The 55,016-nt window shown below is 46.8% G+C and carries 67 protein-coding genes and 1 riboswitch (2 of these 68 cut by a window edge); of the genes, 14 read left to right on the top strand and 53 right to left on the bottom strand.

Going from position 1 to position 55,016, the window contains the following annotated elements; all coding sequences use genetic code 11:
• From ACNFN4_RS03515 to ytaF, 9 genes are all read right to left on the bottom strand, one after another.
• A protein-coding gene (locus ACNFN4_RS03515) for a bifunctional 2-methylcitrate dehydratase/aconitate hydratase (RefSeq protein ID WP_448199993.1) crosses the window boundary here: on the bottom strand, positions 1–830 show its 5' portion. Its footprint begins 598 nt before the window's first position; only the first 830 of its 1,428 coding nucleotides appear in the window; the start codon lies at positions 828–830; its stop codon lies beyond the left edge, outside the window.
• 25 nt (positions 831–855) lie between these two features.
• A complete protein-coding gene (mmgD, locus tag ACNFN4_RS03510; protein ID WP_007612474.1) occupies positions 856–1,953 on the bottom strand; it encodes a citrate synthase in 1,098 nt (365 codons plus the stop codon).
• Positions 1,954–1,976: 23 nt separating this feature from the next.
• A complete protein-coding gene (locus ACNFN4_RS03505; RefSeq protein ID WP_103526766.1) occupies positions 1,977–3,110 on the bottom strand; it encodes an acyl-CoA dehydrogenase in 1,134 nt (377 codons plus the stop codon).
• 29 nt (positions 3,111–3,139) lie between these two features.
• Positions 3,140–3,991 (bottom strand): 3-hydroxybutyryl-CoA dehydrogenase, encoded by an 852-nt coding sequence (locus ACNFN4_RS03500; protein WP_280156954.1) that lies wholly within the window; start codon positions 3,989–3,991, stop codon positions 3,140–3,142.
• A 19-nt stretch (positions 3,992–4,010) separates the two neighbouring features.
• Positions 4,011–5,192 carry an acetyl-CoA C-acetyltransferase gene (locus ACNFN4_RS03495; protein WP_109567066.1) on the bottom strand — a complete coding sequence of 394 codons (1,182 nt, stop codon included), beginning with the start codon at positions 5,190–5,192 and terminating at the stop codon, positions 4,011–4,013.
• A gap of 141 nt (positions 5,193–5,333) precedes the next feature.
• Positions 5,334–6,071 (bottom strand): glycerophosphodiester phosphodiesterase, encoded by a 738-nt coding sequence (locus ACNFN4_RS03490; protein WP_015240188.1) that lies wholly within the window; start codon positions 6,069–6,071, stop codon positions 5,334–5,336.
• A gap of 87 nt (positions 6,072–6,158) precedes the next feature.
• A complete protein-coding gene (locus ACNFN4_RS03485) occupies positions 6,159–6,785 on the bottom strand; it encodes an N-acetylmuramoyl-L-alanine amidase family protein (RefSeq protein WP_029973894.1) in 627 nt (208 codons plus the stop codon).
• A gap of 19 nt (positions 6,786–6,804) precedes the next feature.
• Positions 6,805–7,122 carry a hypothetical protein gene (locus ACNFN4_RS03480; protein WP_014721488.1) on the bottom strand — a complete coding sequence of 106 codons (318 nt, stop codon included), beginning with the start codon at positions 7,120–7,122 and terminating at the stop codon, positions 6,805–6,807.
• Positions 7,123–7,431: 309 nt separating this feature from the next.
• Positions 7,432–8,055 (bottom strand): sporulation membrane protein YtaF, encoded by a 624-nt coding sequence (gene ytaF, locus ACNFN4_RS03475; RefSeq protein WP_017418120.1) that lies wholly within the window; start codon positions 8,053–8,055, stop codon positions 7,432–7,434.
• A gap of 146 nt (positions 8,056–8,201) precedes the next feature.
• On the opposite strand from ytaF, the gene ACNFN4_RS03470 reads away from it, so the two are divergent.
• The 6 genes from ACNFN4_RS03470 (at position 8,202) to alr (ending at position 12,509) form a co-directional block, all read left to right on the top strand.
• Positions 8,202–8,834, top strand: coding sequence for a helix-turn-helix domain-containing protein (locus ACNFN4_RS03470; protein WP_014418348.1), 633 nt, complete (start codon positions 8,202–8,204; stop codon positions 8,832–8,834).
• 290 nt (positions 8,835–9,124) lie between these two features.
• Positions 9,125–9,262 (top strand): hypothetical protein, encoded by a 138-nt coding sequence (locus tag ACNFN4_RS03465; RefSeq protein ID WP_014470646.1) that lies wholly within the window; start codon positions 9,125–9,127, stop codon positions 9,260–9,262.
• Positions 9,263–9,355: 93 nt separating this feature from the next.
• The gene (locus tag ACNFN4_RS03460) at positions 9,356–10,474 is read left to right on the top strand and encodes an NADH-dependent flavin oxidoreductase (RefSeq protein WP_032863662.1); all 1,119 of its coding nucleotides are present in this window, start codon (positions 9,356–9,358) and stop codon (positions 10,472–10,474) included.
• Between the two features lie 126 nt (positions 10,475–10,600).
• On the top strand, positions 10,601–10,813 hold the full coding sequence (locus tag ACNFN4_RS03455) for a spore germination protein (protein ID WP_029973891.1): 213 nt from the start codon (positions 10,601–10,603) through the stop codon (positions 10,811–10,813).
• Between the two features lie 125 nt (positions 10,814–10,938).
• On the top strand, positions 10,939–11,151 hold the full coding sequence (locus ACNFN4_RS03450) for a spore germination protein (protein ID WP_014418351.1): 213 nt from the start codon (positions 10,939–10,941) through the stop codon (positions 11,149–11,151).
• A 176-nt stretch (positions 11,152–11,327) separates the two neighbouring features.
• Entirely contained in the window at positions 11,328–12,509 is a 1,182-nt protein-coding gene (gene alr / locus ACNFN4_RS03445; protein WP_072177685.1) for an alanine racemase, read from the top strand.
• Between the two features lie 147 nt (positions 12,510–12,656).
• Here the strand turns inward: alr and spo0A are convergent, their stop codons facing one another.
• The 26 genes from spo0A to ACNFN4_RS03315 all read right to left on the bottom strand — a co-directional run bounded on the left by spo0A (position 12,657) and on the right by ACNFN4_RS03315 (position 35,015).
• Positions 12,657–13,457: a sporulation transcription factor Spo0A gene (gene spo0A / locus ACNFN4_RS03440; protein ID WP_003153177.1), complete on the bottom strand. Its 801-nt coding sequence runs from the start codon at positions 13,455–13,457 to the stop codon at positions 12,657–12,659.
• A gap of 280 nt (positions 13,458–13,737) precedes the next feature.
• Positions 13,738–15,018 carry a SpoIVB peptidase gene (spoIVB, locus tag ACNFN4_RS03435; protein WP_007408360.1) on the bottom strand — a complete coding sequence of 427 codons (1,281 nt, stop codon included), beginning with the start codon at positions 15,016–15,018 and terminating at the stop codon, positions 13,738–13,740.
• A gap of 163 nt (positions 15,019–15,181) precedes the next feature.
• The gene (recN, locus tag ACNFN4_RS03430; protein ID WP_007408359.1) at positions 15,182–16,912 is read right to left on the bottom strand and encodes a DNA repair protein RecN; all 1,731 of its coding nucleotides are present in this window, start codon (positions 16,910–16,912) and stop codon (positions 15,182–15,184) included.
• 31 nt (positions 16,913–16,943) lie between these two features.
• Positions 16,944–17,393 carry a transcriptional regulator AhrC/ArgR gene (ahrC, locus tag ACNFN4_RS03425; RefSeq protein WP_003153173.1) on the bottom strand — a complete coding sequence of 150 codons (450 nt, stop codon included), beginning with the start codon at positions 17,391–17,393 and terminating at the stop codon, positions 16,944–16,946.
• 96 nt (positions 17,394–17,489) lie between these two features.
• Entirely contained in the window at positions 17,490–18,335 is an 846-nt protein-coding gene (locus ACNFN4_RS03420; RefSeq protein ID WP_021494303.1) for a TlyA family RNA methyltransferase, read from the bottom strand.
• Positions 18,332–20,233, bottom strand: coding sequence for a 1-deoxy-D-xylulose-5-phosphate synthase (gene dxs, locus ACNFN4_RS03415; RefSeq protein WP_021494304.1), 1,902 nt, complete (start codon positions 20,231–20,233; stop codon positions 18,332–18,334). Before dxs ends, ACNFN4_RS03420 begins: the two co-directional genes overlap by 4 nt.
• Positions 20,234–20,376: 143 nt before the next feature.
• A complete protein-coding gene (locus ACNFN4_RS03410; RefSeq protein ID WP_072177686.1) occupies positions 20,377–21,267 on the bottom strand; it encodes a polyprenyl synthetase family protein in 891 nt (296 codons plus the stop codon).
• Entirely contained in the window at positions 21,257–21,511 is a 255-nt protein-coding gene (locus tag ACNFN4_RS03405; RefSeq protein WP_007408352.1) for an exodeoxyribonuclease VII small subunit, read from the bottom strand. The genes ACNFN4_RS03410 and ACNFN4_RS03405 overlap by 11 nt, the downstream gene beginning before the upstream one ends.
• Positions 21,511–22,854, bottom strand: coding sequence for an exodeoxyribonuclease VII large subunit (gene xseA, locus ACNFN4_RS03400; RefSeq protein ID WP_448199992.1), 1,344 nt, complete (start codon positions 22,852–22,854; stop codon positions 21,511–21,513). The genes ACNFN4_RS03405 and xseA overlap by 1 nt, the downstream gene beginning before the upstream one ends.
• A gap of 123 nt (positions 22,855–22,977) precedes the next feature.
• Positions 22,978–23,829 carry a bifunctional methylenetetrahydrofolate dehydrogenase/methenyltetrahydrofolate cyclohydrolase FolD gene (gene folD, locus ACNFN4_RS03395; protein ID WP_007408350.1) on the bottom strand — a complete coding sequence of 284 codons (852 nt, stop codon included), beginning with the start codon at positions 23,827–23,829 and terminating at the stop codon, positions 22,978–22,980.
• 11 nt (positions 23,830–23,840) lie between these two features.
• On the bottom strand, positions 23,841–24,233 hold the full coding sequence (nusB, locus tag ACNFN4_RS03390; RefSeq protein ID WP_007408349.1) for a transcription antitermination factor NusB: 393 nt from the start codon (positions 24,231–24,233) through the stop codon (positions 23,841–23,843).
• 263 nt (positions 24,234–24,496) lie between these two features.
• Positions 24,497–24,904 (bottom strand): Asp23/Gls24 family envelope stress response protein, encoded by a 408-nt coding sequence (locus tag ACNFN4_RS03385; RefSeq protein WP_003153156.1) that lies wholly within the window; start codon positions 24,902–24,904, stop codon positions 24,497–24,499.
• Positions 24,905–24,925: 21 nt separating this feature from the next.
• Positions 24,926–26,278, bottom strand: a complete 1,353-nt coding sequence (accC, locus tag ACNFN4_RS03380) for an acetyl-CoA carboxylase biotin carboxylase subunit (protein WP_007408348.1) — start codon at positions 26,276–26,278, stop codon at positions 24,926–24,928.
• Between the two features lie 14 nt (positions 26,279–26,292).
• Positions 26,293–26,772, bottom strand: a complete 480-nt coding sequence (gene accB / locus ACNFN4_RS03375; RefSeq protein WP_007612510.1) for an acetyl-CoA carboxylase biotin carboxyl carrier protein — start codon at positions 26,770–26,772, stop codon at positions 26,293–26,295.
• Between the two features lie 152 nt (positions 26,773–26,924).
• On the bottom strand, positions 26,925–27,575 hold the full coding sequence (locus tag ACNFN4_RS03370; protein WP_151140311.1) for a SpoIIIAH-like family protein: 651 nt from the start codon (positions 27,573–27,575) through the stop codon (positions 26,925–26,927).
• A gap of 3 nt (positions 27,576–27,578) precedes the next feature.
• Complete coding sequence (gene spoIIIAG / locus ACNFN4_RS03365; RefSeq protein ID WP_017418127.1) at positions 27,579–28,271, bottom strand: stage III sporulation protein AG; 693 nt, start codon at positions 28,269–28,271, stop codon at positions 27,579–27,581.
• Complete coding sequence (gene spoIIIAF / locus ACNFN4_RS03360; protein WP_003153146.1) at positions 28,264–28,884, bottom strand: stage III sporulation protein AF; 621 nt, start codon at positions 28,882–28,884, stop codon at positions 28,264–28,266. Before spoIIIAF ends, spoIIIAG begins: the two co-directional genes overlap by 8 nt.
• Positions 28,885–28,900: 16 nt before the next feature.
• Positions 28,901–30,109 carry a stage III sporulation protein AE gene (gene spoIIIAE, locus ACNFN4_RS03355; protein ID WP_003153145.1) on the bottom strand — a complete coding sequence of 403 codons (1,209 nt, stop codon included), beginning with the start codon at positions 30,107–30,109 and terminating at the stop codon, positions 28,901–28,903.
• A 32-nt stretch (positions 30,110–30,141) separates the two neighbouring features.
• Positions 30,142–30,531, bottom strand: coding sequence for a stage III sporulation protein AD (gene spoIIIAD, locus ACNFN4_RS03350; RefSeq protein ID WP_071392571.1), 390 nt, complete (start codon positions 30,529–30,531; stop codon positions 30,142–30,144).
• A gap of 12 nt (positions 30,532–30,543) precedes the next feature.
• Complete coding sequence (gene spoIIIAC, locus ACNFN4_RS03345; protein WP_003153142.1) at positions 30,544–30,750, bottom strand: stage III sporulation protein AC; 207 nt, start codon at positions 30,748–30,750, stop codon at positions 30,544–30,546.
• A 22-nt stretch (positions 30,751–30,772) separates the two neighbouring features.
• Entirely contained in the window at positions 30,773–31,288 is a 516-nt protein-coding gene (gene spoIIIAB, locus ACNFN4_RS03340) for a stage III sporulation protein SpoIIIAB (RefSeq protein ID WP_007408343.1), read from the bottom strand.
• Entirely contained in the window at positions 31,282–32,205 is a 924-nt protein-coding gene (spoIIIAA, locus tag ACNFN4_RS03335) for a stage III sporulation protein AA (protein ID WP_007408342.1), read from the bottom strand. Before spoIIIAA ends, spoIIIAB begins: the two co-directional genes overlap by 7 nt.
• 77 nt (positions 32,206–32,282) lie before the next feature.
• Positions 32,283–32,564: a YqhV family protein gene (locus tag ACNFN4_RS03330; protein WP_003153124.1), complete on the bottom strand. Its 282-nt coding sequence runs from the start codon at positions 32,562–32,564 to the stop codon at positions 32,283–32,285.
• A 145-nt stretch (positions 32,565–32,709) separates the two neighbouring features.
• On the bottom strand, positions 32,710–33,267 hold the full coding sequence (gene efp, locus ACNFN4_RS03325; RefSeq protein ID WP_003153123.1) for an elongation factor P: 558 nt from the start codon (positions 33,265–33,267) through the stop codon (positions 32,710–32,712).
• A gap of 24 nt (positions 33,268–33,291) precedes the next feature.
• Positions 33,292–34,353 carry a M24 family metallopeptidase gene (locus ACNFN4_RS03320; protein WP_032870608.1) on the bottom strand — a complete coding sequence of 354 codons (1,062 nt, stop codon included), beginning with the start codon at positions 34,351–34,353 and terminating at the stop codon, positions 33,292–33,294.
• Positions 34,354–34,484: 131 nt separating this feature from the next.
• Positions 34,485–35,015: a YqhR family membrane protein gene (locus ACNFN4_RS03315; RefSeq protein ID WP_003153121.1), complete on the bottom strand. Its 531-nt coding sequence runs from the start codon at positions 35,013–35,015 to the stop codon at positions 34,485–34,487.
• Positions 35,016–35,236: 221 nt separating this feature from the next.
• Here ACNFN4_RS03315 and ACNFN4_RS03310 point away from each other — a divergent pair, with 221 nt between their 5' ends.
• Together ACNFN4_RS03310 and ACNFN4_RS03305 are read left to right on the top strand one after the other, a co-directional pair.
• Entirely contained in the window at positions 35,237–36,193 is a 957-nt protein-coding gene (locus tag ACNFN4_RS03310; RefSeq protein ID WP_007408341.1) for a DUF1385 domain-containing protein, read from the top strand.
• Between the two features lie 34 nt (positions 36,194–36,227).
• Positions 36,228–36,623: an SA1362 family protein gene (locus tag ACNFN4_RS03305; RefSeq protein ID WP_020956074.1), complete on the top strand. Its 396-nt coding sequence runs from the start codon at positions 36,228–36,230 to the stop codon at positions 36,621–36,623.
• On the opposite strand, the gene ACNFN4_RS03300 is transcribed toward ACNFN4_RS03305, so the two are convergent.
• The 3 genes from ACNFN4_RS03300 to ACNFN4_RS03290 form a co-directional block, all read right to left on the bottom strand.
• A complete protein-coding gene (locus ACNFN4_RS03300) occupies positions 36,620–37,495 on the bottom strand; it encodes a patatin-like phospholipase family protein (protein ID WP_012117971.1) in 876 nt (291 codons plus the stop codon). The two genes, ACNFN4_RS03305 and ACNFN4_RS03300, sit on opposite strands and share 4 nt — an antisense overlap.
• Before the next feature lie 114 nt (positions 37,496–37,609).
• The gene (gene mntR, locus ACNFN4_RS03295; RefSeq protein WP_007408338.1) at positions 37,610–38,038 is read right to left on the bottom strand and encodes a transcriptional regulator MntR; all 429 of its coding nucleotides are present in this window, start codon (positions 38,036–38,038) and stop codon (positions 37,610–37,612) included.
• 99 nt (positions 38,039–38,137) lie between these two features.
• Entirely contained in the window at positions 38,138–38,974 is an 837-nt protein-coding gene (locus ACNFN4_RS03290; RefSeq protein WP_003153114.1) for a lipoate--protein ligase family protein, read from the bottom strand.
• Positions 38,975–39,168: 194 nt separating this feature from the next.
• Between ACNFN4_RS03290 and ACNFN4_RS03285 the strand changes: the two genes are divergently transcribed.
• Positions 39,169–39,549, top strand: coding sequence for a rhodanese-like domain-containing protein (locus ACNFN4_RS03285; protein WP_007408335.1), 381 nt, complete (start codon positions 39,169–39,171; stop codon positions 39,547–39,549).
• A gap of 52 nt (positions 39,550–39,601) precedes the next feature.
• Here ACNFN4_RS03285 and gcvPB read toward each other — a convergent pair whose 3' ends face one another.
• From gcvPB to gcvT, 3 genes are read right to left on the bottom strand one after another with little or no spacing between them, the layout of a single operon-like run.
• A complete protein-coding gene (gene gcvPB, locus ACNFN4_RS03280; protein ID WP_022552970.1) occupies positions 39,602–41,077 on the bottom strand; it encodes an aminomethyl-transferring glycine dehydrogenase subunit GcvPB in 1,476 nt (491 codons plus the stop codon).
• On the bottom strand, positions 41,070–42,416 hold the full coding sequence (gcvPA, locus tag ACNFN4_RS03275) for an aminomethyl-transferring glycine dehydrogenase subunit GcvPA (RefSeq protein ID WP_021494307.1): 1,347 nt from the start codon (positions 42,414–42,416) through the stop codon (positions 41,070–41,072). The genes gcvPB and gcvPA overlap by 8 nt, the downstream gene beginning before the upstream one ends.
• A gap of 14 nt (positions 42,417–42,430) precedes the next feature.
• Positions 42,431–43,531: a glycine cleavage system aminomethyltransferase GcvT gene (gene gcvT, locus ACNFN4_RS03270; protein WP_020956076.1), complete on the bottom strand. Its 1,101-nt coding sequence runs from the start codon at positions 43,529–43,531 to the stop codon at positions 42,431–42,433.
• A gap of 178 nt (positions 43,532–43,709) precedes the next feature.
• Positions 43,710–43,810, bottom strand: a riboswitch (glycine riboswitch).
• Between the two features lie 144 nt (positions 43,811–43,954).
• Here gcvT and ACNFN4_RS03265 point away from each other — a divergent pair.
• The 4 genes from ACNFN4_RS03265 to sinR all read left to right on the top strand — a co-directional run bounded on the left by ACNFN4_RS03265 (position 43,955) and on the right by sinR (position 47,160).
• Entirely contained in the window at positions 43,955–45,625 is a 1,671-nt protein-coding gene (locus ACNFN4_RS03265; protein WP_007408331.1) for a DEAD/DEAH box helicase, read from the top strand.
• Between the two features lie 21 nt (positions 45,626–45,646).
• On the top strand, positions 45,647–46,441 hold the full coding sequence (locus ACNFN4_RS03260) for a YqhG family protein (RefSeq protein WP_007408330.1): 795 nt from the start codon (positions 45,647–45,649) through the stop codon (positions 46,439–46,441).
• A gap of 176 nt (positions 46,442–46,617) precedes the next feature.
• Positions 46,618–46,791 (top strand): anti-repressor SinI, encoded by a 174-nt coding sequence (gene sinI / locus ACNFN4_RS03255; RefSeq protein WP_003153105.1) that lies wholly within the window; start codon positions 46,618–46,620, stop codon positions 46,789–46,791.
• Positions 46,792–46,824: 33 nt separating this feature from the next.
• Positions 46,825–47,160 carry a transcriptional regulator SinR gene (sinR, locus tag ACNFN4_RS03250; protein ID WP_003153104.1) on the top strand — a complete coding sequence of 112 codons (336 nt, stop codon included), beginning with the start codon at positions 46,825–46,827 and terminating at the stop codon, positions 47,158–47,160.
• Positions 47,161–47,207: 47 nt separating this feature from the next.
• Here the strand turns inward: sinR and tasA are convergent, their stop codons facing one another.
• The 3 genes from tasA to tapA all read right to left on the bottom strand — a co-directional run bounded on the left by tasA (position 47,208) and on the right by tapA (position 49,285).
• Positions 47,208–47,993 carry a biofilm matrix protein TasA gene (tasA, locus tag ACNFN4_RS03245; protein WP_007408329.1) on the bottom strand — a complete coding sequence of 262 codons (786 nt, stop codon included), beginning with the start codon at positions 47,991–47,993 and terminating at the stop codon, positions 47,208–47,210.
• A 64-nt stretch (positions 47,994–48,057) separates the two neighbouring features.
• Positions 48,058–48,642, bottom strand: a complete 585-nt coding sequence (gene sipW, locus ACNFN4_RS03240; protein ID WP_015240205.1) for a signal peptidase I SipW — start codon at positions 48,640–48,642, stop codon at positions 48,058–48,060.
• On the bottom strand, positions 48,614–49,285 hold the full coding sequence (tapA, locus tag ACNFN4_RS03235) for an amyloid fiber anchoring/assembly protein TapA (RefSeq protein WP_020956077.1): 672 nt from the start codon (positions 49,283–49,285) through the stop codon (positions 48,614–48,616). The genes sipW and tapA overlap by 29 nt, the downstream gene beginning before the upstream one ends.
• A gap of 258 nt (positions 49,286–49,543) precedes the next feature.
• On the opposite strand from tapA, the gene ACNFN4_RS03230 reads away from it, so the two are divergent.
• Positions 49,544–49,873 carry a DUF3889 domain-containing protein gene (locus ACNFN4_RS03230; RefSeq protein WP_020954231.1) on the top strand — a complete coding sequence of 110 codons (330 nt, stop codon included), beginning with the start codon at positions 49,544–49,546 and terminating at the stop codon, positions 49,871–49,873.
• 39 nt (positions 49,874–49,912) lie between these two features.
• Here ACNFN4_RS03230 and ACNFN4_RS03225 read toward each other — a convergent pair whose 3' ends face one another.
• The 9 genes from ACNFN4_RS03225 to ACNFN4_RS03185 all read right to left on the bottom strand — a co-directional run.
• On the bottom strand, positions 49,913–50,092 hold the full coding sequence (locus ACNFN4_RS03225; RefSeq protein ID WP_003153093.1) for a YqzE family protein: 180 nt from the start codon (positions 50,090–50,092) through the stop codon (positions 49,913–49,915).
• Positions 50,093–50,148: 56 nt separating this feature from the next.
• Positions 50,149–50,526 (bottom strand): competence type IV pilus minor pilin ComGG, encoded by a 378-nt coding sequence (gene comGG / locus ACNFN4_RS03220; RefSeq protein ID WP_015417814.1) that lies wholly within the window; start codon positions 50,524–50,526, stop codon positions 50,149–50,151.
• Positions 50,527–51,027, bottom strand: coding sequence for a competence type IV pilus minor pilin ComGF (gene comGF, locus ACNFN4_RS03215; RefSeq protein WP_260485564.1), 501 nt, complete (start codon positions 51,025–51,027; stop codon positions 50,527–50,529).
• On the bottom strand, positions 50,936–51,250 hold the full coding sequence (gene comGE, locus ACNFN4_RS03210; RefSeq protein ID WP_041482453.1) for a competence type IV pilus minor pilin ComGE: 315 nt from the start codon (positions 51,248–51,250) through the stop codon (positions 50,936–50,938). The genes comGF and comGE overlap by 92 nt, the downstream gene beginning before the upstream one ends.
• Positions 51,234–51,671: a competence type IV pilus minor pilin ComGD gene (comGD, locus tag ACNFN4_RS03205; protein ID WP_012117983.1), complete on the bottom strand. Its 438-nt coding sequence runs from the start codon at positions 51,669–51,671 to the stop codon at positions 51,234–51,236. Before comGD ends, comGE begins: the two co-directional genes overlap by 17 nt.
• Positions 51,661–51,969 (bottom strand): competence type IV pilus major pilin ComGC, encoded by a 309-nt coding sequence (comGC, locus tag ACNFN4_RS03200; protein ID WP_003153087.1) that lies wholly within the window; start codon positions 51,967–51,969, stop codon positions 51,661–51,663. Before comGC ends, comGD begins: the two co-directional genes overlap by 11 nt.
• Before the next feature lie 4 nt (positions 51,970–51,973).
• Complete coding sequence (gene comGB, locus ACNFN4_RS03195; protein ID WP_020956080.1) at positions 51,974–53,011, bottom strand: competence type IV pilus assembly protein ComGB; 1,038 nt, start codon at positions 53,009–53,011, stop codon at positions 51,974–51,976.
• Positions 52,998–54,068, bottom strand: coding sequence for a competence type IV pilus ATPase ComGA (gene comGA, locus ACNFN4_RS03190; RefSeq protein ID WP_012117985.1), 1,071 nt, complete (start codon positions 54,066–54,068; stop codon positions 52,998–53,000). Before comGA ends, comGB begins: the two co-directional genes overlap by 14 nt.
• A gap of 191 nt (positions 54,069–54,259) precedes the next feature.
• Positions 54,260–55,016 carry the 3' portion of a magnesium transporter CorA family protein gene (locus ACNFN4_RS03185; RefSeq protein WP_015417820.1) on the bottom strand. Its footprint extends 194 nt past the window's final position, so the window shows 757 of its 951 coding nt (coding positions 195–951); its start codon lies beyond the right edge, outside the window — the gene reads right to left on this strand; the stop codon is at positions 54,260–54,262.

Genomic DNA, 55,016 nt, shown 5'->3' with positions numbered 1-55,016 from the left:
AAAACATTCTCCATCACATAGGACCCAAGCGGGCGGGCAAGCTTCATTTCCTGCCGGTTAAACAGTACGTCTTGAAATCCCCACCCAGATGCAGTCAGGGCCGTCGGGTACCCCATTTCACCTTTTTGCGCCATAAGGGCCAAATATACGCCTCTGCTCGTCGCGTCGCCGGCCGCCCATGATTTGCGTGATCCGGTGTTCGGCGCATGACGATACGTTCTGAGGCTTGAATTATCAATCCAAGCGTGAGATACGGCGTTATTGATTTCCTCTCTTGATCCGCCCAGCATTTGCGCGCAAACAGCCGCAGTCGCCACTTTCACAAACAGCACATGGTCAAGCCCCACTCTGTTTAAGCTGTTTTCCAAAGCGAGAATCCCTTGAATTTCGTGCGCTTTGATCATTGCGCAAAGCACATCGCGCACGGTAAGCGGTTCTTTCCCTTCTGAAATCCGCACTCTGGATATATAATCCGCACAAGCCAATATGCCTCCGAGATTGTCAGACGGATGACCCCATTCCGCAGCAAGCCACGTATCATTATAATCGAGCCACCTGTTGATACAGCCGATATTAAAAGCAGCCGTGACCGGGTCTAAAACAAAAGGCGTGCCCGGGACTCTGCTGCCGTTGGGCACGGAGGTTCCCGGGACAATCGGGCCGAGCAGCTTTGTACATTCGGGATAGCTGAGCGCCAAAATTCCGCAGCCTATCGTATCAAGAAGCACATATCCTGCCGTAGCGAAAGCTTCTGAACTGTCAATCTCCTGATGAAGCACGTAGTCAGAAATCTCTTCGATTACAGCGTCCATTCGGCGGGGTTCTGTCATGTTTTCATCTTCCTTTCTCATCTGTTTACAGGCGCGCTCCGGTATAGCGGACACGCGGGCGGAAAAGCCGGTTTCGGCTGTGCTGTTCAATAACGTGGGCGCACAGTCCGACCGTCCGTGCACTGAAGAATATAGGCGTGTACAGCGGGATCGGGATGCCGAGCATGTAATAGACCGGCGCTGCGTAGTAATCTAAATTCGGATAAAGGCCTTTTTTCTCCCTCATGACGGTTTCGCCGGCTTCACACATATTATAAAGACGGAAATCACCTGAAAGATCAGACAGCTTTTTTAACGCTTCTTTCATCATGAGCGCCCTCGGGTCCATTTTTTTCATGTAGACACGGTGGCCGAAGCCCATGATTTTTTCTTTGTTTGCGAGTTTTTGAGTTAATAATTGTGTAAACCCGTCTGTATCCTTCGCTTCTTCAAGCATGTACATAACCGCTTCGTTCGCGCCGCCGTGAAGGTTTCCTTTAAGCGAGGCGACGGCTCCGGTCAGCGCGCCGTAAATATCCGATTGCGTCGAAGCAATGACACGGGCCGTAAACGTTGAGTTCGGCAATTCATGCTCACTGTATAAAAGAAGCGACCGGTCGAAGATTTCTTCTTCCAAAGATGACGGCGTTTTTCCGGTAATCATATATAAAAAGTTTGCGCTGTATGATAAGGTTCCGACCGGCGCCAAAGGCTCCAGCCCGTTGATGACTCGATAGCTGTTGACCGTCAGATTCGGCATTTTGCCTATCAGTCCGCGTACGCGGTGCTGATTTACGGAAGATGAACGGTCATCGATGTCCTTGTCAAAGCCTCCAAGGGCGGACAAACCCGTCCTCAGTCCGTCCATCGGGTGAGTATGTTCGGGCAGCAGACGGCATATGTGCAAGATTTCCTCGGGAAGATGTCCGCCGCGCCGAACGTCTTCTTCAAGCGCCGCCTTCTCTTTCGCATCAGGAAGTCTGTCTTCCAATAAGAGATGAACAATGTCCATATAGCCGGCCGTTTTAGAAAGCTCAATCAGATCGTGGCCTTTGATTAAAATACTGCCCTGCTGTGTATCCAGGAAAGAAATCCCCGTTTCCACCGCAATGACGCCATCTAAACCGGGGGAATAAGATTCCATGGTTTCGCTCCTTTTCGCACTTTTTATTGAAGAAGATACTTAGAAATAATCAGCCTTTGAATCTCATTGGTTCCTTCATAGATTTGCGTGACTTTCGCATCCCGAAATAAACGCTCCGCGGGATATTCTTTCATATAGCCGTAGCCGCCGTGAATCTGCACAGCCTCCACCGCCGCTTTCATCGCCGCATCGGACGCGAATTGCTTCGCCATAGATGCTTCTTTTCCGCACGGAAGCCCTCGCTGATACAGATCAGCAGCATGATAGACCAATAATTTGGCAGCTTCCGCATTCGTCGCCATGTCAGATAATTTAAATGAAACGGCCTGATTCGAAGCGATGGGTCTGCCGAACTGGCTGCGGGTTTTGGCGTACTCCACCGAGCAGCCGAGCGCCGCTTCGATAATCCCGAGCGCCTGAGCCGCTATGCCGATCCGTCCGACGTCAAGGTTTTTCATGGCGATTGAAAAGCCCTCGCCCTCTTCGCCGAGCCGGTTTTCAATCGGAATTTCCGCTTGGTCAAACTGCAATTCGACAGTATTGGAACCTAACAGTCCGAGCTTTTTTTCTTTTTTTCCGATAGAAAAACCGGGTGTGTTTTTCTCAATGATAAACGCGGAAATTCCCTTTCTCCCTTTACCCGGATCGGTTATGGCGAATGTCAGATACAGATCTGCCGCTCCGCCGTTTGTAATAAAGATTTTTGAACCGTTCAGAATATATGAACCGCCTTTTCGCACGGCCGTTGTTTTCAGGCTTCCCGCATCAGATCCGGATTGAGGCTCAGTAAGCGCAAACGCCCCAATATATTCGCCCGCTGCCAGCTTCGGAATATACGTTTGTTTTTGGGCTTCTGTCCCGAAATGCAAAATCGGGATTGTCCCTACCGATGTGTGGACGGATAAAATGACGCCGACGGCCGCGCTGACTTTTGATATTTCATGAATCGCTAAAATGTAAGATGTTGTATCAGCACCCGCCCCGCCGTAAGCTTCCGGGACGGGAATGCCCATCAATCCCGCTTCGCCCATTTTTTTAATCAGCCGCTCCGGAAATTCATCTGTTGATTCCATGAGCTCAACCACCGGCGCGATTTCCTTGCGGGCAAAATCACGCACCATTTTTCTCATCATGATGTGCTCTTCTGTAAAATGCATGGCTGCCGTCTCCCCTCATGATCTTTACGTCATCTGCCGTACTCATAAAAACCGCGCCCGCTTTTTTTGCCGAGCCAGCCGGCGCTGACATATTTTCTGAGCAGAGGGCATGGGCGGTATTTCGGATCTCCGAGCCCCGCATAGAGAACCTCCATAATGGAAAGGCACGTATCCAGACCGATGAAGTCAGCTAATGTTAAAGGACCCATCGGATGCCGCATGCCGAGCTTCATCACCTCATCAATCGCTTCCTTTGAAGCTGCTCCTTCGTAAAGGCAATAAACGGCTTCGTTAATCATCGGCATTAATATGCGATTAGATATAAAGCCCGGGAAGTCATTGACTTCGACAGGGGTTTTATTCATCCGGACGGCAAGCTCCTTTACTGTTTCCGCCGTTTCTTCCGATGTGGCGAGTCCACTGATGACTTCGACAAGCTCCATGACAGGAACCGGATTCATAAAATGCATGCCGATTACTTTTTCAGGCCTTTTTGTGGCCGCGGCAAGCTCCGTAATGGGAAGAGAAGACGTATTGCTTGCCAATACGGCATGCGGGGGACAGATTTTATCTAGTGTGTCAAACAATTCTGCTTTTGCTTTTTTGTTTTCGGCAATGGCTTCAATTATAAAATCAGCATCTCCCGCTTCTGTGAGTTCTGCCGGGGAAATACGGCTGAAAACGGCATCTGTCTCCTGCTGTGACTTCCGTCCTTTTGCCTGCTCTTTCTCCAGGTTTGTCTTTATGCGGTGAAGACCTTTTGTTACCGTTTCCGGCTCCCAATCGTATAACTTGACGGCAAACCCGGCTTCTGCAGCCGTCTGAGCGATGCCTGCTCCCATCTGACCGGCACCTGCGACCATGATTGTTTTCATCTTCATCCGGCGCTCCCTCCTTTGATCAGTACACCTCCAGCAGGACGGCATCTCCTTGAGCCGCTCCGCTGCATATAGCCGCTATGCCTAAACCTCCTCCGCGACGCTTTAATTCGTATATTAAACTCATGATGATTCTCGCTCCGCTTGCGCCGATCGGGTGGCCGAACGCGATTGCCCCTCCGTTTACATTCACTTTCTCCCGGCTGAACCCGGCTATTTTTTCACTCACGAGCACGACGGACGCAAATGCTTCATTTACTTCAAACAAATCAATATCGTCAACGGACAGTCCGGTTTTTGTCAAGAGCCGGCTGATGGCCTCTCCCGGGGCGCTTGCCAGCTCGGACGCTTCCAGTCCGACTGACGCAAAGCCAAGTATCGCTGCGAGCGGCCTGACATGCTGCTTCGCGGCTTTTTCCTCTGACATCAGCACAAATGCTCCGGCCCCGTCATTTACACCTGGAGCGTTTCCGGCTGTAACCGTTCCGTCGGCTGTAAAAATAGGCTTGAGCGCTGCGAGCTGCTCAAGGCTCGTATCAGGGCGCAGCCCCTCATCCGCTTCAACGGTATGCTGTTTGCCCTTTTTGCCGGTCCAGGTGACGGGGACAATTTCTTCACGCAATTTGCCCGCCTCGGCCGCCTCAGCCGCGCGTTTCTGGCTCAAAAGAGCGTAATGATCCTGTTCATCCCGGGAAATGCCGTACTTTTTGGCCGCAGTGCTTCCGTGGACAGCCATATGCACCCGGTCGAACGCACAGGTCAGCCCGTCATGAACCATTAAATCCTGAAACACCCCGTCCCCCATCCTCACACCCCAGCGGCCGGCCGGAATGGCGTACGGAATGTTGCTCATGCTTTCCATTCCGCCTGCAATCAGCACGTCCGCATCTTTCGCCCGGATCATTTGATCACAGATGGTAACGGCCCTGAGCCCTGATGCACAGACCTTATTAATGGTTTCAGCCGGAACGGACCATGGAAGCCCGGCATATCTTGCAGCCTGCCGTGCCGGAATCTGCCCGGCACCCGCCTGGACGACCATTCCCATCACCGCTCCTTCCGCTTCGCTTTCACTGATAGCGGCGCGCTTGATTGCTTCTTTTATGGCAATGCCGCCAAGCTCGGCTGCCTTTACCTCTTTTAATGCGCCGCCGAATTTTCCGAACGGCGTTCTTGCCGCACTGACGATAACCGTTTTTCCCACAATTTTGCCTCACTTTCAATAAGATAAAAGATAACGCTTACACAAAACGCCCTGTTACAATATATGAACCGGCTGACCGAGTTATGATTGCACCGCCTTTTTCCCGCCCATAAAAAAAAGAAGACTGCCTGAACAGTCTTCTCAGCTGCGGCATTCTTCTTTTATAGAAACAGCCAGCTTTGGATAATCGGTAAAAATCGCGTCTGCTCCCGCTTTCATCAGCTGCTTCATATCCTCAGGACGATTGACGGTGAACGGACGGAGCGCCGCTTGGTGTTTTGCAAGATGTTTGATCACTTCAGCGCTCACCGCCGGCGTACCGAGCTTCGGATGATAACCCGAAGCGGGAATGGCTGCAAGATACCGTTCAGGCCGGTACAGCACATCCATTGTCAGCACCGCCCGTTCAATTTCAGGCGCCAGGGCGTGGCAAACCGCGAGACTCTCATGATTAAATGAAGAAAAAATAACGCGCTTTTCCAGTCCGTAATATCTGACTTTTTTAATCACTTCTTCTTCCATTCCTTCGTAACGGAATACACTGTTTTTCAGCTCAATGTTTATCAGAAAATCAGCACGTTCCGCAAAACGCAGCACATCTGACAAAAGCGGAATTCTGACACCTTTAAAAGCATCTTTCCATTTTCCGGCGGCATCGGCGGTTCTGATTTTGTCATACGCCGTATCTTTCACAAATCCTTTCAAAGACGTCGTGCGGTCGAGGGTTTCATCGTGAATGACCACGATGCGGCCGTCTTTTGTCATCTGTACATCAAGTTCAATTCCGTCAGCCCCGTCCTCAATCGCTTTTTTGAACGCGGGCATCGTATTTTCCGGGCAGTCGCCCGACGCCCCCCGGTGGGCAAAAATATTCGTCATATGTGTCACCTCAGGTGTTTGTCATCGGTTTTCTCTATTATAATCGTTATGCACATCAGGAGGGCGCTATTTACACATATTTTATAATTACCGGCCGCTGTAATAGGTTTCGATTCCGTTTACAACGGCGTCCGCGGCGTGCTCTTGTCCGTTATCGCTTTTCAGCTTGTCCGCATCTTGAGGATTTGTGATAAAACCTAATTCAGCCAGCACACTCGGCATCTTTGAATATGTAATGACATAAAAAGGAGCTTCTTTTACGCCTCTGTCCCTCATCCCTAAAGACGTGACAAGCTGCTGCTGGATGTCGGAAGCAAGCCTTTCGCTGTCTGCGCCTTCATATGTCGAATTAAAATACGTTTCCGTGCCCGTTGCCGTTGATACGGCTGAATTCGTATGGAGGCTGACGAATAAATCGGATTGGCTGGCGCTTGCTTTCGCCACCCGCTCGTCCAAACGTAAAAAAGTATCGTCAGTCCTTGAAGCTACAGGTTTTGCGCCTTCTGTCTCCAATTTGGCGATCACCTTGTTTGACACCGCTAAATTGATGTTTTTCTCAAGCAGTCCATTTCCGCCAGCCCCGCTGTCTTCTCCGCCATGTCCGGCATCGATATAAATGGTTTTCCCTTGCAAAGGTTCAGCTGCATAAGCAGACGGCGCAAGCAGAAGCAGAGCGGCACCGAAGGCAGCAGCGCTTTTTGTCAGTAAACCCACGTTTTTTTCCTCCCCGTTTTCACATATCTGTTTCTTTTTTCAGTTCCTCAAGCCGTAATTGTCCGTTGCTCTCTTTTTTATAGGTGATTTGCACCGCCGTATGTTCAGGCAGAGACTGACATTCAAACCGCTTGGCGAAAGGCACCTTCACCTCTTGCCTTTCTCCGTCAATTTCGACCGCGATTGTATCGTTTCCGGCCGCTTTTATAAATGTTCCTTCCTGTGTAAATGACGGCGCCGCATCAGCCTCCGCGGTATACTCGCAGCCTGATAACAGCCATGCGGTGAAGATCAGAAGTATGACAGACTTCACACAGATCACCTCACGTTTTCTCATTCGGCTTTATCTTTGAACAGAATGGCCGATTTGTAAAGGGAGCCTTCATTCCTCCAGCGCTTTTCCATATTTGGAATGAAGGCTATCTGACCTGCTGTTTACCTGAACTTAGAAAGAAAACAAGCTGATCAGTCTATGAAAAAGGTTCTGTCTGAAGGCCGAATATGCAGAATTTAACGGAAACGGACGACTTTCTGTTCATTTTGAAAAAATATCAGATCGGCAAAAAAAAGAGAGCCGCGTCATGCGCTCTCCCGAATAGAAACATTCATATTTATTTTGAGCTTTTCATAAAATGAACGGGACAACTTAAAAGAGCAGCGTATTGGCGGCAATGATGAGAATAATCACTCCGCTCAGCACCGTGCTGAACTGTCCGACGTGAAAAGAACCGATGCGCAATGATGCGGCTTTTTTTCCAAGCGAGCAGCCGACCCAAATGGTCAAAAAGCTTCCGACCGCCGCAGTGATGGAAATGGCAGCGGGAGAAAGTCCGATCAACCCCGCGCTTAATCCGTTGGTCAGCGCATTTGCGGATACGGCCACCCCGAGAACCATGGATTCCAATATACCGATTTCTCCCGAACCGTCGGCATCCGCTGCCTCCGGATTTTGCAGCAGACCGGCAAAACGGCCTTTTTTTCCTGACGCGCCAACACGCGCTGTTTTTCTCGGCACAGCCAGGAGAATGATGCGGATACCGATGACAGATAAAATAAACGCCGCCAGCAATACAGGAAGAAAGCCCGGTAAAACGGCTGAAATCCATTTGCCGAAATAAATTCCGATATAACTGAATACAAAACAGATAAAAGCGATCATCATATTCGACGCATGCGATATTTTGATTTTTCTGATGCCGTATGACATCCCCACTCCTAAATTATCAATGCTCGAGGACACTGCCAAACCTAAAATCAATAACCAAGCCATGTTCGTTTCTCTCCATTCTTTGATGTCTTTTCAACATGTTGTGCCGTTGAATCTACACTATCCTATTCAGCAGCACAGAAAAGGTACCTTTTCTGCAAAAATTATTGATTAATGATCATCATTCCGGCGGAAACGAGGTGACACCCTTGACAGAAAATAAAAATAAGACACTGGGGCCCCTTTTAAAATCACTGCTTGATAAGCACTCGCTCTCCATGAGAAAACTCGGCGCCTTAACAAACATTGATACGGCCACCATCTCCCGGATTATAAACGGAAAACAGAAGGCCAATTTAAAGCATCTTCAGGAATTTTCAAAACATCTCCGCACCCCGCTGGAGGAATTGCTTGAGGCGTCAGGCATAGACATCGGCCATGAAAAAGAAGCTGCGCCGCAAGACCCGATGCACGCGATTCAGGATATGCTGAATATGGCCGAGATGTTTGATCAGCCTTTTTCCCGGGAGCAAATTGAACGCGAACTGACCAGATATGAACAATATGCCAAAACCCAGCAAGGCCATCGCCTGATTTGCGATGAGTTTCAAAAGAAAATGGACAATGAAGAAAGCGTCGGCCCTTTTATTGATCATTTGAAAAACATGCATCATCAGTATATGGATGAATCAACACCGGCTGAAGACCGCGCGATTCTCGGGAGCGCGCTGCTGTATTATATTTTAGCGACCGACGTCATTCCGGATTACATGTTTCCGATCGGCTACCTGGATGACGCCATCGCCGTTCAAATCGCTTTGAACCGGCTGAAAAAAAAGTAAAGGCGCTTAAAAAAGCGCCCTTTTTGTGTTGAAAAATATGAAACACCGCATTACGGTTTTGTCAAAACAGAGACAGCTGTCATATGATACATCAACCTAACAAAAAGGAGGGTGTCTTCTATGGACAGCAACACAGTTGTGGCAGTGTGCGCTCTGTTAAGTGTTGTGATTCAGATCGGAACGATATTCGCCGCAGGAAAGTGGAAAAAAGAATAAACAAATTGACGGTTTTTTCGCACAAGCGTATGCTTATAAATAACCTTGTAAAAGATAAGAAAGAAGATATGCATATGAAAAAAATCATTCTCCTCTTCGCCGCCGCTGTCATATTCAGCTCGATCGGCCATCAAATTTCAGGAGGATATAAAGATCCTGAAAAAGAACGGAGAAAACCGTTTCATTCGTTTAAATGGTTCAGCCGGTCATAACCTCAGGAAGAAGAACAAGCAAAATAATTGCACACAATTAAAACATAAGCTAGAATACGGACGAGTTAAACTCCTAAGGAAGAAGGCGAAATGATGAAGCAAACTTATAAACCGCTGTTTGAACCTTTTACGTTCGAAAGCGGCGTCACCATACCAAACCGTATTTCAGTCGCACCCATGACACACTATTCATCAAATGATGACGGAACGATTTCCGACCGTGAATTAAGCTACATTACTCCCCGTTCAAAAGAAATGGGCATGGTCATTACGGCATGTGCAAACGTAACGCCGGACGGCAAAGCGTTTCCAGGCCAGCCCGGCATCTATGATGATTCTCACATTCCCGGCTTGAAAAAACTCGCTCAGGCGATCCAGTCTCAAGGAGCGAAAGCTGTTGTGCAGATTCACCACGGAGGATTGGAATGCCCTCCTGAACTCGTGCCAAACAACGACGTCGTCAGTCCGAGCGGCTCAGAAGAAGACGGGAGACAAACGTCCCGGGCTCTCACCGAACAAGAAATTGAGCACATCGTGAAAGCATTCGGCGAAGCGACACGCAGAGCGATTGAAGCCGGCTTTGACGGTGTTGAAATTCACGGGGCAAACGGGTACCTGATTCACCAATTTTATTCACCGAAAACAAACCGGCGCACAGACCGCTGGGGCGGAAGCGATGAAAAGCGCCTTGCGTTCCCGCTTGCAGTCGTTGACGCTGTCAAACAGGCAATTGATACACACGCTGAAAATCCATTCGTTCTCGGCTACCGCCTGTCACCGGAAGAGCCGGAAACACCGGGGCTTACAATGAAAGAAACATTCATGCTCGCCGACGCGCTTGCGGAAGAGAACTTGGATTATCTGCATATTTCACTGATGGATGTCAATTCCAAAGCCCGCCGCGGGGCGGATACTTCACGGACCCGGATGGATTTATTAAACGAACGCGTCGGCCATAAAGTGCCGCTGATGGCCGTCGGTTCCATCTATACCGCGGACGAAGCGCTTGCCGTATTAGAAAGCGGAATTCCGCTGGTGGCTCTGGGACGTGTCATTTTGATTAACCCCGAATGGGCGGTACTGGTCAAAGAAGGCCGCGAACAGGAAATCGAAAAAGCCATTCAAGCATCTGAAATTGAGAAATACCGACTTCCTGAACCGTTATGGGAAATGATTCAGAATACAGGCGGCTGGGTGCCGTTTGAAAAGTAGACTAAAAAAACTGCCGGATGTCCGGCAGTTTTTTTGATTCACAAGTTTTTACCGCTTTGTTTACTCCTATTTCTAACACACAGCGTACATATAGTAAATAGATTAATAGAAAGGAGACCGTATATGATGGCTGGTTTTCCTATTACGATTAACAGTCTTTCCGGAAACGGGGTTGTCAATGTCGGCGGTGCGTTTTCGATAAGTCCTTTAACCGTATCAAAAACCGTCTACGGCTCAGGAGGGGGAAATACAGGGTTGGTCCTGCAAATGAATCAATCCAGTACATCTCAATCTTCAAGCTCTCAATACTCTGATCAAAATGTAACGAAAACACTATGACATCCCCATTTCCCTCCCTTTCCGGCTGGCAGCAGCCGGATTCTTTTTGCCGTTTTGTTTAATCTTCTTCCATATCACAGCGTACATATAGTTAGTAGACTGTGAGAGAAAGGAGAAAAAATAGAATGAGCGGTTGCCCGATTACGATAAACAACGTATCAGGAAACGGAGTTGTCAATGTTGGCGGCGCCATATCCATCAGTCCGCTGACTGCATCAAAAACCGTTTTCGGTGCCGGAGGGGGAAATATCGGCATTGTCATTCAAAACAATGCTGTGAGCCACACCAAAATGTTTGAACATCAATTTTCAGATCAAAATATTGTAAAGTCAATTTAAGGGCTGCCATGCAGCCCTTTCAGCATAAATAAAGCAGGCGCACTGATTTCCTGAAACCTTGATTTTTAAACATCGGCGATCACCTTCCCTTGTTTTGAATGATTTCAGTTCAAGATGAATAGAATGCAGATTGAAAGCATGAGTACTGAAACTCATTAAGGAAAGAAGGAATCGTGATGAAAAAACTTTGCCGGGAAGTTTGGATTGAAGTTGACCTTGATGCGATAAAAAAGAACGTACGGGCGATCCGCCGCCATATTCCGAATACGTCTAAAATTATGGCCGTCGTAAAAGCGAACGCTTATGGCCACGGGTCTGTGGAAATAGCGCGGCAGGCACTGGAAAGCGGGGCGAGCGAGCTCGCTGTCGCCAGCGTCGAAGAGGGAATTGTGTTACGGAGAGCGGGAATTACGGCACCTATTCTTGTGCTCGGCTTCACAGCTCTCAGCTGTGTGAAAAAATCTGCCGTTTGGAACATAACATTATCAGCGTTTCAGGTCAGCTGGATCAAAAAAGCGAATCGGATATTGGAAAAAGAAGCAGATTCGAAACGGCTGTCCATTCATATCAATGTGGATACCGGAATGGGCAGGCTGGGTGTGCGTACGGAAGAAGAACTTTTAGCAGTGGTGAAAGCGCTCAAGTCGAGTACATACCTGTCATGGGATGGCATCTTTACACATTTTTCAACAGCGGATGAACCGGACACTGAGCTGACGATGCTGCAGCATGAAAAGTTTATCAGCTTTCTCCGCTTTTTAAAAAATCAGGACATTACGCTGCCTACCGTGCATATGTGCAATACAGCCGCCGCTATCGCATTCCCGGAATTCAGCGCCGACATGATCCGTTTAGGCATTGGGTTATATGGTTTATATCCGTCCGCCTCGATAAAGGAACTGAACCTCGTGGATCTCACACCCGCACTAAGTTTAAAGGCGCGTATCGCTTATGTGAAAGCCATGGTGACAGATCCCCGAACCGTCAGTTATGGCGCCACATATATCGCCGAACCGGGTGAAATCATCGCGACGATTCCGATCGGCTATGCTGACGGTTACTCCCGCGCCCTGTCCAACCGCGGGTTTATTCTTCACCGCGGCAGACGGGTGCCGGTGGCGGGGAGAGTGACAATGGATATGATCATGGTCAGTTTAGGTGAGAATGAGGGCAAACAAGGAGAAGAAGTCGTCATCTACGGTAAACAACAAGGAGCCGAGATTTCCGTTGATGAAATTGCCGAAATGCTCGGTACGATCAGCTACGAAGTCTTATCTGTGTTAAGCCGCCGCGTCCCCCGCTTTTATTTCAGAGACGGCAAAATCATTAAAATATCAGCTCCGGTATTATATGTGTAGACGTCATAGACCCCGCATTTATGTATAAAACAAGTACCGGCGTGGGTGATTCCTATTGTTTTCGTCAGCAAAATTTCAAAACGCCTTCTCTTCCGCGTTCATGCACGGAAAAGAAGGCGCGAAAAAGACATTTAGCCAAAAGCTTTGTTACGAAGCTTTATGCTCCAATCTCAGCTTGTCAGCAACCATCGCGATGAATTCTGAATTGGTTGGTTTTGCTTTTGTCATGCTTACCGTATATCCGAACAGTGAAGAAATGGAATCAATATTTCCCCTGCTCCATGCGACTTCAATGGCGTGGCGGATGGCCCGTTCTACACGGCTTGCGGTCGTGTTGAATTTTTTGGCGATGTCGGGATAAAGGACTTTTGTGATGCTGCCGAGGAGTTCAATATCGTTATACACCATGGAAATGGCTTCACGCAAATAAAGATAGCCTTTGATATGGGCAGGCACACCGATCTCATGGATAATGCTTGTAATGCTGGCATCGAGATTTTTCCGCTTCGGCTCCGGCTGGCTCCGGATAATGCTGCTTTGCGCGGACGGCGCACGGTGTGTGACACTGCTGACATTTCCGCTTACCTGGCGGATATGGCCGACAAGGTTTTCCATATCAAACGGCTTCAGGATGAAATAGGACGCGCCTAAATCGACGGCTTTTTTCGTAACGTCTTCCTGACCGAATGCCGTCAGCATGATGACGTTCGGCTGCTTCTCGAGCTCTGATTCCCGCAGACGCTCCAAAACCGCAAGTCCGTCCAGATGCGGCATGATAATGTCTAAAACGAGTACATCAGGATTCTTATCTTTAAACAAAGAAAGACATTCCTGTCCGTTATAAGCAACGCCGATCACTTCCATATCATCCTGTCCCTCTATATATTCACTCAACAGGCTTACAAGCTCTCGATTATCATCAGCAACACAAACTTTAATTTTCTCCACGTTTCTTCCTCCCCCAATGTATTAACAGGACGCAACCCATTTGACTGCTACATGTTACATTCGACAAAACCACTACTTCCCCTTTTAAAAAATCCATATTTACCAATAATAGTGGTATATCTTTGTTTTTCTAGCATTTTCTAGGTTTTTCGACTAAAAATTAAGTTTGACAAATCAGGAAACGTGAATTTGTCGAAAAATCTTCATGTCTTATTTTACATGAATCCAGGAAAGAAGTGAAGAACGCATCACATAAAAAAACTGCCGGATCATCCGGCAGTCAGCTTGCTTTGTCTTTCCCGTAAACATCAACACCCGCTTCAGACAGCATCCATTCGATATGAACGCCGTAGCCGCTTGTCGGATCATTGACAAATACGTGGGTTACGGCTCCGACGACCTTTCCGTTCTGGATGATCGGGCTTCCGCTCATCCCCTGAACGATTCCGCCTGTTCTTTTCAGCAGTTTCGGATCTGTCACTTTCAACACCATTCCCTTTGTCGCCGGGAATTTTTGCGGCGTGGTGCTGACGATTTCAATATCAAATTTCTCTACTTTATCGTTTTCAATAACCGTCAGCATTTGCGCAGGTCCTTTTTTTACTTCATTTGACAAAGCAATCGGAAGCGCTTTGTCGGAAATGTTGTTTTTAATCGGCTGATGCAATGTCCCGAAAATGCCGAACGGGCTGTTGCGGTTAATATCGCCGATCGTTTTCCGTTCTGACGAAAACCTTGCCAGTTTTTCGCCGGGATTGCCGCCTTTTCCTTTTTCAATCGATGTTACAGTTGAACGAACGATTTCTCCGTCTTCTACAACAATCGGTTTTTTTGTATCCATATCAGAGATGACGTGGCCCAATGCGCCGTATTTTTTTGTTTTCGGTTCAAAAAATGTCATGGTGCCGATGCCGGCTGCCGAATCGCGGATATAAAGGCCGATTCGATATTTCCCCTCGGCTTCGTCCTTTGTCGGAATCAGCTTTGTTTTGATTTTTTGCTTATCGCGTTTCACCAATAAATCCAAAGATTCACCGGTTTTGCCCGCTTTTTGAATAAACGGGGCGATGTCGCTCATTTTTTCAATTTTATGTCCGTTCATTTTAATAATGATGTCGCCAGATTCAATTCCCGCTTGTTCTCCCGGAGACTTTTTCCCATCCTTTGTCATCACCTGGTGAAAACCGACCACCAAAACACCGACTGAATGCAGTTTTACACCGATGGACTGTCCGCCCGGAATGACCTTCAATTCTGGAAGGACACGCACTTTTGTTTTTTTAATGGGAAACCCGGCAAGATCATATACTACTTCTGACCGGCCTTGTGTTTGCCCTGTTATGTTTGCATGGCCGTGCTCTTCTTTCAGCGTAAAGGCTTCTGATAATTCGCCCTTTTCAGCGCTTATTGATGCATTGACCGGAACGGCCTGTGTCTGGTTTTCAAAGACGCTCATTTCTGACGGTATCAGTAAATATTCTTTAAACGGCTTAAAAAAGCCTACACTTAGTAAAGAAACAAGGAGAATTACACCTATTGCTTTCCTCATGTTATCGTGCATTCATTCCTTCACTCTCCTCGCTCCTATCCCACACCACTTTCTTTTTCTGCTACATCTATACTTTTGCCTTCCTGCGCTTGATTTATAACCGGCATACGAAGAAAAACATTGGATACACTGTTAGAGAAATGGAACAAAAAAATAAGCTGCCTGTATCAGCAGCTTATCCTGTCGTTTTTACCTGTCCGGCCTGTTTTAAAAGCTCTTGTGCATGCCGTTTTGTCAGATCGGTCACTTCAACGCCCGCAATCATGCGGCCGATTTCCGCTACCTTGTCCTGTTTGGAAAGCGGCGTGACATGCGTTGTCGTCCGGCCGTCTTTGAATTCTTTTGCGATCAGAAGGTGCGTATCCGCCATGGCGGCAACCTGCGGCAGGTGTGTAATGCAGAGCACCTGTGAACCGGTCGATACTTTATGGATTTTTTCCGCGATGGCTTGGGCAACCCGCCCGCTTACACCGGTGTCCACTTCGTCAAAGATGATGGAGGTGACATCCTGCTGGGAAGAAAAAATACTCTTCATCGCCAGCATCACCCGTGAAAGCTCGCCTCCGGAAGCGACCTTTGACAGCGGTTTTAAAGGCTCACCGGTGTTTGTTGAAATTAAAAACTTCACAAGGTCAATCCCCTTTTGGGTAAGCTGCACGGGCTGCCCGTTGACAACCGGTGCTTCACTGGCTGACGGATCGGTTTTCACGAGAAATTCCGTATCAAACGTTGATTTGCCCATATACAGACTTTTTAATTCCTGATGAATCGCTTCCGCCAGTTTCTTAGCCCAAGCTTTTCTGATTTTTGATAAATTGGCGGCTTCTACGGCCACATCTTTGCCGACCGACTCCAGTTCCTTCTTCAGCGCTTCAAGGTGGCTGTCGCGGTTCTCGATTTGATCGATTTCCTCTTCTATTTTGGAGCCGTATTCCAAAATGTCTTCTACCGTCGCTCCGTATTTGCGCTTCAGCTGTTTAATCTCGTTTAAACGGGTTTCAATAAAATTCAGCCGTTCCGGGTCATATTCCAGATCATCTAACAGATTGCGCATCTGAAAGGTGGCATCCTCCAGCAGGTAATAGGAACTTGACACGCTTTCTGACAGCTTTTGCAGCGGTTCATTGATATCCGAAATATCTTCAAGCTGGGCAGAGGCCATTCCGACCCAGTCAAGCCCCCCCTGCTCGCTGCGGAGCGCATTATAGGCGTTTTGCAATGATTCATAAATTTTTTCAAAGTTGGATATCTGCTTCCGCTCTTCCTGAAGAAGCTCGTCTTCATTCAATTCAAGCTTCGCCGACTCGATTTCTTCAAGCTGAAATTGAATCAGGTCTAACCGATGCGCCATTTCCTGCTCGCTTTCTGACAGCTTCTTCACTTTTTTGAGCAGCTTCATATAACGCTCATAGCCTTCATGGTAAGCCTGAAGCGCGGATTCGGCCTCAGCGCCCGCAAACCTGTCCAACAGCTCTAAGTGTTTATCGTCCTCCATTAACAGCTGGTTATCATGCTGTCCGTGAATATCTAATAAAAGTCTGCCGATCTCCCTTAAAGCCGCAATCGTCACTAATTTTCCGTTGACACGGCAGACGCTTTTTCCTCCGGCATTGATGTCCCTTCTCATGACAATCATGTCGTCAGATGCGTCTATTCCCTGCTCACGGCATACTTCAAACACGGGATGACCGCTGTCCAATAGAAACAGTCCTTCAAGCTCGGCCTTTGTTTCACCGTAACGGACAAATTCAGACGAGCCGCGGCCGCCGACTAATAGGGAAACGGCGTCTATAATAATTGACTTGCCGGCCCCTGTTTCTCCCGTCAGGACGGTGAGCCCCCGCTCAAACGAAATCGTCAGTTCCTCTATAATGGCAAAGTTTTTTATTGATAGTTCAGCTAACAAACAGCATTCCACCTTTTATCTGATAATTACGCTACAGCAGCTCCAAAAGACGGCTTTGTACGCCTTCTGTATCTTCAGGCGTCCTGCAGATGATTAAAATTGTGTCATCTCCGCAGATCGTGCCCATGATTTCTTCCCATTCGAGATTATCCATCAGAGCGCCGATTGCCTGAGCATTCCCCGGCATCGTTTTTAATACGATCATATGGCTTGCTGAGTCAATTTTTACGAACGCATCCATTAATGAACGCTTCAGTTTTGACAGCGGATTGAACCGCTGATCCGCCGGCAGGCTGTATTTGTAGGAGCCGTTGTTCGTCGGCACCTTTACGAGATGCAGCTCTTTAATGTCTCTGGAAACAGTCGCCTGGGTTACCTTATATCCTTCTTCTCTCAGCATGTCAACTAAGTCATCCTGTGTTTCAATCTCATGGCTTGTAATAAGTTCTCTGATTTTTATATGCCTTTGGCCTTTTGTCATGTAAGCACCTCTGTTTTCAAGCTGTTCTTGTCATTATGTTAACCGCTTCTTGATAAAAAGTACATGATGGCAGAAAAAAGGAATAATAGCCCCCTATTATTCCGGTACATCTGTCTTTTTGGCTTTTAATGTTTCATGTGCTTCGCGGACTGTACGGAGAATGTCTTCTTCCGGCAGTTCAGCGCCGTTTCCGTCTTCTCCGCCCCATTCCAAATGAAGCAGAAACTCAATATTGCCGTCTCCCCCTGTAATCGGTGAGAAGGACAGTCCTTTCACTGTATATCCTTCAGAAGCGGCAAATTGATTCATGCGGCGGAGAACGTCAGTATGAACGTCTGGATCTCTGACAATGCCTTTTTTTCCGACGGATTCCCGTCCGGCTTCAAATTGCGGCTTCACCAGTGCGATACAATCGCTCCCCGGTACAAGCAGCGTTTTTAAAACCGGCAGAATGAGGCGGAGTGAGATGAAAGAAACATCGATTGTCGCAAATTCCGGCAAACCCTCTGTGAAATCGGAAGGCTCGGAATAGCGGAAATTCGTCCGTTCCATGACGACGACCCTCTCGTCCTGTCTGAGCTTCCAAGCAAGCTGATTATAGCCGACATCCACAGCGTAGGACCGCTCGGCTCCGTTTTGGAGGGCGCAATCCGTGAATCCCCCTGTAGACGAGCCGATGTCAATCATCGTTTTGCCTTTTACCGAGACGGGAAACACTTCCAAGGCTTTTTCAAGCTTTAATCCGCCTCTGCTGACGTATTTAAGAGGGTTTCCTTTTACCGTTAACGGAAGATCCCGGGCGATTTTTTCACCCGGTTTGTCCAATCGGTTTTCATTTGAGTACACGATGCCCGCCATAATGGCGCGTTTCGCTTTTTCCCGCGTTTCCGCAAGGCCTTTTTCTACAAGAAGTACATCTAATCGTTCTTTTTTTGCTGTCATGATCCAATTCCTTTATGTGTCTTCGGCGGCATCAGCAGTTTTATCCGGTTCATAACCTCAGCCTTCGTGAGACCGATTTCTTCAAGCAGGGCGGTTACGCTGCCGTGTTCAATAAACCGATCTGGGATGCCCATTCTGTCAATCGGTGTATGATACATGCCGAGGTCATGAGCGAATTCAAGAATCGTGCTGCCGAATCCGCCTTCAAGCACGGCTTCTTCTATCGTTAAAATCGGCAGACCTTCATTAAGAATGGCCTTCATCATTTGTTTATCAATCGGTTTTATGAACCGCGCATTCACGACACGCACGGACAGGCCTTCTTTTTGCAGTTCTTCAGCCGCTTCCAGCGCCATTTCAATGGTCGTACCGAATGTTAAAATGACCGCGTCTTTTCCGGGACGGAGCACTTCCCATGTTCCGATCGGAATGGTTTTCAGCTCTTTATCCATCTTTACGCCGAGCCCGTTTCCGCGCGGGAAGCGCATCGCGATCGGACCTTCCTCATAATTAAGAGCTGTATTGACCATATGGCGGCCTTCATTTTCATCCTTCGGCATCATTAAAACGAGGTTTGGTATATGCCGCAAAAAGGCGATGTCAAAGACGCCTTGATGTGTCTCCCCGTCAGCGCCGACCAAACCGGCGCGGTCAATGCCGATAAATACATTCGCGTTTTGACGGCAGATGTCATGGACGACCTGATCGTACGCCCGCTGCAAAAAGGTCGAATAAATCGCAAGAAACGGCTTCATGCCTTGGAGCGCCATTCCAGCCGCCATCGTCGCCGCATGCTGTTCTGCGATTCCGACATCAAACATGCGTTCAGGAAATTCTTTCGCAAACCCTTCCAGTTTAGAGCCGACCGGCATGGCCGGTGTAATCGCGACAATTCTGTCATCCTCACGCGCCAGCTCCTGCACGGTGCCGCTGACAAGTCCGCTCCATGAAGGCGCCGCGGCTTTCGGCTTGACGAAATCACCCGTATTGATTTTATACGGACCCGTTCCGTGCCATGTGCCGATTGTGTCGGTCTCAGCCGGTTTATAGCCTTTGCCCTTTTTCGTAATGACATGTAACAGGACAGGGCCTTTCGTTTTTTTGGCGTATTGCAGGTTTTCAAACAGTTCGTGGTAGGAATGACCGTCAACCGGGCCTAAATACGTAAAGCCCAGCTCTTCAAAAAACATGCCTGACACAAGCATATATTTCAAACTGTCTTTTATCCGTTCCGCTGTGGCGGCCAATTTTCCGCCGACGGCCGGGATGCGCTTAAATAAATATTCAAGCTCGTCTTTTACCCATTGATATTTGCCGGCCGTGCGAAGCCGTCCAAGCATAGAATGAATCGCCCCGACATTCGGCGCAATGCTCATCTCATTATCATTCAGGATGACGATCATATCTTTTTTCTCATCACCGATATGGTTCAGCGCTTCAAGCGCCATTCCTCCGGTTAAAGCGCCGTCTCCGATAATCGGGATGATATATTCTTTCGATCCTTTAATATCACGGGCGGCAGCCATTCCCATCGCGCCTGAGAGCGAGGTTGAACTGTGGCCTGTTTCCCATACGTCATGTTCGCTTTCGCTGCGTTTCGGGAAACCGCAAAGCCCTTTATATTGGCGCAAGGTTTCAAACTCCTTGCCGCGTCCGGTTAACAGTTTATGAACATAGGACTGATGTCCGACATCCCATAAAAATTTATCTTTCGGACTGTCAAATTCTTTGTGAAGCGCAATTGTCAGCTCGACAACCCCGAGGTTCGGCCCGATATGGCCGCCAGAGGCAGATAGCGATGTGATGAGGAAATTGCGGATCTCCTCACTCAGCTCTTCCAGCTGTTCAATTGACATCTTTTTAAGAAATGACGGGTCCTGTATTGATAAAAGATCCAAAGCGGATCAACTCACTTTCAGCATGAATTTCTGGAAATTAAACAGTGTCTTTTTGAAAAAAGAAAAAGACTCCCTTTGTATTTTCATCGAAACTGCTTACATTTTACCATAGGAGCGGCAGCCCCTTCAAATCAGGACCGTTTTTAATGATCTCTCGCCGCGATTAAATCACAGAGGTCATGCAGCAATTCTTTCTGAAGAGAAAGGCCGCTGATGATCTGTTTCGCCTCGCTGATATGATACGCAAGCTTTTCTTTCGCGCCTTCAAGCGTTAAAAGCGACGGATACGTTGATTTTTCGTTCGACGTGTCTGAGCCGACCGGTTTGCCGATCCTCTCCTCATGCCCTTCAATATCAAGGATGTCGTCTCTGATTTGAAATCCGATGCCAATATGGCTGCTGAACAAACGGAGCTTTTCGACTTCATCCTCCGGTGCATCTGCCAAAATGGCGCCCGCCGTCACGGAAAAACCGAGGAGCTTGGCCGTTTTCCGCTCGTGGATGGATTCCAGCTCCTCAAGCGTTATCCGCTTTTGTTCCGCTTCCATGTCGGCAGCCTGCCCGCCGACCATTCCTTCCGTTCCCGCCGCGCTGATCAGCTCTTCGACGAGACGGAGCCGTTTTTCTGCTGAAACCGCCTCAGACACGTGAGATGTGATCAATTTAAAGCTTTCTGTCAGAAGCCCGTCTCCGGCCAATACGGCCGCCGCTTCTCCGAAGACTTTATGGTTTGTGGGCTTCCCCCGGCGCAGATCATCATCGTCCATGCAAGGCAGATCATCATGGATTAAAGAATACGTATGAATCATTTCGACAGCGCACCCGACCGGAATCCCGTCTTTTTCATCTTTTCCGTAAGCATTCAGAACGGCTAAGACGACGAGGGGGCGCAGCCTCTTTCCGCCCGCTTCCAAAGAATACAGCATAGATTTTTTGAGGGTTTCCGGCATCGCAAGCCGTTCTGTATACAAAGAAAGCTGCTGTTCAATCAGTTGTTTGCGCGATGCTAAAAATGCGTCCAGTTTATTTGTCACCTTCGTCTTCCTCCTGAACGCTGAAAGGTGCAAGTTCGCCGTTATCTTTTAAAATAAAGTCCATTTGCTTTTCGACATGCTGAAGCTTTTCATGGCACATTTTTGAAAGGGCCATCCCTTCCTGAAAATAGTTAATCGCCTGCTCCAGCGGCACGTCTCCTTCTTCAAGCTTTGCCACAATGCCTTCAAGGCCTTTCATCGCCTCTTCAAATGTCAGCTCTTCACTTTTTTTGGTTTCTGTCATTATCGTTCGCCTCTCTTTTGCAATACTTCACACGTCAGAACGCCGTCTGTCATCTTTACTTCAAGCGTATCATTTTGTTCCACTTGGTCAACGCTTTTGATCAGCTCTTTGTCTTTATAGGCCAGACTGTATCCTCTCTCCATCACCTGAAGGGGACTTAATGCATTCAGTTTACCAAGAACCGTCTGAAACTGCGAATGAAGCTGCTTCAGCTGGACATTCATGCTTCGGGCGAGCTGATTTGAGCGCTCCTCGTACCGTTTTTTCGCCTGTTTCAGCTGGGTTTCAGGGTGGAGCGCCGTTAATCTGTACGTATTCCGCTCCAGCTGCCTTTGTTTCCTGTCCGTAAGCCCTGTGAGCTGTGATTGGAACTGCTGATACAAAAGGTCAAACTGCTGTTCTTTTTGGGTATACAATCGTTTCGGAAAACGGAACGCGTAGGATGACTGGAGCGATTGGACCCGTTCTTTTTTCTTGCTGATATGCTGCTGCATCGCTCTTGTCAGGCGGACTTCCGCCGTTTTTGTCCGTTCCATTAAGTCCGTCGTGTGGGGAACGGCGATTTCTGCCGCTCCTGTCGGCGTTGCCGCCCGGATATCCGCGACGAAATCACTGATTGTAAAATCTGTTTCATGTCCGACGGCTGATATAATCGGAATGGCGGAAGCAAAAATCGCCCGGGCCACGATTTCTTCGTTAAATGCCCACAATTCTTCGATCGAGCCCCCTCCCCTTCCGACGATCAGGACGTCACACATTTTTTGTGCATTGGCTTCTTCAATGCGCTTCACAATCGATCTGCTGGCATTTTCACCTTGAACGAGCGCGGGAAGCACAATGACTTTCACAAGGGGATATCTTCTTTTGAGTGTGGTAATGACGTCTCTGACGGCTGCTCCCGTCGGTGACGTGACGACCCCGATCGTAGCCGGAAAAGCGGGGATGGCCTGCTTATGCCGGTCATCAAACAACCCTTCGCCGGCAAGTTTTTTCTTTAATTCTTCATATGCTAAGTAGAGCGCCCCCACACCGTCCGGCTGCATTTCTTTCGCGTACAGCTGATAGCTTCCGCTCGGTTCATAGACGGAGATACCGCCTCTTACGATGACCTTCATTCCGTCCTCGGGCTTAAACGGAAGCCTCGAACTTTGCCTCTGAAACATGACGGCCTGCATGCGGGCATGCTCATCTTTTAATGTAAAATAAATGTGGCCTCTCGTATGGATTTTAACATTGGAGAGCTCACCCTTAATCCAAATGTCCTCAAGATGAGGGTCCACATCGAATTTTCGTTTAATGTATTTGGTCAGCGCGGAAACCGTGACATATGCCGCTTCACTCACATCCTGCACTCCTTTCATAAAGGCTTTTTGCCCTAAACTAAGAAAACCCGCTCTGGCTGAAAGGAGCCTTAAGAAGCGGGTATCGTGCTCATTGTCACACTTTTTGTGACTGTCTCCGGTTATCTATGATAACGTACGTCTGGCAGATTTAACAGTATTATGCGCAAGCATTGTGATGGTCATCGGACCTACTCCGCCCGGCACCGGCGTAATGAAAGATGCTTTTTCTTTCGCTTCATCAAACTGAACGTCTCCGCAGAGTTTTCCGCTTTCGAGACGGTTGACGCCGACATCAATGACAATGGCGCCCTCTTTGATTTGATCGGCTTTGATGAAGTTCGCTTTACCGACCGCTACCACAAGAATATCTGCTTTTTTCGTATGCTCAGACATATTTTTCGTGCGGGAATGGCAATATGTGACGGTCGCGTTTTCGTTCAGCAGCAGCTGGCCGACCGGTTTACCGACAATATTGCTTCGTCCGACTACAACAACTTCTTTGCCGGAAAGATCTACGTTCGTCTTTTTCAGTAACTCGACAATTCCGTGCGGCGTGCATGGAAGAAATGTATCTTCGCCAAGCAGCATTTTCCCGACGTTGAGAGGGTGGAAACCGTCAACATCCTTATCAGGGGAGATCCGCTCGATTACGGCTTTTTCAGAAATATGATCCGGGAGCGGCAGCTGGACGAGAATGCCGTGGAATTCCGGATTTTGATTATACTGATCAATCACTGTTAAAAGCTCCGCCTCGGTTAAGCTTGAGTCAAAGCGGTCAAGCTTAAATTTCATTCCCATTGTTTCAGCGGCTTTTTTCTTGCCTGTCACATATGAAACAGAAGCGGGATCGTCTCCGATTAAAATGACCGCCAAGCCAGGCACTACGCCTTGTGCTTTCAGCTCTTCTACTTCTTTTGCCAATTGTTCGCGTTTTTCTTTAGCCGTTTCTTTTCCGTCGATGATTGTTGCAGTCATTTTCTTTCCTCCTATGATTCGATATCAGTTTTAATGTTAGAAAGAACCCCGTTTACGAATTTTGCAGCTTTATCGTCGCCGAACCGTTTTGCCAGCTCGATTGCTTCGTTTAATGACACGTTAGCAGGAATGTCGTCAGAATAAACCATTTCATACACCGCCAGACGCAGGATCGCGCGGTCTACGTTTGCAATCCGGTCAAGCTTCCAATTGACGAGATGGCCGGAAATCATTTCATCAAGCTGAACCTGATGTTCGATCACTCCGTACACCAGCTGTTCAAAGAAGGCATCTGTTTTTTCACCATCGAGCGCGTGCTCAATGGCATCGTTCGGTGCAATATCGCTGACATCAATCTGAAAAAGTGCCTGCAAAGCTTTTTCTCTAGCTGTTCTTCTTTTCATTTTCTTTCTCCTTCAGATCCGCTTTATCCGCTTGTCGTTAAGCTTAAAGAGATCATAACATATTTTTTTCTCAATCGCATGTCGAAATTTAGGTTTTTCACCCTAATGCCGAATATTTTCACAAACCGTATTAATTTCATTCGGATTTCACAGCATGAAGAAACTCGGCTGCCGTTTGTAAGCCGGCTTTCTTCATGCCTGAAATGACGGGAAACGTATAAAAAACCAAAGGGCTGCCCATCCCCTTGGTTTTTATACGCTCATTACATTTCTTCGTCGATTTCGACTTCTTGGGCTTTCGTGTCAAATTGAATGCCGACGATATGAATATTGATTTCATTAATGGTCAGAGACGTCATGTTTAATAAGGTTTGGCGGATATTTTCCTGAACGCTTGCCGCCACTTTCGGGATCGAGATCCCGAATTGAACGACACAATAGACGTCGATGGTAATCCCGTCATCGGCTAAATCGACCTTTACGCCTTTGCCGTGATTGATTTTGCCGAAGCGTTCTACGACGCCCGTGGCGAAATTGCCGCGCATTTCAGCAACTCCTTCAACTTCGGAAGCGGCGATGCCGGCAATGACTTCAATGACCTCAGGAGCAATTTCAACCTTGCCTAAATGAGCCTCATCATGATCCATTTTAAGCACACTGTTGTCTTCCATTCAATTCACCTCCCGCAAAAATTATGAGCCCATTACATCATATGTTTCTAAAAACTTTGTATTAAACTCTCCGCTGACAAATGTTTCGTGTTCAAGCAGTTTCAAATGGAACGGAATCGTCGTTTCAATACCTTCAATCACGAATTCGCTCAGCGCGCGTTTCATCCGTGCGACTGCCTCATCACGCGTTGTTCCGTATGTGATGACTTTAGCAATCATACTGTCATAGTACGGCGGGATCGAATAGCCGGGATATGCGGCTGAATCCACGCGTACGCCAAGTCCGCCCGGCGGCAGGTACATGTTAATTTTACCGGGTGAAGGCATGAAGTTTTTCGCAGGATTTTCAGCGTTGATGCGGCATTCAATCGCCCAGCCGTTAAATTCAACGTCTTCCTGTCTGAGCGAAAGCTCCTGTCCGGATGCCACTTTGATCTGTTCTTTGATCAGATCCGTTCCCGTCACCATTTCTGTGACAGGGTGCTCTACTTGAATACGCGTGTTCATTTCCATGAAGTAGTAGCGCTGTTCTCTGTAGTCATAGATGAATTCTACTGTGCCGGCTCCCGTGTAACCGACGGCCTTAGCTGCTTTTACCGCTGCTTCGCCCATCTGCTCCCTGATTTCAGAATCAAGCGCAGGTGACGGTGACTCTTCAAGAAGTTTTTGCAGACGTCTTTGGATAGAACAGTCACGCTCTCCGAGATGGATCGTGTTTCCGTAATTATCCGCAAGCACCTGAATTTCAACATGGCGGAAATCTTCGATGTACTTCTCGATGTACACACCCGGATTTCCGAATGCCGTAGCGGCTTCCTGCTGGGTAATCTCAATGCCTTTGATCAGTTCTTCTTCTGTGCGTGCGACCCGGATGCCTTTTCCGCCTCCGCCCGCAGTGGCTTTTATAATGACAGGATACCCAATTTCACCTGCAAGCGAAACCGCTTCTTCCGTATTTTTTATGATTCCTTTTGAACCGGGCACAATCGGCACGCCCGCCAGCTGCATCGTGTCGCGCGCGATATCTTTTGTTCCCATTTTTGAAATGGCGTCAGCCGTAGGGCCGACAAACGTTACGTTTAATTCCTCGCACAGCTCGGCAAAGTCGGCGTTTTCAGCTAAAAACCCGTATCCCGGATGAATCGCATCCGTGCCGGTCAGCTTTGCGACGCTGACGATGTTCGTTACATTTAAATAGCTTTCTTTTGATGTTTTCGGCCCGATACAAAAAGCCTCATCGGCCATTTGGACATGCAGGGCGTCTTTATCTGCCTCAGAATAAACGGCTACAGTTTCAATGCCCAGCTCTTTGCAGGCCCGGATGATTCTGACGGCGATTTCTCCTCGGTTGGCGATCAATAGCTTTTTAATCATAATAGCAGGTCTCCTTACTCAGCTTTTACAAGAAATAGAGGTTGTCCGTATTCGACCAGCTGGCCGTTTTCAACTAACACTTCAACGATTTCTCCTTTTACTTCGGCTTCAATCTCGTTAAAGAGTTTCATTGCTTCTACGATACAAACAACTGTATTTTCGCTCACTTTTGAACCTTGGTTTACGTAAGGGCCGGCTTCCGGCGATGAAGAAGCATAAAACGTTCCGACCATCGGAGACGTAATTTTGTGCAGGTTTTCGTCTTGTTTCGGCGCTTCCTGAGCAGGAGCGGCTTCACGCGCTTCCGGTTTTGCAGCCTGCGGAGCAGGTGCGTAAGCGGCGGGAACGGCTTGGGCTTGTCCCGTTACATTCACTGCCGGCGCTTCATTTTTTTTCAGTTTCAGGCTTACGCCTTCAATTTCGTAAACAAATTCGTCGATGGAAGATTCATCGATTCTTTTTATCAGTTCATGAATTTCGTTGATTTTTAACATCAGTTCCACTCCTATGTATAAAAAATAGAAATTTATGGGTTGCTACTAAAAGTACATACTATGTTTATCTTACAGGAGCGCTTGTGTAAATTCAACACTGATCTAAAATGACATCAGAAAAGCCCGCAGCGGGTGCGGGCGGTTCAGGTCTCTTACTTTGTCGGTTCAAACGTGACGGCGACGTCTTTCATCGTCTTGATTTCTTTTTTTACCAGGTCAATGATAGCGGAAGCTTTTGCGTTTGAATGTTTGTCAGACATGACGGTAATGTTGATTTTGTCTCCTTCAGCATCCACGAGCGCATCTTTGTAGCCTTGTGTTTTAATCAGCGTTTCCAGCTGTTTTTCCGTCCCTTCAGCATTGCTCAGCGCCGTCATTTTATCGTAGGCTTCGCTTTTTTCCTTTGCGGTCGCATCATCGCTTGAAACAATGCTGTTTAACTGTTCCCTTTCTTTGCTTCTCGCGTCTTCAAGCTCCATGCGGTATGCGGTAAATAAGTTTTCATCAGCTGTTTCTGTGGCAACCGATCCGTCTTTGTCCGATGCTTCGGCTGATGTTTCTTTATCCTCTTTTGTGCCTTTAGAATCTTTCGTTCCTTTTGTGCCGTCTTCTTTATCCGTGCCGCTTCCGCTCTTATCTTTCGTTTCAGGAGCCGGCGTTTTTTCAGTGGCGACTTCTCCGCTGCTTTTTTCGCTTTTCATCTGCACGGCATTTTTGCTTTCCGGCGACATAATATAATAAACACTTAATACCACGACGAGACTGAGCATTGTTAAAAGCCAAACCGTTTGTTTTTTCAGCATGATTTATGAATCCTCCTTGATTTTTTTAGGGGCAACCGCTACACGATAGCTCGGAACATCGAGCACCCTTGTGACGGCATCAATGATGGTTTTTTTTATTTGAACGTTGTCCACTCCCTGAGCGACAACGAGTACACCGCGGATATCGGGCTTTTTCGTCTGGACGACGACCGGGGTTTCCTGGTCCCCGTTTCGAATCATGACAATTTGTTCTTCAGAGGTTTGATCGGTTACGCTTCTTTTGCCGCCTTCTTTATCGGTTTCTTCAGTGGTGGTGTCTTTTTTCGTTTTATTTTTCTCAAACACTTTCAAAGATGTTGCGTCTACGTTTACGACAATTGAGACATCCTCCACGCCGATAATCGTTTCAAGGATTTCTTTCAGCTGGTTTTCATAGTCTCTTTCGTAATCATCGATCGTGGTTTTGGCGCTGCTGTCTTTCGATGCCTTAAAAACGGGTGCGCTTTTTTGCCCGCTTTTGTCTTCCGTTCGGCCGGACATGACGGTCTGCGCCGTTTGGTCCTTCCCGGTTTTCTCCGGTGAAGAGAACAGCTGGCTGACCAGCATAAAAGATACCCCGAGCACAAACACGAACAGAAAGTAATGATATTTTGTCAGTTTTGGTTTTTCTCCGTCTTTCGCCTGTCCGATCATCAGCTGTTTTTTGAGTATGGTCCATAGTCCGTTTTTATTCATGGCCGTTTTTCTCCCCGCCTTCCATATAAACCGTAATTTTCTCACTGCCGATTTCCCATATATCCGCAAGTTTTTCTTTGATGTCTGCGGCCTCTTTTTTGTCGGCTGCGCCTTCCGGTTCGTATTTGCGGTCTGTGCGGATGTCGATCGGTGCGACGGTTTGCACGGTTTTTTCAGAAGATGGGGCCATATACACGCTGATCGTTTTTACATCTTCTTCTGAACGAACCTGTTCTTCCGCTGTAAGGCGGATGTCGTCTATTTTGTATTCGTCATGACTGAACATCTCCTCCGCTTTCTTTTTTAGTTGGACAGCCATTTCTTCTAAAACATATGCGCGGTTTGATGCTTGTATTTCTTTTTTTTCTGATTTGATTTGATTTTTTATATCAGCGGATTGAGATTGCTCTTGTTTTGTCAAATAATCGAAGATGATTTCCGGGTCTGTTTTGAAAAGTTTGAATATCGGGTTGAGCATGACAATGATTAACAGCAGGCTGACAACCATCTTTGCGTATTTTTGCATACTGGAGCTGGGCAGCAGCATGTCGATAACGATGGCGAATAAGATAAATAAAATAATGCTTGTCAGCCATTCTGTTAAAAAGCTCATATCCAATGGGCCTCCTTTATTTCATCATCATGGTGAGGTTGCCTGCTGTAATAATGACTGTGATGCTGAGGAAAAACATGAGAGAGACGATGGCGAGCGCCGCGAAAATATACAGTACGCTTCTGCTGATGACGCCGAGGCACGTAATGACGGGCCCGCCTCCGAGCGGCTGCAGAATAGCGGCCGCGAGCTTATAAATAAAAGCGAGCGAGAGCACTTTGATCGCCGGAAACGCGGAGATGCAGATCAAAATTCCGACTCCGAGGATTCCCACGGTGTTTTTTAATAGGAGCGAGGCGCTGATGACCGTATCCGTCGCATCCGTAAACATCCGGCCGAGTACGGGAATAAAATTGCCTGTTATAAATTTTGCAGTCCTGAGCGTAATCCCGTCCGTCACGGCAGCCGAAGCCCCCTGTACGGAGATGACGCCGAGAAACACGGTGAGGAATACGGCAAGCGCGCCGATCGCGATATTTCTGAGCAGATTGGCAAGCTGCGTGACTTTATATTGATCCGTCATCGTGCTGACGATGCTTAAAATCGCTGACAGGAAGATAAGCGGCATGACGATGTTTTGAATGAGAAGGCCGCTCGTATTCATCAGAAATAAAATAACGGGGTGAAAAAAAGCTGCGGAGACGGCTCCCCCGGAAGACGCCAAAAGCGCGAGTAAAAGCGGGATGAGCGCGAGAATGAAGCTTGTCATCGTCTGGATCGCTTCACTGGCATAATTGACGGCAACATGAAAGCTGTTTAAAGCGAGAATAATCAGCACCATGTAGACGATTGCATAAGCCACTTTGCTGACGGTGCTCTGCTGGAACGCATTTTGCAGGAGCTGCAGAATGACACAAAAAATGGTGAGAAGAATCAAAGTTCCCAGAAGCTTTCCGTTTGCGAGCACTTCATGAAACAAGTATGAAAATAAAGCCTTCAGCCATGCCTCCGGTGAGAACGTTTTTTCTCCGTTAATAAAGTCGATGATGCTTCCCTTTTGGCTTTCAGGCAGAAGACCGCCGTATTCTGTCATGATGTCGTCCCAAAACTTTCCGATGCCTTCTGTTTTCAGCGCTTCGGCCTGCTTTTTCGCCACTTCATCAGCGGACTCTTGGTGAACTGCGGTTTCCTGCGACGCACCGTCTGTTCCGGCAGCTTGTACACATTCAGTCTGAAAAAATAAGAGGATGAACAAAAAAGCTCCCGCCCACCGAAAGCGCTTCATTTTTCGTGCCCCCCTTTCCATTTTATTTATGATCAAGAAGGAATAAGTCCGAGAATCGTTTCAATAATGACGGTGAGTATCGGCACGGCCATTACCAGTATCAAAATTTTTCCGGCCAGCTCTATTTTCGAAGCAATCGCTCCCTGGCCCGCATCCTTTGTAAGCTGCGCTCCGAATTCAGCAATGTAGGCGATGCCGATAATTTTTAAAATGGTTTCCACATAGACCATATTGACATTTGCATTGACGGCTATTTTTTCTATCATTCTGATAATGTCGTAAATCTGGTCGATGAGATAAAGAAAGATCACGCAGCCGCTGAAGACGACAATCATAAACGCGAAAGTCGGTTTCTGTTCTTTTACGATCAGGGAGAGAAATGTGGCGATCAGGCCTAAACCTACAATTTGAACAATCTCAATCTGTAAGCCCCCCTATCCTTGGAATAGAAACACAGCTTTGATCTTTTTGAACAGGTCATCGACAATCGTCGCCACCATAAATAAAATATAGATAAAGCCAAGCAGCGTCACCCACTGGGCGTATTCTTTTTTTCCCATTTGGTCAAGTATGGTGTGCAGAAACGCAACCACGATACCGACTCCGGCGATTTGAAAAATGACATTTACGTCGACTCCCATTTTATGTTTGCTCCCCTCATGTTTACATCAATAGAAGAATGAGTAACAGTCCGGCTAAAAATCCTAAGCTTTTCACCATTTTTTCATTTTTCGCCTGCGCCCGTCCGGCATCCGCTTCCGCCGCTTCCAAATGTGTAAGCGCAAGCTTGATATGTTTCTGCTGAGAAACACGGTCATGGAGCCCGAGCGTCTCTCCGAATTGCTTCAGCACATCATATTCGCTTTTTTTCATCGCCATGGACGACCAATTATGTTTCAAGCTCTGTTCCCAAGCCGTTTTGGCGGAATCGCTTCCCTGCTCAAGCCTTCTGCTGAAAGCTTGAAACAATAACGATACAGGTTTGGAAAGCTGTGCGGCAATTTGTCCCGAGGCGGTATGCAGCGGTGTATGCCCGAACATGATTTCCGCTTCAAGCGATTGGAGCGCCGCGCGCAGCTGACGGATCTGCCTCGGCCTTTCTATATACATTTTGGCGATCTCAAATCCGGTCCAAGTCGTCGCTGTCAGAATAAACACGGCACCCAAAAGCTTCAGCATGTCATCACGCTTTCAGCATGCGGAACAGGTTCCCCGTCCTTTCCGTACATCCTGCTGATCGTTCCCGGACCGCGGCGCCTTGACAGTTCAACATACCGGTCAAACACGTTTTCCTCCCAAAGCATTTTCAGCGACGGCCTCTTTACCAAGTCTTTCATATTCCACCCGTGCGCAGATACGATAACGGATACGCCCGCATGGAGCGCCTCCAGCAGCGCTTGTGAGTCTTCCATTCTCCCGATTTCATCCACAATTATGACATCAGGACTCATAGAGCGAATCATCATCATCAGCCCTTCCGCCTTCGGACAGGCATCAAGGACATCGATTCTGCGGCCGAAACTGTGCTGGGGAATGCCCCGCAGGCAGCCGGCAATTTCCGAACGTTCATCTACGATACCTGTCTTTTTTGCGGGAATGCGTTTTGATCCGGTGCTGGAAAGCCGGGCCAAATCACGAAGCAAGGTCGTTTTCCCCGTTTGCGGAGGACCGATGATCAGCGTATTCAGCCAGTTTTCTTTCCATAAGAAAGGAATGAGCGGTTCTGCGATTCCCAGCTTCTCCCGGGCGATTCGGATATTAAAAGAAGTAATATCCCGGAGTCCTTTGACGGCTCCGTTTTCGACGATGACTCTTCCGGCCAGCCCCACACGGTGGCCTCCTCTGATTGTGATATATCCTTTTTTCAGCTCTTCTTCCAGCGTGTACATACTGTAATTGCTGAGCCGGCTGAGGATCAGCTGTGCGTCGCCGGCCGTACAGACATATGACAAATACAAAGGTTGTCCTTTTTGGATCAGTTCAACCGGCCTGTCGACGCGGATTCTGATTTCTTCTGTATCCCGCCTCGCTTCTTCGGGCACGGCGGAGATGGCATCTCTCAATAATTCAGGGAGAACCTCTGTAATCTCATTCAATAGAGTCTCCTCCTTTTTTACCGATTGGCTTCTTTAAAATGTATGATCCGGGACAGACTTTATGACACCCCGGCCCTCTATTTATGCACACCGGCCAAAATCAGCACCACCCCCGCAAAAATCAATATTAATTTTGCATATGAGAGCTGTCCGGCAATCTGATAAATGCCGATCGTCATTGTGATGATAAAGATCAGCGGGCCGACAATTGCCAAAATACTATTCACCACAACCGCTTTTCTGATGTCGTTTGTCAAAAGCATGATAATAGCGGCCGATAATTCAATGAGCGAGGACAAAACTCGTAAACCGGCCATCGTTAAAACAGTAGAATTGATTGAACCAAACAAAAATTTCATTGCAATCCCCCAACTTCAAGCATTTTGTTACACTATATGCTCTAGCTGACGGAAGTAGTCTCACTATTTTCATATAGAAGAAAGATTCAGGCAGAACGCAAAAAAAGCCTGCCCCGTAAAAGGAGCAGACTCCGAATTTCTTTGACTACGCTCTTGACACGTAAGAGCCGTCTGATGTATTTACAACCAGCGTATCGCCTTCGTTCACGAAAAACGGTACGTTTACGACAAGACCTGTTTCCGTTTTGGCAGGTTTTGTGCCGCCTGACGCCGTGTCGCCTTTAATTCCCGGCTCTGTTTCAACAACTTTCAGTTCAACTGTGTTCGGCAGTTCAATACCGAGCGTTTCAGACTGATACATCATGATGTGCACAGACATATTTTCCAGAAGATATTTCAATTCTTCTTCGATTTGGTTTTCGTTCAATTCAAGCTGTTCATATGAGCTTGTATCCATGAACACGTGCTGATCGCCGTTGGCATAAAGATACTGCATCGTTTTTGTTTCGATTTGAGCTTTCGCGACTTTTTCACCTGCACGGAATGTTTTCTCCTGAATAGCGCCCGTGCGGAGGTTACGCAATTTAGAACGGACAAATGCCGCTCCTTTTCCCGGCTTTACGTGCTGGAAGTCAACGACGCGCCAAATGCCGCCGTCTACTTCAATCGTTAGTCCTGTACGAAAATCGTTAACTGAAATCATGTTTGATGTCCTCCTATATTCCGATCACAAAATAATTAATTCTTTAGGGGAATGCGTAATTGTCCGGTTGCCGTCGTCAGTGATGATGATATCATCTTCGATTCTTGCGCCCCCAACTTCCGGTATGTATATGCCCGGCTCAACCGTTACCGCCATGCCCGGCTCAAGAACGGCCGATGACCTGAAAGACAGCCCCGGTGATTCATGGACTTCCATTCCGAACCCGTGTCCTGTCGAATGGCCGAAATACTGTCCGTAGCCTTTTGCAGTGATGTGATCCCTCGTCAGGGCGTCCGCTTCTTTTCCCGTCATGCCGGGTTTAATATGCAGGACACCAAGCGCTTGGGCATCGTATACGACCTGATAAATCTCTTTCAGTTTATCACTTGGCTCTCCGACCGCGACGGTGCGTGTGATATCAGAACAATAGCCTTTATAATAAGCGCCGAAATCGAGCGTGACCAAGTCTCCCTTTTCAATCAATTTGCCGCTTGCCACTCCGTGGGGAAGGCTGGATCTGACTCCCGAGGCGACGATCATATCAAAGGAAGAGCCGTCTGCTCCTTGACGTCTCATATAAAATTCAAGCTCGTTTGCAACTGAAATCTCTGAGATGCCCGGTTTGATAAACGTCAGAATATGTTCAAACGCATCATCCGCAATCTTCGCAGCTTCCTCTAATATCTTAATCTCTTCACTTGACTTAATCAAGCGCAACTTTTCAACGGAATCCGCGACGGGAACCATCTCCGCTTCCTGCAGCACCGCTTGGTAGGATGCATATGTTCCGTACGTCATGCTGTTTTGCTCGAAGCCGAGTTTTTTAATGCCGTACTCAAGAATCGTATCCGCAGCCGTTTGGATTAAGCTTCCGCCGTGCTCGATAATGTCAAAACCCTTCACTTGCGTCTTCGCCTGCTCGGTGTAACGGAAATCCGTGATAAATGCCGCACGTTCTTTCGATATGACCGCAAGGCCTGACGAACCCGTAAATCCCGTCATATACTGCAGATTGGCGGAGCTTGTCACCAACATTCCGTCTATATCCAGCTGACCGAAAAGATTTCGCAATTTCTCAAGTTTCATTCCCTTTCTCCTCCTCGCCGATTCTTGACTGCCGCCTGACAACGCGGGAGCATCCCCGCCCGGTTTTCAGCATAAAAAATGTTCACTTCTCGTGAACATTTTACCATACCGGACAGGGATTATACACTTATTCACTTGTTGCCAAGCGCCCTTGCAAGCTTGTCTGACGTAAGTTCATTGTAGTTGAAGGAAATTGAGTAGCCGACAAACAAACCGTACAGAATGTAAAGGCAAAGCGTCGTCACGATTGTATCTGATTTCAATTCAGTGACTGATTTCACATCTTCGAAAATCGGATTGAATAAGAAAAAAACCGCACACCATAAAATGACGCCGTACACCATCCCCGGCCACATGGTTTTAAAACGCTTCAGGCAGACGAAATAAATAAACGCCCCGGCAATTGAAATGAATCCGATGACAACGATGCTGACCATCGTGCCGAGCCATTGTTTTTTCCATTCTCCGATCATAAACGGCTGAAGAATCATGTTGGGGCTGATCTCTGAAAAATGAAAGACATACCCGAGATAGCCGATCAAACTCCAAAATACACCGCCGGCAAATCCGATACCGCAAATTCTGCCGGTAAATGAAACAGGCTGCTGATCATCATCCTGCTTCTTTTTTTCTTCCTGTTCTGAATGTTTTTCGCTTGTCATCATGGCACCTCCAGTCATAGACTGCCCCAAAATTGAAAAGTCATAAAAAACTGCGCCATATTTTCATTCAATGAGTAAAATCTAAAGAAACGGGGTATACTGCATGTAGAAAAAGCATTGATTTTCCGGCTGTCTAACTAGAGGTTTACCGCGGTTTCCTGTACAATAGAGTGAAAGGAAATGGTTAGTAAATCCTAAAAAAACAGGCAGGTTGATAAACAATGTCCAAACAAAAAACGCCCCCTGCTTACGGCGGGCAGGCTGTCGTTGAAGGGGTCATGTTCGGCGGCAGAAAAAATTATGTTACCGCCATCCGCAGGAATGACGGAAGCATTGATTTTTTCAAGCTTCCGAGAGTGCCGAACGCCAAGCTTTCGGCTTTAAAAAAGATTCCTTTTTTGCGGGGAATCGTCGCCATCATTGAGGCGAGCGCCAACGGCACAAAGCATTTAAACTTTTCCAGCGAACGTTACGGGCTTGATCCTCAAGATGACGCAAAGCTGGAGCAGGAAGATAAGAAAGGTTCGGGCTTATCGATGTTTTTCAGCCTGGCGGTGATCGGCGTTCTGTCGTTTTTGTTCAGCAAATTCGTTTTTACGCTCGTCCCGGTCTTCTTAGCGGAGCTTGTAAGGCCCGTATTTTCCTCAGACGCCGCGCAGATCGGAATCGAAAGTCTGTTTAAGCTTATTCTGCTTCTCGGCTACATTTATTTTTTATCAATGACGCCGTTAATTAAAAGAGTGTTTCAATATCATGGAGCCGAACATAAGGTCATAAACTGTTATGAACAGAATTTGCCAATTACAATAGAAAATGTTCAGAAACAGTCACGGCTTCATTACCGTTGCGGTTCAAGCTTTATTTTATTTACGATCATTGTCGGCATGTTCATCTATTTACTCGTTCCGACAGATCCGCTTTGGGTGCGGATTTTAGACAGGATTGCGCTTATACCGGTCGTTCTCGGCATCTCCTTTGAAGTGCTCCAGCTGACGAACAGAGTGCGGAATATCCCCGTTTTGAAAGTGCTCGGTTATCCCGGCCTGTGGCTGCAGCTTTTAACGACAAAGGAACCGGCGGATGACCAGGTCGAGGTTGCCATAGAAAGCTTTAACGAGCTTCTCAGACTGGAAGACATTTCAGAACAGAGCGAAAAACCGTCTCACAACGTAATCTGAACCGTTACCGTTATTATTTTGGAGGTGGGCAGTTATGAATCATCGTGTACAACCTTTTTTTGCTGTATTGATAGCGCTTGGCGCATTCGGTTTCATTTATGCGGCGGTAACCAACCCCGGGCAGATGATTTCAAGAGCGATCACCGTTATTATCGCAGGCGTCATAATTTATTTTATCGTGAGGACGGTCCTGAACCGCCGCACCGGCCGTGACGGAACCGCTTTCAGAAAAGCGGCCAGACAATCGCGGCTCCGAATGAAGGAGCAAAAAGCGAAGCACCGCGCCGGACACAGAGGCCGGGTCAGCCATTTGCGGAGCGTGCCGAGCAGCAGCAGACCGAAGCCGATGATTCTTAAGAAAAAAAGCCAGACCCAGCTTACCGTCATAGAAGGCAAAAAGAATAAAAAGAAAAACAGAGCGCTTTTTTAATAGCTCCATTGCTTCAAAAATTGCTCTGTTCTGCTTTTTCCTAGCTCAATGAGAGCTAGTTTTTTTTGCGGTGTGAGATGAAACTCCGTCGCCATCACATGTTCCACCGGAATAAAAATAATATTCTGTTCGTACTTTGTCGCGATATGCCTGGCATCATGAGCGTCTTTCATCGTTTCAAACAAAGCCCCGAACAGCTCAAAAGCGTTGCGGATTGATTTTTTCGGGCGCTCTTTTTCGTTTGGCGAAAGCGAAATTCCGATGACCGGTCGCTTCCGCTCTTTTGAATACAGCCAAATCGGGAAATTGCTTAACACGCCGCCGTCAACGACCGTTGAGGTGCCTTTTTCTGTCTTCAGTTTTATCGGTTCAAAAAAATAAGGAATGCTGCAGCTCATTCTGACGGCTCTGGCAACCGGGAACATCTCCGGATTTAATCCGTAGCGGGGAAGATCGTCAGGAAGCACGATCATCGTTCCGTTCGTCAGATCTGAAGCGATGAGACGGAGCGAGCCTTTTTTCAAATCGCCGAACGCGATGATGCCCTTCGCTTTTAATTTATCCGCAATCCATTTTTCCAGCATATCGCCTCTGTATAGTCCGAGGCGCCAATATATCGACACCCACCGCAGGATTTTCAGCGGGAGGAATGAGTATCTCTGATCAAGCAATTGCCTTCCGTCCACCTCATCTATGATGGAATGAACCTCTCTGCTCGTATAGCCCGCAGCGATAAATGCGGCAATAATTGCGCCGGCGCTTGTTCCGGCGAGCCTTTCAAAGCGAAAGCCCTTTTCTTCCAGCGCTTCATAAGCGCCGGCAAGCGCCACCCCTTTTATCCCCCCGCCCGAAAATACGCCGTCAATCTGCATAGCGCGCCCTCTCCCTTCCATCTCAAGGTGTATTATTATTTTAAGAAACGGCTGGGCGAAATAGACCAAAGAATGAAGACATTAAAAAAAGGGCGCCCCATTTCGGGCTGCCCTTTATTCACCGGGATTTTCGGTTTTTTTCTGTACGGATTTCAATTCTTTTTTCCGGCTTTCGTCATCTTCAAAATACTGAACGAGGTCGCCGATGCGGTCAATGCTGTTCCAGCTCAGATGATGTTCGATTCCTTCAACATCATTGTAAATCTTCTCTTCATCAACACCAATGATTCTTAAAAACTGCTCAAGCAATTCGTGTCTGTATACAAGCCGTTTGCCGATCTTTTTGCCTTTTGACGTCAATACGAGCCCGCGATATTTTTCATAAATCAAATACTCGTCTTTATCTAGTTTTTGAACCATTTTCGTTACAGAGGAGGGGTGGACTGCCAAAGCTTCCGCGATATCAGAAACCCGTGCATATCCTTTTTCTTCTATCAGCATATAAATCTGTTCAATATAATCTTCCATACTTGGTGTTGTCATAAGTAACCCTCCCAAAAAGCACCTTAACTTTATAAACCATTACAAGTTTACACTAACGGTCATGAAAAAACAAGGATGCTTCCGGTCTGTCAAGCCTTATCAGCGCTTATAATTCCATTCATCAGACGCGTATTTCGTCTCAGCCAGCTCATTGACAAATGCAAGCTCTTCAGACGTGAGTGTGTAAGGCTCAAGATGAATGTTCAGCCCTTCCTCAAAACCGGCTTTAAAAGCGATTCTGGCCTCATCCATCGTTACCCGTTTCGGCGCTAAGGCGTTGATGGCTACCGCCTTGTTTTTGAAATTCCGCTGCATGCGCTCACGGACTCTGTCGCTCGGATATAAAAACAGATCAAACAGCTTATCCTCATCAATGTCAAGCAGGATGGAACCGTGCTGAAGAATGACGCCTTTTTGGCGTGTCTGTGCGCTTCCGGCAACTTTCCGTCCTTCGACGACCAGTTCATACCACGAAGGCGCATCAAAGCAGACGGACGAGCGCGGATTTTTCAAGCTTTCTTTTTCTTTCTCCGTTCGCGGAATCGCAAAGCAGGCATCAAGTCCAAGGTTTCTGAATCCCTGCAGAATACCTTCTGAAATCACCCGGTACGCCTCTGTCACCGTGGCCGGCATTTCCGGGTGATCCTCTGAAACGATTACGCTGTATGTCAATTCTTTATCATGCAGAACACCCCGTCCGCCTGTCGGTCTTCTGACAAACCCGAGGCCGTGTTTATGTACTGCGTCAAAGTTAATTTCCTTCTTAATATTTTGAAAATACCCGACAGACAAAGTTGCCGGATTCCAGCCGTAAAAACGGATCACCGGAGGAATTTTTTTTTGGCTGTGCCAATATAAAAGCGCTTCATCCAGCGCCATGTTAAATGCCGGGCTTTCATTCCCTGAGTCAATAAACCGCCATGTTTCTTTTTCCATACACCTTGAACCCTTCTTTATCGTTTTAATAAAATTAGTTTAACAAACTGCCGCGAAAATGAAAAATATTTCGTTTCATTAAGGATGACAATCGCTTCATGCTTTACTATAATAGTATTTGTCCCAAAACGTCCGGTAAGCCTTGTTTTCAGGAAGCAGGGTTTTATTTTATAAGCTAAAGGAGTAGAATCGCATTGTCTAATATGATTGCTTTAATTATTGTTGCGGCGTTTATCGTTTATATGATCGTGTCGTATTTTTACCAGCAGCGTTTAATGAAAACACTTACGGAAGAGGAATTCCGCGCGGGCTACAGAAAAGCGCAGCTGATTGACGTCCGTGAGCCGAATGAATTTGAAGGCGGCCATATTCTCGGCGCGCGCAACATTCCGCTGTCACAGCTGAAACAGCGCAAAAGTGAAATCCGTCCTGATAAACCCGTTTATCTGTACTGCCAAAACAATGTCCGCAGCGGACGCGCGGCACAGACGCTCCGCAAACACGGCTGTAAAGATATTTACAACCTGAAAGGCGGATTTAAAAAATGGGGCGGAAAAATTAAAGCAAAAAACTAATCATGAAAAAAGAGCTGTCCGTTTTATACGGAAGCTCTTTTTTTACACCGTGTCAGCGGCTGACGTCAGGTGTATGTTCGTACTTTAAAACCGGCTTTCTTGCCGCCTTGGTTTCATCCATTCTTTTGACAACTGTTGTATGCGGCGCCTCCTGAACGATTTCAGGCGATTCCTCCGCTTCCCGCGCAATTTGAATCATGGCATCTATAAACGCATCAAGCGTTTCCTTTGATTCCGTTTCCGTCGGTTCGATCATGATGCTTTCTTCAACATTGAGAGGAAAATACACAGTCGGCGGATGATAGCCGAAATCCAAAAGCCGTTTGGCAATATCAAGCGTTCGTACGCCAAGCTTTTTCTGCCTTCTTCCCGATAACACAAATTCATGCTTGCAATGACGGTCATACGGGAGATCATAATAAGGCGCGAGTCTTCTCATCATATAATTTGCATTTAAAACCGCGTTTTCGGTCACAGCTTTTAAGCCGTCAGGCCCCATGGACCGGATATACGTGTAGGCTCTGACATTAATGCCGAAGTTGCCGTAATAAGGTTTTACGCGCCCGATCGACTGCGGCCGGTCATAGTCAAACGTCAAACGGCCCTCTTTTTTCGTGAGAACGGGTTTTGGCAGATACGGAATGAATTCTTTTTTTACGCCGACCGGCCCTGAGCCAGGTCCTCCCCCGCCGTGCGGCCCGGTAAATGTTTTATGCAGATTAAGGTGAACGACGTCAAATCCCATATCTCCCGGTCTTGCTTTACTTAAAACGGCATTTAAATTCGCTCCGTCATAATAAAGCTTTCCGCCGGCCTGATGGACGATTTCAGCCATTTCCGTAATGTTTTCCTCAAATAACCCGAGGGTGTTCGGATTCGTCAGCATCAGCGCCGCTGTTTCTTCATTTACCGCTCTTTTCAAATCTTCAATGTCAACCAGCCCGTGCTCATTTGACTTGACGGTAATCGTTTCAAAACCGGCGACCGTGGCGGATGCCGGATTCGTGCCGTGGGCTGAATCAGGGACAATCACCTTCGTCCGTCCGAAGTCTCCCCGCGCTTCGTGATAGGCGCGGATCATCATCAGACCGGTCCATTCGCCGTGAGCGCCCGCCGCAGGCTGCAGCGTCACCTCGTCCATGCCCGTAATCTCCTCCAAGTGTCCGCTTAAATCGTATAAAAGCTCAAGCGCCCCCTGAACCGTGTCCTCGTCCTGAAGCGGATGAATAGCGGAAAAACCTGCGATCCGGGCAATTTTTTCATTTAATTTCGGATTGTATTTCATCGTACAAGAGCCGAGCGGGTAAAAGCCTGAATCAACTCCGTGGTTCCTCTTAGAAAGAGCGGTATAATGCCGCATAATATCGAGCTCTGATACTTCCGGCAGCTTTGCGTCTTCATCGCGGATATAGTCACCGGGAAGAAGACTTTCAAGCTCTGTTTCCGGCACATCAAGCTCCGGAAGGCTGTAACCGATACGCCCTTCGCGGGACATTTCAAAAATAAGCGCCTGATCTTGATTATTCATGTTGATCCCCCAATCCCGCAATAAGCGAATCGATCTCTTCTTTTGTTCTCAGCTCTGTGACGGCAATGAGCATATGCTGATTCAGTTCCGGATACGCAAGGCCTAAGTCATATCCGCCGATTATGCCGTCTTGCAGGAGCCGCCGGTTTGCTTCCTTGACGGGAAGATTCAGCCTGACGGCAAATTCATTAAATATCGGGCCGTCAAATGCTACGTGCAAGCCGGCTTTTTCCGCTTGGCGTCTCGCGTAATCAGCTTTCAATATATTTTGGCGGGCCATGTCTTTGACGCCGTTTTTTCCGAGCGCCGTCATCGCGACTGAAGCCGCTAAAGCATTCAGCGCCTGATTTGAGCAAATGTTAGACGTGGCTTTGTCTCTTCTGATATGCTGCTCGCGCGCCTGAAGAGTGAGAACAAAGCCTCTTCGCCCGTTTTCATCTTCCGTTTGGCCGACAAGCCGGCCCGGCACCTTTCTCATCAGTTTTTTCGTTACTGCAAAATAGCCGCAGTGCGGGCCGCCGAACGCCGCAGGTATGCCGAAAGGCTGCGCGTCCCCGACGACGATATCAGCTCCGTATGCCCCGGGCGGTGTCAAAATACCGAGCGCGAGCGGGTTTGAAGAAACAATCAGCTGGCTGTTTCCTTTATGTGCGAGCGGCTCAATGTCCTTTAACGGCTCGATTTGTCCGAAGAAGTTCGGATACTGGACGATCACGGCTGCCGTTTCATCACAAACGGCATGTTCCAATGCTTCAAGATCTGTGACGCCGTTTTTCGCGGGCACCTCTACAACCTCAATATATTGGCCCTTTGCGTATGTTTTCAAAACATCCCGTGATTCCGGATGAACGGCTGCGGAAATGACGATTTTTTTCTTTTTCGTATGGCCCGACGCAAGCATCGCCGCTTCCGCCAGCGCCGTTCCCCCGTCGTACATAGAGGAGTTTGCGATATCCATTCCCGTTAATTCACAGATCATCGTTTGAAATTCAAAAATCGCCTGCAGCTCTCCTTGTGAGATTTCAGGCTGGTAAGGCGTATATGCCGTGTAAAACTCTGATCGGGATATCACATGATCGACGATAACCGGCTGGTAGTGATCGTACACTCCTGCGCCTAGAAAAGATGCATATGTAACAGCGTCTTTATTTTTCGCCGCAAGCTTCGTCAGCTCTCTCGTCAGCTCAGTTTCTGACTTTGCTTGTTTAATGCGGTAGTCTTTTTGAAACCGTACATTTTCCGGAATATCGGCAAACAGTTCATCAATTGTTTCTGCGCCGATGGCTTTCAGCATTTCTTTTTTATCCTGTTCTGTCGCGGGCAAATATCGATGCTTCATATGACTCTCCTTTTTCAGCTCTGTTTTGGACGTTTATAAAACGGTGTGCGGACAATCTTCGCTTTTACCGTTTTTTTACGGATTTCCACTTCTACTTCCGTTCCGACTTCACTGAATTCCGTTTTGATTAAGGCAAGGCCGATATTTTTCTTTAAAGTCGGAGATTGCGTGCCTGTCGTGATTTCACCGATCGGAACACCGTCTTTTTTCACGGCGTACCCGTGTCTCGGAATCCCTTTTTCAATCATCTCAAGTCCGACCAGCTTTCGCGGGGCTCCTTTTTCTTTCTGTTCGCGCAATACAGACTTCCCGAAAAAATCGGAATCTTTCTTGTGTTTCACGGCAAATCCGATTCCGGCTTCAATCGGTGTAATATCTTTCGTCAATTCCTGACCGTATAAAGCAAGCTTCGCTTCAAATCTCAGCGTATCACGGGCGCCGAGGCCGCACGGAACGAGGCCTTCATGCTCTCCCGCTGCAAGTATCTCCTTAAATAGATGAACCGCATCTTCATTGCGGCAATATAACTCAAATCCGTCTTCACCGGTATAGCCTGTTCTTGAAAGCAGGACTTGTCGTCCGGCAACGTCCGCCTCGTCAATAAACGTAAACGGCTTTAAGGAGGACAAATCACATTCAGTCAGCTTCGTAAGAACCGACTGAGCATTCGGCCCCTGAACGGCAAGCAGTGAAATCCCGTCAGACTGATTCGTCAGCGTGACATCGCCTTCCGTATGTTCCGTCAGCCAAGCGATGTCCTTTTCAATATTAGACGCGTTAATCACGAGCAGATAGCAGCTCTCGCTTTTCTGATAGATCAGCAAGTCATCCACCGTACCGCCGTCAGGATAACACATGGCGGTATAAAGCGCGTTTCCCGGCTTTAAATCGGCAACGTCATTTGTCATCATTTTTTGGAGAAAAGACAGGGCGTCTTTACCGGATACTTCAACTTCCCCCATATGGGACACATCAAACAGGCCCGCTTTTGTGCGGACGGCTTCATGCTCCTCTTTAATAGAAGAAAATTGAACCGGCAGCTCCCATCCTCCAAAATCAATCGTTTTTCCGCCGTATTCTTTATACACGTCATAAAGCGGTGTTCGTTTCAGCATCATCTTCCCCCTTCAGTCATTGGCGCATTGTAAAAACATATAAAAAAGGACAGAGAAACACCTCATGAAAATGAAGGTTTCTCTGTCCCGGCACCTGAAAGTTTACTTTATGAACATATCATAAAGACGTCCCCTTTGGTGGCCTGCTTCTTCTAAGTGCAGACACTCTCCAGAGTTGCGTCGAGCAAGAGTTCTTTTGCCTGAGAGATTCACTCCGCAGTTTGCTCCTTCGGCGCCCGGACGCCCATCTTTCGTCCGAGTCTCTCCCCTTGCTGTCATTCGCTCATATTTACCAATTTTATGGACATACTAAAGCAATATCTTTTAGTGAAATCATTACTTATATCCTACCACCCTCATTTACGTCCGGCAACAAAAATTATGATAAATCAGTTTTTTAAAAGAAAGGCGGTTTTGTTACATATGACAGCAGAGATCATATTTGATGCAAACTGGCCGGGAGAGTTTTCTGAGCGGCTGAAAACGGACGGTCCCTGGTCAAATTGGGAGATGTACAAACTGTCGGCTGAAGTCCAGCAGACCCTTGCCATTCCTGAATTTGAAGGATTGAGGGCTCCTTTATACCTGCCCGATTTCACTCCGCTTCCCCATCAGCTTGAGGTCGCGCAGAAAGTCGTTGAAAAAATGAACGGCAAGGCGATTTTGGCTGATGAAGTGGGGCTCGGAAAAACGGTGGAAGCGGGCCTGATTTTAAAAGAATATATGATTCGCGGGCTGGCCAAAAAAATCCTGATTCTTGTGCCGGCATCACTCGTTTCCCAGTGGGTGAAAGAGCTTCAGGAGAAGTTTTTAATACCCGCTGTTGAACAGAAGAAAAGCTATGTGTGGGAACAGTGCGATATCGTCGTTTCTTCTATTGATACGGCCAAACGCTCGCCTCACAAAGACATTGTCCTTTCTATTCCGTATGATCTCGTCATTATTGACGAGGCGCACAAGCTCAAAAACAGCAAAACGAAAAATTATGAATTTGCGAGAAGTCTTGTGAAGAAATACTGCCTGCTTTTGACGGCAACGCCGATTCAAAACCGGATCGAAGAAATCTTCAATTTAGTGTCACTGTTAAAGCCCGGCCATTTAGGAAACGAAAGCGGATTTCAAGAAACCTTCAATCAGAAGGACGGGATTGACGCTCATGAGCATTTGAAAGAACTCGTCAATAAGGTGATGATCCGCAACACGCGGAGCGACACCGGCCTTACATGGACGAAGCGCCACGTGGAAACAGTGCCGATCACCTTTTCACCGACGGAACAGGCGCTTTACGATGACATCGTCGCACTGAAAAACGGCACGGAAAAGCCCGCAAGCGCATTTTCCATTATGACGCTGCAAAGAGAATGCTGTTCAAGCAGGGAAGCCGTGTATATGACGCTCAAAAAAATGCTTGACCAAAAAGACAAACAAGCGCCCGCATTCGATGATCAGACGATCGCTAATTTAATGGACCGCATCAATCAAGTCACGCAAAACTCAAAAGCGATTCAAGTTGTTGACTTGATCCAAAAGATTAATGATAAAGTCATTATTTTTACTGAATACAGGGCGACACAGATTTACCTGCAATGGTTCCTTCAGCAGAACGGCATAAGCTCCGTTCCGTTCAGAGGCGGATTTAAACGCGGAAAAAAAGACTGGATGAAGGATCTCTTCCGCGGCAAAGTGCAGGTGCTGATCGCTACAGAAGCCGGAGGCGAAGGGATCAACCTGCAATTCTGCAACCATATTATCAATTATGACCTCCCGTGGAACCCGATGCGGCTTGAACAAAGAATCGGAAGGATTCACAGACTCGGTCAGGAAAGAGATGTCCATATCTACAATATGGCGACAAAACATACGGTGGAAGAGCATATCTTAAAACTTCTGTATGACAAAATTCATTTATTTGAAAATGTCGTCGGAGAATTAGATGACATCTTAACAAAAATCAAAGTGAGCAATTTTGAAGACCATTTGCATGATATTTTATGCCATTCGCTGACAGAGGAAGAAATGAGAATCAAAATGGACAATCTCACCTCTTTTCTGTCGTACGGTACGGAAAAGCCCGCCAGAAAAAAAGGATCTTAATCTAAAAGGAGGAAGCGCGACATGAGACAGCAGGAGGTTCACGAATTTTTACTGCGCTTTTTTGAAGCGAACCACTGTCCGATTACAGAACACGGGCCGGGTTTTATGACGGTTCAGTTGACGGTCGAGATGGACAAACAAATTATGAACCGCCCGTTTTATTGGCATTGGCGTGAAAAAACGGGCGGCGAACCGAACCCGATGAAGATCACGTTCATCACTGATAAAGAAACGGCTCCGGAGGATATGGACGGCGAATTTATTTACTTTGGAGCCCCGCGCCTCTTTCAAATCTTTCAAGCAGTTAAACAAAATGGGAGATTTACAAGAATATATGAGAAAATTGTATCAGCCGGAGCCAGAGTGCCGCTTCAGCCCTGGCTTGGATTAAATGTAGTGATTTCATACCAATCCGACATGAAAAAAGACAGACTTTTGTCTTTAGGCCTGCATCTTGTATCTGGAACAATTATAGAAGGGTTTCAGCAGAAGCTTGCACCGCTTCCGCTGACCTCGCAAATATCAGACTATTGCTTTACCATATCGCCGATGATTAAGCCGGAAAGCGGAATTAAAAGAATGGAGCATTACTTAAAAGACGCTGCCGCCAAAGAGCCGTCAGACTGGGCTGACAGCGCGATCGCCAGATGGAAAAAGGACCTCAGGCTGCTCGATCAGTTTTATGAGCAGACAGAGGAAAAACCTGAGGAATACCATTTGGAAAAACAAGCGCTGAAAGCCTTATATCAGCCGAACATTCACATTCAGATTGAAAACGGCGGTTTATTTTTCCTGCAAAGTAATTTTTCTGGATAAGCGTTATCCATTCGACACCTTTCCCGTTTTTTCTGGAAATTCTATATTATAATAAAAGTATATAGAAAAAATTTCTGGCGTTTCGCATGCGATGAATCACTTCCAGACATGTAAAGATAAGGTCATGGGCGGATTGGCTGAAATACATAAACAAGTATTTTAGGAGGAGAAAATGCATGAAAAATGCAAAAATGGAATTTTCGCAATTAGATAAGGAATGGGTTGAGCTGATATTAGAAGCCCAAAAAGCAAATATCAGCCTAGAAGAAATACGCAAATACCTGCTTTCGCATAAAAAGTCTTCTCAACATATCCAGGCAGCCAGAAGTCATACCGTAAATCCTTTCTGAATGTGCTATAATATCACAAGGAAGGTGATGACATTGATTGGCCAGCGTATTAAACAATACCGAAAAGAAAAAGGCTACTCACTATCAGAACTAGCTGAAAAAGCTGGGGTAGCGAAGTCTTATTTAAGCTCAATAGAACGAAATTTACAGACGAACCCCTCCATTCAATTTCTCGAAAAAGTCTCCGCTGTTCTGGACGTCTCGGTTCATACTTTACTTGATGAAAAACATGAAACCGAATACGATGGTCAATTAGATAGTGAATGGGAGAAATTAGTTCGCGATGCGATGACATCCGGGGTATCAAAAAAACAATTTCGTGAATTTTTAGATTATCAAAAATGGAGAAAAGCGCAAAAAGAGGAGTAGTGCCGCCATATGTGCACAACTCCTCTTTTAACTGTCCGACTTTCGGATTAGTTTTTATCCTCACTGTGAGCCTTTTCATTTTCCTTGACGTAACCGTCTTTATCCGTATGATCTTTCGTAATGGTCAAGCCGTTCCATTGCGTTGCTTCAAAAGAGAATTGAAGAGAAATCGCATTGCCTTGGAACTTGTTTTGCACACTTAATCCGTCCGCAGTTTTTGCGGTGTCATTTTTAAATTGGATTTCCATTCTCACCTGGTCATAATCAGCAGGCGTTTTCGGAACTCCGTCGTACTCAGGAGCTGTTTTGCCGTTAATGGTTGCTACATTGACTTTTCCGCTCTCACTCAGGAATTTCGGATCAATGTGCTTGCTGATCGCTTCGGCAGCTGCTTTATCCTGTTTTGTTGACATTAAGTATAAGTCTTTCAGGCTGGCCGCCTTCAAAATGATATTTTTAGGATAGCCGTTGCCCCCTTCTTTACCGACTGTCAGAACCGTAATTTCAAACTGACTGAGGAAATCCTCCGCAGATTCATTTCCTTTCTTTGCTCCTTTAAAGTCAGTAAAATTCAAAGCCATCAGCACTTCTTTAATGGCAAGTGAACCGTTGTTTCTGAATTCAAAATCTTTCGTCAATTTATCACCTGGTTTTAAGTTTGACAAATTGACATTGGCTGATTGTTCTTTAGCCGATAAATCAAGTGTTCCTGACGCAAATGTAGCGTCTGTCGACTTCACATCATTAAATGCGGCCCATGTGCCTCCTCCTACTAATGCTAAACCGAGTGCGGCTGAGGCAACGCCCAAGCTTAATTTCTTTTTCATACCCATGTCTGTACTCTCCCCTTACTTTTTATTTTTGTTATCAAATCCTGTCGCCAGGTTGCAACCGTATTCATGTAGAGATGGTTCCCTTTTTCGCATGTTCTTCCAGCGCTTTCGTTTTCCGCTCAATATCGCGGAGGGCGCTGACAATGACTGTTATTGAGTAAATCAAAAGCATGACGCCGGGAACGATTAACAGAATCGCCGTTCCGATCGGCTGGCTGGCCAAATGGATGACATATCCGGCATACGGAAGCTGATATCCCGTATACTGGGCCGCCACTTTTTCAGCTTGAACGGGTGCGGCATCCGGGGCGGCATTATGGTCCCCTTTTGTCTCAAACAGCAGGTTCCCGTCCTTTTTTGTGATACCGATTATTCTGTGTGTGACGGCTGTTCCGTCATCTTGCGTAAAGGTGATCACATCCCCTTTTTCTAAGTCATTCACGTCAGAAATTTTCTTTACCGCTATGAGCGAACCCGTCTTAAATTCCGGGTCCATTGAACCCGACAGCACGGATTTCAGCGTATAGCCGAAGATGGCCGGCTCACCCCCGGAAGCCCGGGTCGAAATCACCGTTAACGTCAGCACAATAATCAAGCTGAAGATGACGGCATACAAAATATTACTGATCAGTTTCAGCGTTTTTTTCATGTTCTTCCCCGCTTTCTTTTACCGGCTCAGCCGGCTCTTTCTCCGTTTTCTTTAGATCGGAAACGGTCGCCTGTTCCCGGCATTTGACGAGTTTCATCGGTTTTGACCACTCAAATTTTTCTTCGTCCGCCGGATACCCTTCAGGCTTGTAAACCTTGAATGCGTATATGCCCGGCTTCAAAGACCGCTTTGACTCAATTTTATAAATCGTTTTGCTTTTTTTATCAGTAATAAGCCCTTTATCCACAACATTGCCGTTTCGTAAAGGCTGCTGTTGAGAAGCGATTTTATGGAGCTCCCATTTCCAGTCAGAAACAGTCCGCTCTTTTCCCTTATTCTCCAGCTCGGCATAGAGCTGAAGCGGCGCACACACGGTGCCTGACGTATCAGTTTGATTTGTTATATGTAAATCACTTTGATCCCAGCGTTCGTCATAACGGCAATCGTCATCCGTATATTGAAAATCTCCGCACGTTTGAACCTGGAGACTGAAGCTTTTCACATCATTGAAGGAGGAACTTGTATCACCTGTGAACTGAGCACATATCGTCACGGACAGGCAAAAAATGAACGAAAGCCGTAAAAATAGCATCATCCGCCATCTCACCTTGCCCTTTTTTTCCATTCGCAACAATCGGAACATGCCTTACCCCCTGTAAAACTGTTAATAAATATGACAACCGTTCTCTTTAAAGAACTGTATGAACAAAGTATAATCAAGGATTATCGTCTTGAAAAATGTCAAAATCGGTCAAATTGTTCGTTTTTGAGAATGGTATCTTTTAAAAACAGCGTTTTGCTTCAAATTACACACCTTTTTGGAATTTTTTCTAATAAAACGTGAGAAAATAACGAGGTGCCTAGAACAAAATGGAAAGTATATACAGCGAAAGGACGAAGAATGATGATCAAACAAAGTCTGATTTGCCTTTCTCTTCTTGTTTTCGGGGTTTCAGGAACAGCTCAGGCGGAAACGGTGCCTTATTATGCTGTTCACCATAAATCAAAATGGGAAAAGTTAGCAGAAAAGGAAGCTAAAAAAAGATATCCGCTCGCCCAAACGTTATTTATTCAAAAGGTGTGGGATCGGAAAAGAACGGACGAAGCAGTCAAGCAATACCACTTGACATTGCGGGATGGCGAAAAAGAATTTGGCGTGTTTGTTACGATTTCTTTTAATCCCTACAGCCAAAAGGTAAATAAAATTGCCGTCATTGAGGAATACCAATAAGGCCCTCCTGTATCAGGAGGACCTTTCGTGTGATTCACTTTATTTTTTCCGCTGCATCCACAGCTTAAAACTATACGGCAATATTCCGAACCAGTGCTGAGAAGCCGGCACTTTCTTTTCTTTCCGCACTTCTTTTCGCTCTCTCCGTTCCTGTTTCGGCGTATCGAAATATTTAACGAATTGCTCAGTCATATATTTTACATAATCATTTGTTTTCACGGCTCTCACCTCATAGTGCTGTCTTTACTATGAAGTGTTGTCCCGCCGCCTCTTTTTTATACTTCCGTCCATTGAATCAGCTGTTTCTTCTTCTGATCGAACAAAAGGTGAGCCTCCCGTCTCGTTCCTGTCGTGGTTTCCGCCTGAATTGTAACCTGAACCGTTTCCCGCCGATCACTCCCCGTGATGTGAAAAGAAACGGTGCCATACGGAAAACGCTGTGTACCAGTTTGGACCTTTTGTCCCTGTGTCATATGGCGGCTTGACAGCAGCGCGCCGTTTTGGAGCAGGTTCTCTCCGATCCAGTACTCCCCGGCCTCTTTTGCAAATGTTTTTCGGGTGATGAAATCAGATGAAGTATAGCTGATGACAAGTAAAACTGCGGCAGAAACAAACAGAACCGCGGGATATATAAAACCGTCAGATTTGTACATTTAATCACCTTTAAAAAAGCTGTAAACCGGAATGACCGCCTGATTCTTTTTACCTGCAACGCTTGAGATCTCTAATAAGAGCAGGCCGTTTTTCACATCAGCCGTTAATGATGCCGCGTTTTGCAGGATCGGCACGTGGCCTTTTCCGTTTACTCTTTTCCTTATCATCTTATGATAAATTTCAAAACGCACTTCTTCGCCTCCTGTTTTCCGGCATGCTAACGCCCGTCCGCCGTCCGCCGGCTTCACAGTCTCAGCCTGTTTACATTCGTTCATGATCTGCTGAACGGCAATTTGATGCTCCCGGCTGTCTAATCCGCCGTTATCGGTCCGGTTTGATAAAAACAGATGTAAAATCGGGCCCAAGGTGCCTGATAGGAAAAGACAGACTGCCAAGGAGAACAAAACATTAAGAAGCGTAAAACCATTCTGTTTTGAGAATGCTGAGGCACATTTCTTTTTCGCCGAAGTCAGCCGTACACACTTTGTAATACTCACCATCCTCCTTCCACTTCACACCGGGAGACGGCGGCTTTTTTCCGGTCATCATATAAGTGCTGATATGTTTCTGAAGAAGCTGGTACGCTTCCTGGCGATCTTCTATTTTCAGACCATCTGTCAGCATGCCCGTCCAGACCGGAATGATAGACGTCATAAGGAACAGCCAAATGGCCATTGCTGATAGTGTTTCAATAGTAGAGAACCCCTTATTTCCGTTTAGCATGGACATTTCCGCTCCCTAAGTAAACTGTGATCTCATAGGTGAACCCGGCGCTCTTCAATTGAATCTTTCCTCCCGAATTCGGATGGCCTTTTTCGTTAAATTCAAGACTCTCAGGTAAAGTCACAAGTGTAATGTGAAGCGAATCAAAAGAACGCTCGACAATCCTACCGCCTGACTGCAGTTTGTATTTATGCTCTTTTGGAAGAAAAGTGATTTTTGTTCTTTTATGTTCTGCGATAGCCGTTTCCTGAGCAAGCTGAATATCTTTTTGGAGCTGTTCTGTTTTTTGCCGCACGGCAAGGTGGGTGTAGGCCGGCGGAACCGTCGTGAACAAAACCGTCAGCAGGACGGACGCCAGGCTTAACACAATCAGGCTTTCAAGAAGGGTAAACCCATTTTCTGTCCGCCTGTTATTGTTCAACTGTAACTTCTCCGCCACTAATTAAGATCTGTTTACCATTCGGGCAGGCTGTATTCTTTTTGATATACCCCTCTGATTGTAAATCGTTCATATCCGGCATTTTACCTTCATGATCGATTTCGTACGCCGTCACTTGGGCTTTCACCATATTCTGCAGTCCTTCACAGCCTTTATGCTGAATGCTTTGATTATGTTTTGTAACGTTAGGAATGGTGATTAAAAGCAGAATGGAAACGATAAATAAAACGATCAGCATTTCAATTAAAGTAAATCCATCTTGATTTTTCAGACGAAGCACTCCCTTACATTTGGTTCATCATCTGGTACATCGGCATCAGCATTGACATGTAGACAATTAAAATCATACCGGCCACAACACCGTAAATGACAGGCTGGAGAATGCCGGTATACTTCGTCGCGTTTTGTTCAAGACGCTCCATCATAAACTGGCTGTACGTATAAAGTTCGCGGTGAAGCAGGCCGTTTGCCTGTCCGTGGCTGACTGCAGCCGCAAGGTCTTTTTCATAACACGGATGCCCGGAAAGAGCGGATTCTATGGTTTCTCCGGCTTTCAGACGTGTAATGAGCATCTCTGCTTCTTCACGATAAAAAGGCAGAAAAGATTGTTCTTTAAAAGCTGTTAAGCTGTCATAGATAGAAAGGCCGGATTTCAGAAGACTGCTGAGCTGTAAAGAGAAAAAGTAGCTGTTAAAAAGAACGGCCGCTTTTCCTAAGAGGGGTATTTTCACAACAATCAGCATTTTATCTTGCGGGGATTTTTTTTTACATAAGAACCAAACGTACAAAAACAAGCAGAAAGCGGCGGACAGCGCCAGTGCGCAGGCTTCATGAAAATGCCGAAAAAACGCAAAGATGAAAGCAGTCGTACCGGATGTATTCATATTCATTGATTGATAAATCCCAGCAAACTGCGGAATAATTAAACTTTGCAGAATATAAAACATGACACAGACGGAAGATATTAAAAACATCGGATACCGGAGCATTTTTTTGATTTGATTCGTCTGCATGAGCTTTCTCTGTAATAATTCGCCGCTTTGTTTCATCGCCCCCGGCAATTCCCCGTGTTTCTCCGCGAAATAGCAGATAGAGACGGCTTCTTTATGAAAAGACAGTGCCTCAAGCACTTGGTAAAACGCATCACCTTCCCTCAGCCGGCGGATTCCGTCCGTCAGCTCTGCAAGCTGACGTTTATGCAGCTGGAGTTGCAGCAGTCTGAGCCCTTCAATCAGACTGTATCCTTTTTCCGTCATTTCACCGAGCCTTTTCAAAAAAGCCGCTTGATCCTTCAACGGCCAGGTTCGTTTAATCCGCTTCATGATACACCCACCGATCGTAATTGTCGGTCGTGACATAGCCGAGCGCGATTCCTTTTCTGATCAGCCTGCGGAGCGTCTGATATTGAAAATTGGCGTGCTCTCCCTTTGCTTCCTGAAAGCATTGGGTGAGGTTTTTCCCGTAGAGCAGTTCATAAATGCCCGCACGGCGTGTCTGCCTGTACATCCGGCAGTACACGGAACAGTTTTCCTCTTTGCAGAACGGACATGTTAAATCAACCAGACGCTGAGCGGCAATGGCAATGACGGTTTGTTCAATTTCTGTCATGTTCACGCCGAACTCCAGCAGCCTGTATATGGCGCCCTTAGCATCTCTTGTATGCAGGCTTGAAAGAACGAGGTGTCCCGTCATGGCCGCGCGGACTGCGATTTCAGCCGTCTCGGCATCCCTGATTTCCCCTAAGATGATCATATCGGGATCATGTCTTAAAATCGCTTTTAAACCGGCGGAATATGTGACTCCGGCTTTTTCATTCACCTGAACTTGCAACACATCCTCATCTCTTGTTTCTACGGGGTCTTCAAGCGTGACAATACGCCGGTTGAAATGCCTTTTTGCATAGTTGACAAGCGAGTAAAGAGTGGTCGTTTTTCCAGATCCGGTGGGGCCGGTAAACAGAAGCAGGCCGTGCGAATGCTTCAGAAAGGACAATAGTGCGGCGCCCGCCCCCCGAAATAAGGACAGTTTATCCAGAGGGGGAATCTGCCGCTTAGGCAAAAGCCTGATGACAAGACTTTCATCATTCATTGTCGGCAGGGTTGACATTCTCAAATGAACGGTTTCCGTCGGAAGCGGCAGAGACAATGACCCGTTTTGCGGCTTACGTCTTTCTCCTATATCCATGGCCGATAAAAACTTAAAATGAGAAATTAGCCTTACGCATTCCTCTTTTTTTAAGACTCTTTTTTTCACAAGAGCATGGCCGATGCGAAAATGAATGAAAGCATCCCTTTCTCTCGGCACAATGTGTATATCTGAAGCCCTTGCCGTATAGGCCTCGTTTATGATGTTCCTGCTGTATGTTTCTATATTTTTCACAAGACTTCCCTCCTTCCGCACGTATTGTAAATCAGATACACAAAAGCCGGCAAAGGAGAGATTATGCGTTTTACAGTGTGTAAAACGTAAAAAAATAAAAATAAGCCCCCTGACATTGATTTACCGAATGAAATCCGGAACCATTCGGCCATTTTCAGCCATCAAAAAAAGCAGGCGTATGCCTGCTCTTCTTAGCGTTTCTTTTCTTTCCGCAAATATTTTTTTTGATGCTCCCTCAAAATGTCCCCTGTCCAGCCTTTCTGCCGCAGATAAATATAAATCAGCAGGGTTGATACAATAATGAGCACGATGGAACAAATATACGCATATTTCCAATGAAGCTCCGGCATGTTATCAAAGTTCATCCCCCAGAGAGCTCCAAGCGCCGTCATCGGTGTAAAGAGAGTTGTAAAGATCGTCAAGGCTTTCACAATTTCATTTCCTCTTTGGGAGGTAATGACTTCCTCGGCGTGCAGCAGATTGCTCAGTTCCTGATCAAACTCATTGATATATGTAATTCCTCTTTCCATCTTTTGATGAGCTCTGAGGTAATCTTTCTGCCTGTCATTTTTCGGGAGAAAAGCTTCTTTTAAAGCCATTTCCACTTTTTGAGCCCCCAGTGTAAGGCCTTTCCAAATGAACAGCTCATGGCGCAATTTATGCACATTTTCCAAGATTCCTTTGCTGTTGTCATCATGAATCTGCCATTTCAGCGTCCGCTGCTTGACTTCAAATTCATCCAGTCCGATCAGATAGGAATTCATCAGCTCTCCCAGCAGAACAAAAAAGCCTTCAATCGGATTTTCACAGGTTTGAATCTGCTGTGTGGCATGCTTTTCTTTTACACCGCGCAGCAGCGAAAAATCAAAATTAATCGTAAAAAAGAAGTCTCTCGTAATATAAAAGTGAAATACGGTATGGTTTTTTTCATCATCTAATCCTTGATGA

The sequence above is a fragment of the Bacillus sp. N1(2025) genome, assembly GCF_053470005.1.
Note: the sequence above shows the minus strand (reverse complement) of the source record. Positions and strands in the feature narration are given on the sequence as shown.

Bases quoted from the DNA above. Each gene is read 5' to 3' on its own strand.
- mmgD (WP_007612474.1), bottom strand. From the start codon at position 1,953: ATGGAATCTTATTCCCCCGGTTTAGATGGCGTCATTGCGGTGGAAACG.
- ACNFN4_RS03505 (WP_103526766.1), bottom strand. From the start codon at position 3,110: ATGCATTTTACAGAAGAGCACATCATGATGAGAAAAATGGTGCGTGAT.
- ACNFN4_RS03500 (WP_280156954.1), bottom strand. From the start codon at position 3,991: ATGAAGATGAAAACAATCATGGTCGCAGGTGCCGGTCAGATGGGAGCA.
- ACNFN4_RS03490 (WP_015240188.1), bottom strand. From the start codon at position 6,071: ATGACGAATATTTTTGCCCACCGGGGGGCGTCGGGCGACTGCCCGGAA.
- ACNFN4_RS03480 (WP_014721488.1), bottom strand. From the start codon at position 7,122: ATGAGAAAACGTGAGGTGATCTGTGTGAAGTCTGTCATACTTCTGATC.
- ytaF (WP_017418120.1), bottom strand. From the start codon at position 8,055: ATGGCTTGGTTATTGATTTTAGGTTTGGCAGTGTCCTCGAGCATTGAT.
- ACNFN4_RS03465 (WP_014470646.1), top strand. From the start codon at position 9,125: ATGAAAAAAATCATTCTCCTCTTCGCCGCCGCTGTCATATTCAGCTCG.
- ACNFN4_RS03460 (WP_032863662.1), top strand. From the start codon at position 9,356: ATGAAGCAAACTTATAAACCGCTGTTTGAACCTTTTACGTTCGAAAGC.
- ACNFN4_RS03455 (WP_029973891.1), top strand. From the start codon at position 10,601: ATGGCTGGTTTTCCTATTACGATTAACAGTCTTTCCGGAAACGGGGTT.
- ACNFN4_RS03450 (WP_014418351.1), top strand. From the start codon at position 10,939: ATGAGCGGTTGCCCGATTACGATAAACAACGTATCAGGAAACGGAGTT.
- alr (WP_072177685.1), top strand. From the start codon at position 11,328: ATGAAAAAACTTTGCCGGGAAGTTTGGATTGAAGTTGACCTTGATGCG.
- spoIVB (WP_007408360.1), bottom strand. From the start codon at position 15,018: ATGCACGATAACATGAGGAAAGCAATAGGTGTAATTCTCCTTGTTTCT.
- ahrC (WP_003153173.1), bottom strand. From the start codon at position 17,393: ATGACAAAAGGCCAAAGGCATATAAAAATCAGAGAACTTATTACAAGC.
- ACNFN4_RS03420 (WP_021494303.1), bottom strand. From the start codon at position 18,335: ATGACAGCAAAAAAAGAACGATTAGATGTACTTCTTGTAGAAAAAGGC.
- ACNFN4_RS03405 (WP_007408352.1), bottom strand. From the start codon at position 21,511: ATGACAGAAACCAAAAAAAGTGAAGAGCTGACATTTGAAGAGGCGATG.
- folD (WP_007408350.1), bottom strand. From the start codon at position 23,829: ATGACTGCAACAATCATCGACGGAAAAGAAACGGCTAAAGAAAAACGC.
- nusB (WP_007408349.1), bottom strand. From the start codon at position 24,233: ATGAAAAGAAGAACAGCTAGAGAAAAAGCTTTGCAGGCACTTTTTCAG.
- ACNFN4_RS03385 (WP_003153156.1), bottom strand. From the start codon at position 24,904: ATGGAAGACAACAGTGTGCTTAAAATGGATCATGATGAGGCTCATTTA.
- accC (WP_007408348.1), bottom strand. From the start codon at position 26,278: ATGATTAAAAAGCTATTGATCGCCAACCGAGGAGAAATCGCCGTCAGA.
- accB (WP_007612510.1), bottom strand. From the start codon at position 26,772: ATGTTAAAAATCAACGAAATTCATGAACTGATAAAAAGAATCGATGAA.
- ACNFN4_RS03370 (WP_151140311.1), bottom strand. From the start codon at position 27,575: ATGCTGAAAAAACAAACGGTTTGGCTTTTAACAATGCTCAGTCTCGTC.
- spoIIIAG (WP_017418127.1), bottom strand. From the start codon at position 28,271: ATGAATAAAAACGGACTATGGACCATACTCAAAAAACAGCTGATGATC.
- spoIIIAF (WP_003153146.1), bottom strand. From the start codon at position 28,884: ATGAGCTTTTTAACAGAATGGCTGACAAGCATTATTTTATTTATCTTA.
- spoIIIAE (WP_003153145.1), bottom strand. From the start codon at position 30,109: ATGAAGCGCTTTCGGTGGGCGGGAGCTTTTTTGTTCATCCTCTTATTT.
- spoIIIAC (WP_003153142.1), bottom strand. From the start codon at position 30,750: ATGGGAGTCGACGTAAATGTCATTTTTCAAATCGCCGGAGTCGGTATC.
- spoIIIAB (WP_007408343.1), bottom strand. From the start codon at position 31,288: ATGCTGAAGCTTTTGGGTGCCGTGTTTATTCTGACAGCGACGACTTGG.
- ACNFN4_RS03330 (WP_003153124.1), bottom strand. From the start codon at position 32,564: ATGAAATTTTTGTTTGGTTCAATCAATTCTACTGTTTTAACGATGGCC.
- efp (WP_003153123.1), bottom strand. From the start codon at position 33,267: ATGATTTCAGTTAACGATTTTCGTACAGGACTAACGATTGAAGTAGAC.
- ACNFN4_RS03320 (WP_032870608.1), bottom strand. From the start codon at position 34,353: ATGAAACTTGAGAAATTGCGAAATCTTTTCGGTCAGCTGGATATAGAC.
- ACNFN4_RS03315 (WP_003153121.1), bottom strand. From the start codon at position 35,015: ATGACAAGCGAAAAACATTCAGAACAGGAAGAAAAAAAGAAGCAGGAT.
- ACNFN4_RS03310 (WP_007408341.1), top strand. From the start codon at position 35,237: ATGTCCAAACAAAAAACGCCCCCTGCTTACGGCGGGCAGGCTGTCGTT.
- ACNFN4_RS03305 (WP_020956074.1), top strand. From the start codon at position 36,228: ATGAATCATCGTGTACAACCTTTTTTTGCTGTATTGATAGCGCTTGGC.
- ACNFN4_RS03300 (WP_012117971.1), bottom strand. From the start codon at position 37,495: ATGCAGATTGACGGCGTATTTTCGGGCGGGGGGATAAAAGGGGTGGCG.
- mntR (WP_007408338.1), bottom strand. From the start codon at position 38,038: ATGACAACACCAAGTATGGAAGATTATATTGAACAGATTTATATGCTG.
- ACNFN4_RS03290 (WP_003153114.1), bottom strand. From the start codon at position 38,974: ATGGAAAAAGAAACATGGCGGTTTATTGACTCAGGGAATGAAAGCCCG.
- gcvPB (WP_022552970.1), bottom strand. From the start codon at position 41,077: ATGAATAATCAAGATCAGGCGCTTATTTTTGAAATGTCCCGCGAAGGG.
- gcvPA (WP_021494307.1), bottom strand. From the start codon at position 42,416: ATGAAGCATCGATATTTGCCCGCGACAGAACAGGATAAAAAAGAAATG.
- gcvT (WP_020956076.1), bottom strand. From the start codon at position 43,531: ATGCTGAAACGAACACCGCTTTATGACGTGTATAAAGAATACGGCGGA.
- ACNFN4_RS03265 (WP_007408331.1), top strand. From the start codon at position 43,955: ATGACAGCAGAGATCATATTTGATGCAAACTGGCCGGGAGAGTTTTCT.
- ACNFN4_RS03260 (WP_007408330.1), top strand. From the start codon at position 45,647: ATGAGACAGCAGGAGGTTCACGAATTTTTACTGCGCTTTTTTGAAGCG.
- sinI (WP_003153105.1), top strand. From the start codon at position 46,618: ATGAAAAATGCAAAAATGGAATTTTCGCAATTAGATAAGGAATGGGTT.
- tasA (WP_007408329.1), bottom strand. From the start codon at position 47,993: ATGGGTATGAAAAAGAAATTAAGCTTGGGCGTTGCCTCAGCCGCACTC.
- sipW (WP_015240205.1), bottom strand. From the start codon at position 48,642: ATGAAAAAAACGCTGAAACTGATCAGTAATATTTTGTATGCCGTCATC.
- tapA (WP_020956077.1), bottom strand. From the start codon at position 49,285: ATGTTCCGATTGTTGCGAATGGAAAAAAAGGGCAAGGTGAGATGGCGG.
- ACNFN4_RS03230 (WP_020954231.1), top strand. From the start codon at position 49,544: ATGATGATCAAACAAAGTCTGATTTGCCTTTCTCTTCTTGTTTTCGGG.
- comGG (WP_015417814.1), bottom strand. From the start codon at position 50,526: ATGTACAAATCTGACGGTTTTATATATCCCGCGGTTCTGTTTGTTTCT.
- comGF (WP_260485564.1), bottom strand. From the start codon at position 51,027: ATGGTGAGTATTACAAAGTGTGTACGGCTGACTTCGGCGAAAAAGAAA.
- comGE (WP_041482453.1), bottom strand. From the start codon at position 51,250: ATGCTAAACGGAAATAAGGGGTTCTCTACTATTGAAACACTATCAGCA.
- comGB (WP_020956080.1), bottom strand. From the start codon at position 53,011: ATGAAGCGGATTAAACGAACCTGGCCGTTGAAGGATCAAGCGGCTTTT.